Origin of the sequence: Fructilactobacillus florum DSM 22689 = JCM 16035, assembly GCF_001436645.1 — a bacterium.
Lineage (GTDB): Bacteria > Bacillota > Bacilli > Lactobacillales > Lactobacillaceae > Fructilactobacillus > Fructilactobacillus florum.
Genome location: NZ_AYZI01000008.1, coordinates 57672 through 101204, shown reverse-complemented (window position 1 = coordinate 101204; position 43533 = coordinate 57672). Strand labels below are relative to the sequence as shown.

At 42.5% G+C, this 43533-nt stretch carries 43 protein-coding genes and 1 tRNA gene (1 of these 44 cut by a window edge); 19 read left to right on the top strand and 25 right to left on the bottom strand.

Features of this window, described 5'->3' with window-relative positions; all coding sequences use genetic code 11:
- From FC87_RS07020 to FC87_RS05520, 3 genes are all read left to right on the top strand, one after another.
- On the top strand, positions 1–970 hold a 970-nt coding region (locus FC87_RS07020), incomplete at its 5' end, for a hypothetical protein (protein ID WP_162257637.1).
- Positions 967–1308 carry a hypothetical protein gene (locus FC87_RS05525; protein ID WP_056961843.1) on the top strand — a complete coding sequence of 114 codons (342 nt, stop codon included), beginning with the start codon at positions 967–969 and terminating at the stop codon, positions 1306–1308. The genes FC87_RS07020 and FC87_RS05525, both read left to right, overlap by 4 nt.
- A 19-nt stretch (positions 1309–1327) precedes the next feature.
- Complete coding sequence (locus FC87_RS05520) at positions 1328–1603, top strand: hypothetical protein (protein WP_054690061.1); 276 nt, start codon at positions 1328–1330, stop codon at positions 1601–1603.
- 572 nt (positions 1604–2175) lie between these two features.
- Here the strand turns inward: FC87_RS05520 and thiD are convergent.
- Positions 2176–2985 carry a bifunctional hydroxymethylpyrimidine kinase/phosphomethylpyrimidine kinase gene (thiD, locus tag FC87_RS05515; protein ID WP_056961841.1) on the bottom strand — a complete coding sequence of 270 codons (810 nt, stop codon included), beginning with the start codon at positions 2983–2985 and terminating at the stop codon, positions 2176–2178.
- A gap of 102 nt (positions 2986–3087) precedes the next feature.
- Between thiD and FC87_RS07165 the strand changes: the two genes are divergently transcribed.
- The gene (locus tag FC87_RS07165) at positions 3088–3210 is read left to right on the top strand and encodes a hypothetical protein (RefSeq protein WP_009167038.1); all 123 of its coding nucleotides are present in this window, start codon (positions 3088–3090) and stop codon (positions 3208–3210) included.
- Positions 3211–3263: 53 nt separating this feature from the next.
- Here FC87_RS07165 and FC87_RS05510 read toward each other — a convergent pair whose 3' ends face one another.
- On the bottom strand, positions 3264–3707 hold the full coding sequence (locus FC87_RS05510) for a hypothetical protein (protein ID WP_056961840.1): 444 nt from the start codon (positions 3705–3707) through the stop codon (positions 3264–3266).
- Between the two features lie 107 nt (positions 3708–3814).
- Between FC87_RS05510 and FC87_RS05505 the strand changes: the two genes are divergently transcribed.
- The 5 genes from FC87_RS05505 to FC87_RS05485 all read left to right on the top strand — a co-directional run bounded on the left by FC87_RS05505 (position 3815) and on the right by FC87_RS05485 (position 7863).
- Positions 3815–4510: a ribonuclease H family protein gene (locus FC87_RS05505; RefSeq protein WP_056961838.1), complete on the top strand. Its 696-nt coding sequence runs from the start codon at positions 3815–3817 to the stop codon at positions 4508–4510.
- On the top strand, positions 4510–5079 hold the full coding sequence (locus tag FC87_RS05500; protein WP_009167041.1) for a sugar O-acetyltransferase: 570 nt from the start codon (positions 4510–4512) through the stop codon (positions 5077–5079). Before FC87_RS05505 ends, FC87_RS05500 begins: the two co-directional genes overlap by 1 nt.
- 48 nt (positions 5080–5127) lie before the next feature.
- Entirely contained in the window at positions 5128–6711 is a 1584-nt protein-coding gene (locus FC87_RS05495; RefSeq protein WP_082619225.1) for a BCCT family transporter, read from the top strand.
- Between the two features lie 63 nt (positions 6712–6774).
- Entirely contained in the window at positions 6775–7221 is a 447-nt protein-coding gene (locus FC87_RS05490) for a universal stress protein (protein WP_056961834.1), read from the top strand.
- A 9-nt stretch (positions 7222–7230) separates the two neighbouring features.
- On the top strand, positions 7231–7863 hold the full coding sequence (locus FC87_RS05485) for a DNA-3-methyladenine glycosylase (protein ID WP_054690066.1): 633 nt from the start codon (positions 7231–7233) through the stop codon (positions 7861–7863).
- A 51-nt stretch (positions 7864–7914) separates the two neighbouring features.
- On the opposite strand, the gene map is transcribed toward FC87_RS05485, so the two are convergent.
- Together map and FC87_RS05475 are read right to left on the bottom strand one after the other, a co-directional pair.
- Positions 7915–8709: a type I methionyl aminopeptidase gene (gene map / locus FC87_RS05480; RefSeq protein WP_035421730.1), complete on the bottom strand. Its 795-nt coding sequence runs from the start codon at positions 8707–8709 to the stop codon at positions 7915–7917.
- 53 nt (positions 8710–8762) lie between these two features.
- Positions 8763–9296 carry a hypothetical protein gene (locus FC87_RS05475; protein WP_054690072.1) on the bottom strand — a complete coding sequence of 178 codons (534 nt, stop codon included), beginning with the start codon at positions 9294–9296 and terminating at the stop codon, positions 8763–8765.
- A gap of 169 nt (positions 9297–9465) precedes the next feature.
- Between FC87_RS05475 and FC87_RS05470 the strand changes: the two genes are divergently transcribed.
- Positions 9466–10353 carry an alpha/beta hydrolase gene (locus tag FC87_RS05470; protein ID WP_235804438.1) on the top strand — a complete coding sequence of 296 codons (888 nt, stop codon included), beginning with the start codon at positions 9466–9468 and terminating at the stop codon, positions 10351–10353.
- Between the two features lie 793 nt (positions 10354–11146).
- On the opposite strand, the gene FC87_RS05465 is transcribed toward FC87_RS05470, so the two are convergent.
- The 12 genes from FC87_RS05465 to FC87_RS05410 all read right to left on the bottom strand — a co-directional run bounded on the left by FC87_RS05465 (position 11147) and on the right by FC87_RS05410 (position 23392).
- A complete protein-coding gene (locus FC87_RS05465; protein WP_056961832.1) occupies positions 11147–11563 on the bottom strand; it encodes a hypothetical protein in 417 nt (138 codons plus the stop codon).
- A gap of 106 nt (positions 11564–11669) precedes the next feature.
- Positions 11670–13589: a M13 family metallopeptidase gene (locus FC87_RS05460; protein WP_056961830.1), complete on the bottom strand. Its 1920-nt coding sequence runs from the start codon at positions 13587–13589 to the stop codon at positions 11670–11672.
- Positions 13590–13678: 89 nt separating this feature from the next.
- Positions 13679–14590 carry a glycine betaine ABC transporter substrate-binding protein gene (locus FC87_RS05455; RefSeq protein WP_009167087.1) on the bottom strand — a complete coding sequence of 304 codons (912 nt, stop codon included), beginning with the start codon at positions 14588–14590 and terminating at the stop codon, positions 13679–13681.
- Positions 14591–14602: 12 nt separating this feature from the next.
- Positions 14603–15478: an ABC transporter permease gene (locus FC87_RS05450; RefSeq protein ID WP_009167088.1), complete on the bottom strand. Its 876-nt coding sequence runs from the start codon at positions 15476–15478 to the stop codon at positions 14603–14605.
- Positions 15471–16688, bottom strand: a complete 1218-nt coding sequence (locus tag FC87_RS05445; protein ID WP_009167089.1) for a quaternary amine ABC transporter ATP-binding protein — start codon at positions 16686–16688, stop codon at positions 15471–15473. The genes FC87_RS05450 and FC87_RS05445 overlap by 8 nt, the downstream gene beginning before the upstream one ends.
- A 199-nt stretch (positions 16689–16887) precedes the next feature.
- Positions 16888–17589, bottom strand: coding sequence for a VIT1/CCC1 transporter family protein (locus FC87_RS05440; RefSeq protein ID WP_035421445.1), 702 nt, complete (start codon positions 17587–17589; stop codon positions 16888–16890).
- Positions 17590–17598: 9 nt separating this feature from the next.
- Positions 17599–18291, bottom strand: coding sequence for a VIT1/CCC1 transporter family protein (locus tag FC87_RS05435; RefSeq protein WP_035421446.1), 693 nt, complete (start codon positions 18289–18291; stop codon positions 17599–17601).
- A gap of 159 nt (positions 18292–18450) precedes the next feature.
- A complete protein-coding gene (locus tag FC87_RS05430; protein WP_009167092.1) occupies positions 18451–19563 on the bottom strand; it encodes a DUF3290 family protein in 1113 nt (370 codons plus the stop codon).
- Between the two features lie 151 nt (positions 19564–19714).
- On the bottom strand, positions 19715–20170 hold the full coding sequence (locus tag FC87_RS05425; protein WP_009167093.1) for a Fur family transcriptional regulator: 456 nt from the start codon (positions 20168–20170) through the stop codon (positions 19715–19717).
- A gap of 79 nt (positions 20171–20249) precedes the next feature.
- Positions 20250–22601: an ATP-dependent DNA helicase gene (locus FC87_RS05420; protein ID WP_035421448.1), complete on the bottom strand. Its 2352-nt coding sequence runs from the start codon at positions 22599–22601 to the stop codon at positions 20250–20252.
- A 46-nt stretch (positions 22602–22647) separates the two neighbouring features.
- Positions 22648–22992 (bottom strand): hypothetical protein, encoded by a 345-nt coding sequence (locus tag FC87_RS05415; RefSeq protein WP_009167095.1) that lies wholly within the window; start codon positions 22990–22992, stop codon positions 22648–22650.
- A gap of 28 nt (positions 22993–23020) precedes the next feature.
- On the bottom strand, positions 23021–23392 hold the full coding sequence (locus tag FC87_RS05410) for a hypothetical protein (protein WP_035421450.1): 372 nt from the start codon (positions 23390–23392) through the stop codon (positions 23021–23023).
- A gap of 137 nt (positions 23393–23529) precedes the next feature.
- Between FC87_RS05410 and FC87_RS05405 the strand changes: the two genes are divergently transcribed.
- From FC87_RS05405 to FC87_RS05395, 3 genes are read left to right on the top strand one after another with little or no spacing between them, the layout of a single operon-like run.
- Entirely contained in the window at positions 23530–24504 is a 975-nt protein-coding gene (locus FC87_RS05405; RefSeq protein ID WP_056961828.1) for an asparaginase, read from the top strand.
- A gap of 17 nt (positions 24505–24521) precedes the next feature.
- A complete protein-coding gene (locus FC87_RS05400; RefSeq protein WP_009166905.1) occupies positions 24522–25694 on the top strand; it encodes a hypothetical protein in 1173 nt (390 codons plus the stop codon).
- 21 nt (positions 25695–25715) lie between these two features.
- Entirely contained in the window at positions 25716–26735 is a 1020-nt protein-coding gene (locus tag FC87_RS05395) for an NADP-dependent oxidoreductase (protein WP_100221820.1), read from the top strand.
- A gap of 119 nt (positions 26736–26854) precedes the next feature.
- Here FC87_RS05395 and FC87_RS05390 read toward each other — a convergent pair whose 3' ends face one another.
- Positions 26855–28687 (bottom strand): FAD/NAD(P)-binding protein, encoded by a 1833-nt coding sequence (locus FC87_RS05390; RefSeq protein WP_054690098.1) that lies wholly within the window; start codon positions 28685–28687, stop codon positions 26855–26857.
- 115 nt (positions 28688–28802) lie between these two features.
- Here FC87_RS05390 and FC87_RS05385 point away from each other — a divergent pair, with 115 nt between their 5' ends.
- The 3 genes from FC87_RS05385 to FC87_RS05375 all read left to right on the top strand — a co-directional run bounded on the left by FC87_RS05385 (position 28803) and on the right by FC87_RS05375 (position 31185).
- A complete protein-coding gene (locus FC87_RS05385) occupies positions 28803–29126 on the top strand; it encodes a hypothetical protein (RefSeq protein ID WP_009166902.1) in 324 nt (107 codons plus the stop codon).
- A 102-nt stretch (positions 29127–29228) separates the two neighbouring features.
- Positions 29229–29300 (top strand) — tRNA-Arg (locus FC87_RS05380).
- Between the two features lie 124 nt (positions 29301–29424).
- Entirely contained in the window at positions 29425–31185 is a 1761-nt protein-coding gene (locus FC87_RS05375; RefSeq protein ID WP_051393779.1) for an ABC transporter ATP-binding protein, read from the top strand.
- Positions 31186–31282: 97 nt separating this feature from the next.
- On the opposite strand, the gene pepT is transcribed toward FC87_RS05375, so the two are convergent.
- The 7 genes from pepT to FC87_RS05340 all read right to left on the bottom strand — a co-directional run bounded on the left by pepT (position 31283) and on the right by FC87_RS05340 (position 38465).
- Positions 31283–32524, bottom strand: coding sequence for a peptidase T (gene pepT / locus FC87_RS05370; RefSeq protein WP_054690106.1), 1242 nt, complete (start codon positions 32522–32524; stop codon positions 31283–31285).
- A gap of 111 nt (positions 32525–32635) precedes the next feature.
- On the bottom strand, positions 32636–34537 hold the full coding sequence (asnB, locus tag FC87_RS05365; RefSeq protein ID WP_056961826.1) for an asparagine synthase (glutamine-hydrolyzing): 1902 nt from the start codon (positions 34535–34537) through the stop codon (positions 32636–32638).
- Positions 34538–34737: 200 nt separating this feature from the next.
- On the bottom strand, positions 34738–35205 hold the full coding sequence (locus FC87_RS05360; protein WP_009166898.1) for a universal stress protein: 468 nt from the start codon (positions 35203–35205) through the stop codon (positions 34738–34740).
- Positions 35206–35215: 10 nt separating this feature from the next.
- Positions 35216–35725, bottom strand: a complete 510-nt coding sequence (locus FC87_RS05355; RefSeq protein WP_054690109.1) for a YbhB/YbcL family Raf kinase inhibitor-like protein — start codon at positions 35723–35725, stop codon at positions 35216–35218.
- Between the two features lie 68 nt (positions 35726–35793).
- Positions 35794–36369, bottom strand: coding sequence for a superantigen-like protein SSL4 (locus FC87_RS05350; RefSeq protein WP_056961824.1), 576 nt, complete (start codon positions 36367–36369; stop codon positions 35794–35796).
- Between the two features lie 62 nt (positions 36370–36431).
- On the bottom strand, positions 36432–38051 hold the full coding sequence (locus FC87_RS05345) for an APC family permease (protein ID WP_056961823.1): 1620 nt from the start codon (positions 38049–38051) through the stop codon (positions 36432–36434).
- Positions 38052–38060: 9 nt separating this feature from the next.
- The gene (locus FC87_RS05340; RefSeq protein WP_054690118.1) at positions 38061–38465 is read right to left on the bottom strand and encodes a VOC family protein; all 405 of its coding nucleotides are present in this window, start codon (positions 38463–38465) and stop codon (positions 38061–38063) included.
- Positions 38466–38576: 111 nt separating this feature from the next.
- Here FC87_RS05340 and FC87_RS05335 point away from each other — a divergent pair, with 111 nt between their 5' ends.
- Together FC87_RS05335 and add are read left to right on the top strand one after the other, a co-directional pair.
- Positions 38577–40118, top strand: a complete 1542-nt coding sequence (locus tag FC87_RS05335) for an ABC-F family ATP-binding cassette domain-containing protein (RefSeq protein WP_009166893.1) — start codon at positions 38577–38579, stop codon at positions 40116–40118.
- A 137-nt stretch (positions 40119–40255) separates the two neighbouring features.
- Positions 40256–41272 (top strand): adenosine deaminase, encoded by a 1017-nt coding sequence (gene add, locus FC87_RS05330; RefSeq protein ID WP_054690121.1) that lies wholly within the window; start codon positions 40256–40258, stop codon positions 41270–41272.
- Positions 41273–41332: 60 nt separating this feature from the next.
- Here add and FC87_RS05325 read toward each other — a convergent pair whose 3' ends face one another.
- Positions 41333–42247, bottom strand: a complete 915-nt coding sequence (locus FC87_RS05325) for a proline iminopeptidase-family hydrolase (protein WP_009166891.1) — start codon at positions 42245–42247, stop codon at positions 41333–41335.
- 165 nt (positions 42248–42412) lie between these two features.
- Here FC87_RS05325 and FC87_RS05320 point away from each other — a divergent pair, with 165 nt between their 5' ends.
- On the top strand, positions 42413–43533 hold the 5' portion of the coding sequence (locus FC87_RS05320; protein WP_056961821.1) for a cation:proton antiporter. The gene runs 28 nt beyond the window's last position; 1121 of the gene's 1149 nt are visible here — the first part of the coding sequence; it begins with the start codon at positions 42413–42415; its stop codon lies off the right edge, out of view.

The window sequence follows — 43533 nt, the reverse complement described above, 5'->3', positions numbered from 1 at the left end:
TGATGGTACTGAGATAACAGAGTCAAGGGCTATAGGTGGACCAATTGTTTCTGCTGTTGGTGATATAAGATATGTACTTGGTGATAGTCAATTTAATTCTGCTGATCGATTTTATGACAAGGTTCAAGATAAACTTGATCTGCAAGGTATGAAAGATGGTAAAAGTTACTTTATAAAACATGGTACTGCACATTCTTTAGGTGGGGCATTAATGTTTTATCTAGCTGCAAAACATCATTTCCCAATTACAACCTTTTCTAGTGCTGATCCAAGAGATCGTTTAAATTTTGAAGAATTAGCATTTATCAATAAGCATCCCGAAATGTTTAAGGATTATTATCACCTAACAGATTGGGTAGGTGATTGGCAGGTTATGGCAAGATTGGGTAATCCTAAAGCGGTTAAGGAAGTTTTCTCAAAGCAAGCTGGTATTACAAGGTTTCTTGGTCTTAATGGACACTATTTAGATAGTTATGCTTTTAGTAAATCTGGAGATCTTTTTAATGATCCAATTGAAGAATTAGATGATGAATTGGAAAGCTTAGATGCCGAATATGAGCGATTGAAAGCTAACAATGCTTTAACTGATGCAGAAACAGTTATGCTTGATGCTAGTGCTGCAATTCTATTAGCAAAAGCAATTAAGTCAGAAGCAAATGATGGTGCTGATGAAGTAATTAGCGAACTAAACACTTTAATTAAGAACGCCAATAATTATTGGAAACAAACTAAGTCAATGTGCGATAACATGAGCCCCGACTTATCTTATGATGATGTGTTGAATTGTTTAGACCGTGGAGGCGCTAATTATCATACAATGGTTGGTACGTTTAAAGATAAGTATGATGAAAGAATTAGAAAAGCAAAAAAGATTAAAAATAAATTTAACGATTGGTATGATCAGACAACCGCTGGAATTAGTAAGATGGTTGGCGATGATCAAGAATTAGCAGGAATGTTTAAAAAATGAAAACAGAGGAAGTACATAAATTAAAACAAAAACGAATTGAATTAGAAGAAAGTCTAACTGAAATAAAGAAGGATTATTATAAGAAGATTGATGAAGTAGATCAATGTTATCAACAAGGTCGACGGTATAATGATGACCAATATTATCGAATCTCAAGTGCTATAGAGACATTAGAACTACCAGTTGAAACTAGACAAAAATTATCTGGAGTTATGCAAAATTTTATGGATGATTTGATGCATTATCGAAATAATAGTAACCGTAGTTTGGAAGAAGAATTAGAAGAAAAGACTAGCAAAGTGCAGCGAAAAATTGATGAAATAGATACTGAGATATAAAATCTTAGGAGGTATTTAGATGATAAATGTAGATCCCATTATCGACCAAGAACTCTTGGACAAAGCAAAGAAAGCAGCCGAAAGAAAATTAGTTGAATTTGCTGGCACTGGTGCTTTACGTATGGCTAATGGTAAAGATAAGATGGGAGAAAATACCATTAAATCTTTAGTAAGAGGTCGCAAATCTAAAATAAGTCAACTTAGGGGACATATAAATTCAGCAATTAAGGGTAAATTTGCTAAAAGTGTCGCACGAGAAGCTAAAAAGCAAGCTGATAAACTAGATGAGATTTAGAACATAGATACACAAAACAAAAAGATCCCCCTAAATTAATAAGAGTAGTACGTTAAAAATGGATTCCAATAAAGGAAATCCATTTTTTTGATTTTAATAATACATAATAATGTAGTGCAATAAATTTATAAATATCTTAAATTAAAAGAAGAAATTAAAAATATCTATTTAGAAAGTTATGAAGCCTACGGTTATCTTAGGATTTGTCAGATTTTGATTAATAAATGATACAAATATTGGTTAGAAACTGTACGAAAAATAATTCTAGGAACTGGATTAATTTGTACTATATATTTCAAAAAATATTAAACCAGTGATATATTCAGACCAAGGTTTCCACTACCATTAAAAGCATATCGTCAAAAATTTAATTTTAATGGTTATAAGCAAAGCATCTCACGAAACGAAAACTGGTTAGATAACGCACCTATTGAGAGTTTCCTTAACTACATTGTAAAGATAATTATTAAAATATGTTAATTGGTTGAATATATGTGTAAACACTTAAAAATATAAAATTATATAAAATGTTTAACTTTTCTATGGCATTTCACTAGCGTCACCTGATTTTTTTATAAGTTGCTACCAGCCCAGTGATTAATTGGACCAAATTTGTGTGCGACCGCTAGCTCGTTTTCGATACATCTATCGACGTAAATCTTAGCGCTACGAATTGCTTGTTCAACGGTGGCACCTTTCCCAAGCTCGGCTGTAATGGCAGCAGAGAGGGTATCGCCAGTTCCGTTTTTCCGGTCGGTCGCAAAATATGGGCCGCTCAGTGTGAAATGACGACCGTCTGCTAGTAGAATGTAATCGGTAACTTTGGTTTGACTATCATGATCGTGGCGACCCTTGATCATGACGTTTTTAGCACCTAAAGCCTGTAATTTTTGAGCCGCGTGGGCTTGGAAACTTGGCTCATTGCCATCTAAACCGCTTAGTTTTTCAGCTTCGAAATAATTGGGCGTGAGAACAGTTGCGAGAGGAATTAGGCGTTCCACTAGAGTTTGATAGGCATCGGACTCAAGCAGCAAGTCGCCATGTTTGGTAATAATTACTGGATCGATGACCAGCGAACCGAAATCATATTTTTCTAAATTATCAGCTACGGCCAAAATAACTTTTTGATCGGCTAGCATGCCGGTTTTAGCGGCCCGAATGTTAAAATCAGCCGCCAAATCTTTAAATTGCTGGCTAATAAAAGCTGGAGTCATATTTACAGCGGCGTGAATTCCGTATGAGTTACCAGAAACACAAGCTGTCATAATACCAGCTCCATAAACTTGGTTGGCAAAAAAGGTGAGTAAATCCGCTGGCATTCCTGCGCTTCCATCACTATCGTGTCCAGCAATTGTGACAACCTGTGGAAATTCATTTGACATAGAACGACCTCCCTAAAGTTGTGATTTGATTTTTGGATGTTTGGTGTATTATAATACATAGAGCTGTAAGATGTAAGACTAATTAGAAAAGGAGCTTTAACTATGCGTATTTGTCATCCTAATGGTGTTCAAGGTCGTCGTCCGATTGACCAAAAGAAACGTAAGAAAGAACAAAAACGAGTATCTGATTTACAAAAGTTTTTGAAGCAAGCTCCCGCAAAGTAGTTCTTTTTGTCGCGGCAGCCAGCAAAAAAGAGACTGCCATCGCAGTCTCTTTTTTAGTTGTTCTTTTTTGTCTTAACCGCTTTGGTGATTTCTTTTTTCTTTGGTTTTGACAGAGAGCGCAACTCATCTTTTAAACTTTCGATTGCTGCATGGTGGCTTTCTTTCCATTTGTTGAAAGAGTTTTTTGAATCCGAATCGCCAGGCTTTAGACCCGTATTTAGCCAAAACATCGCTTCTGATAGACTGTTAAAGTTTCTAAGCCACAGAGTTTGACCATTTTCAGAATCGAAGGCAACATAGGAACGGGGCTTTTTCTTTAAAAAAGTGTGACGGCGAATTTTAAACGCCTCCCGTTTTCTGGTTAAGAAGTAATCCGGTAAAATATAGCTGCCGGCAACGACTAGTTGTGGGAAACGTTCGTTTCGTTTGGCGTGACGGTCACGTAACATTGACATGGCTTGGTCCGCGGTAATTAATTTAATATTCAATTCAGTCATGGCATCTTCCTCCTACTTTTATTTTTACATAAAACTGCCGGTCTGAAAAGGATTTTACACGGAAAACCAGCATTAGCCAGCGATCAAAAATAAGGGAGAACCATTCCATGGTGAAAAAAACAAAATACTATGCGGTTAAACGCGGTCGAAAACCAGGGATTTACTTGACCTGGTCGGCGGCCGAGCGACAGGTAAAAGGCTTCGCTAACGCTCAGTACCAAAGCTTTTTAACAGAAGCAGCTGCTCGTGCTTATTTGGGAGCTGAGTTAGGGAAAATCCCATCACAGCAAAATCAGTCAGCTACGAAAGAAACACGCCCCGCCATTTTAGTTTTTACAGATGGTGGTTCTCGAAATCATGGGAATGTCCGAGGTGGTCATGTTAAGCAGTCTGATCCAGCGGCATGGGCCTATTTGATTGATTTTAAGGGGCAACAACATGCAGACACCGATGGCACCTTAGGCGCAACTAATAATCAAATGGAGATTATGGCGTTAATTCAGGCACTGCGCTGGTTAGTTACCAATGATTTGCAGCAGTATCAAATCGGGGTAATTTCCGATTCGCGTTATGTGCTAGGAGCAATTAAGCAAGGTTGGCTAGCTGGTTGGAAACGACGTGGCTGGCAGCGCAGCAATGGAGAATTGAAAAATAAAACGCTATGGCAGCAGTTGGAGCAGGAATTACAGCATTTTCAACACATTCAATTTGGCTGGACTAAGGGTCATGCTTCGAATCGAGGAAATGTTTATGTTGATAAATTGTTGAACCAGACCATGGATCAGTTAACACGGAGGCACTAATGACAAGTGAACGAGCAAAAATGACTGCAGGACAGCCATTCAATCAATTTGATCAAGAACTAATTGCACGCCGAATTTTGGTTCGGAAAGAATTACAAACGATTAATAACACACCAGATAATGAAGCTCGGATGAAATTAGTCAAAACATTAATTGAAGATACGGGATCACGCCTGTTTATTGAAACCGATTTGCAATTTGACTATGGCTTTAACATCCATCTGGGGGATAATTTTTTTGGTAATTATCGGCTAACGTTGCTAGACTCGTGTCCGATTACCCTGGGGAAGAACTGTTATTTGGGACCAAACTGTGGTCTATATACTAACATTCATCCTCTGCAAGCAGCTCCGCGCATTGCTGATGTGGAGCTAGGCGCGCCGATTCGCATTGGAGATAACGCCTGGTTAGGTGGGAATGTTACCATTTTGCCGGGGGTCACCCTTGGCAACAACGTAGTGGTTGGAGCAGGTTCAGTGGTCACGAAATCATTTGGTGACAATGTCGTGATTGCGGGTAATCCTGCGCAAGTTTTGAAAACGATTGATAATTCGGAACTAAATCAATAGTAGGAGGGCATTATTTTTAAACGTTTTAATATTGATAAGTTTGTTTTTATTCCCACACTGGCAATTTTTCTAGTGGTTTCGATAGTTTTAATCAGTGGTGGAAGTCGCTTGCAGACCCTATTAGCAGCTTCCTTAGTATGGATTACTAAGGAGATGGGATGGGCCTACATGATGGTCTATATCGTCAATTTCATATTCTTTCTGTGGTTGATCTTCAGTAAATACGGTGCCATTCGGCTAGGTGATCCACACGATCGACCGGAGTATAGCAACCTACAATGGGGGAGCATGGTATTTGCGACGGCCATCGATGCCAGCATCTTAATGCTAAGTATGGTCGATCCAATCCGATACGTGGCACATCCAGCTTTTGGTATCAAACCGTTTTCAAAAAATGCTTATGATTTTGCCCACATGCTCGGTCAGTTTAATTGGGGACCGATGGCCTGGATGATGTTTGCACCAGCTGCAATTGCGATTGGCTACCTAATGTTTGTGAAGGGAAGCAAGGTGCAACGACTAAGTAAATCGATTGACTTTTTGCAAGGAAGCCAGCGTTGGAAATATCTTTGTCGGCAGTTAGTTGATTTTATGGTTGTTTTTGGGATTATGGGGGGCGTTGGTTCCTCGGTTGGGATGGAAATTCCGATTATTGCGCGCGTCCTCAGCCAGTTAACGGGGATTCCTGATCGATTAGGTTTGAAACTGGGCTTGTTTGCAATTTTGTTTATCATTTTTGCTTGGACAGTTTGGCATGGTCTAAACGGGGGAATTGATAAATTAAGTGATTTACATATCTGGACCGCAATTGTTTTTCTGGCCTTTGTCCTGTTAGTCGGTCCTACCATTTATATTTTGAGCTCTGAAACTAATAGTCTCGGGCTTTTAGCCAGTAAATTCGTCTCTTTAAGCACGAATACTGTGCCGAATGGAACTCCTGATATTGCGAGTTCTGAAACCATCTTTTACTGGGGATGGTGGTTGTCTTATATGCCAGTAATGGGTTTGTTTATTGCTCGAATTTCTAAGGGGAGGACCATTCGACAGGTTTTATTGGGAATGTTGTTATACGGTTCGGTTGGTTGTCTGAGTTTTTATGCAATTTTAGGAGGTTACTCTTTGTGGTTGCAAAAAACCGGGACAATCGATTTGGTTCATATTTTAGCAACCCAGGGACAGGCAGGGGTGATTGCGGCGGTGCTTGGTACTTTGCCATTTAAAATTATTGTCTTTGCTGTATATTGCTTATCATGTTTTATTTTTTTGGCCACCACAATCTCCTCATCGGCTTTTATTGTGTCGTCATTTACGAGTCTGAGACTCGATGACACGCAGGAACCAAGTCAGCTAAATCGCATGACCTGGGTTGTAATTTTTGTTTTATTTGCGGTTGGAATTGTGATGGTGGGTGGCTTTGCTACCATTCAAACTTTCTGTGCGATTGCTGGTTTTCCTCTTATGTTTGTCTGTTTAATGATTCTTGTCTCCATTTACCATCTGGTCAAGACTGATGAGGGAATCGTCTTAAAAGCACAAGGGATGGACGAAATGCGGCTAGAACAGAAGAAACGGAAAATGCTACGGTTGCGATCGCAGCGGATGGTACTAGGTCTGCATCGCCGAGAAAAATAATTTTAGAGCGCACGGAACTACTTTTGCTATTTAATGATAAAATAAATAAAGGAGGTGAAAGACATGGAAAAAATTGAACCGATTGTTTATGACCGTATTTTACTGACGATTGATGCTGATGATCCAGATGCTAACACTAAAGCATTGCGTTATGCAGTGACGCAAGCGAAAGAATTCAATGCAGAACTAGGGGTTTGTTCGGTATTAGAGGGTAGTGATATTAATATCTATGATTCACTGACACCGAAGAAATTAGACGCAAAACGCACCGCCTTAAACCAAGTTATTGAAAAATATGTTGAGCAAGCACGATCTTTTGGAATTGACAAAGTGACGGCAATGACCAGTGAGGGTGGCGATATTGATGATGAAATTTTGGATACGATTATTCCAAAATTCAATCCTGACCTACTGGTTTGTGGGGCTGACAAAGATGGTGAACACCATTTTTATAGTATCAGTGTCAAACTTGCTAAGAAAGCAAAGATTTCAGTAATTGTCGTGCGGTAAGGACTTTTGATGAAGCAGACAAGGATTCCTTTTTTTGCAAGTGATTCCACCGCCAAGCTCGCCCAACAGTTATTGGGAAAGAAACTGATTTATCAGACTGTCGCTGGAACCATGAGCGGATGGATTGTAGAAGTAGAGGCTTACTTGGGAATGCTGGATGAGGCAGCGCATGCCTACCAAGGACGTTGTACGCCATCGAATGAACCATTGTATGGACCGCCTGGAACGGTGTATATTTATTCGATTCATTCCCAATTGTGCTTGGACATTGCAACTCAAGCGGTTGGAGTTCCGGAAGGAATCCTGATTCGTGCGCTTGAGCCGGATTCTGGTAGGGGGTTAATGGAGCACCATCGTGGTAAAACTGGTTGGGAATTAACTAATGGACCAGGGAAATTAATGAGCGCTTTGGGAATTACTGATAAGCGCATGAATTTTCAGCTATTTGGAGAAGTTCCGTTAAGCTTAGACTTTGTGACTGCACGCCAACCGCAAGCGATCACAGCTGGGCCCCGCATCGGAGTTGGTGCAAAAGGGAGTTGGGCTAAGCAACCATTGCGATACTATGTTACTGGAAATCCTTATGTTTCTAAACTACCCAAGCGATCCATGGATTTAGTAACCCATGGTTGGCAAATTTAAAAGGGGCACCACTGAGATAAAACAGTGACACCCCTTTTTTGTTTAGCAGCATTAAAGCAGGTATTTTGCATCTAACTCCGGATCTTGGGAAGTTAGGATCTTGGGACCGTCATCGGTAATTGCCAGCGTGTGTTCGTATTGAGCTGATAGTGAACCATCGGCAGTAACGTAATAGGTCCAATCGTCTTTTTCATCAAAACGATCTTTAATCTTCCAATCACCAAGGGTTACCATGGGTTCAATGGTGATGGTCATCCCGGCTCGAAGTCGCAATCCATGACCAGCTTCTCCATAGGCAGGAACCGCTGGCTCTTCGTGAATGGAGGGCTGAATTCCGTGCCCAATCAATTCTCGGACGTCTCCCATGTGGTGCTCGGTTTCGACGTATTCTTCGATGGCAGCTCCAATGTCACCGATTCGATTGCCAACCTGCGCCTGGTCAATTCCTTTGTAGAGCGATGCTTTAGTGACTTCCATCAATTCTCGAGCCTCAGGTGAGATGTTACCAACGGCATAAGTCCAACAAGAATCACTTTCAAAGCCGGCTTTATTGACACACATATCGACTTTGACTATGTCACCGTCTTTTAATTTTAAGCCATGGCGAGGGATTCCGTGGGCGACTTCATCGTTAATTGAGATGCAAGTCCCGAATTTATAGCCATCAAAACCCTTTTCGGAGGGAGTTGCCTGGTGGTCGGCAATGTATTGATTAGCAAAAGTTTCGATTTCCCAAGTATCAAGTCCTGGTTTGATTAGATCGCGTAGACCTCGATGGACGCCGGCTAAAACGCTTCCTGATTCATTCATTAGTTCAATTTCTCGTGCTGATTTTAAGGTAATCAAATTTTGTCTGCTCCTTAGATTTCCCTGAGTTATTCATTGGCTTTACTATAGCATTAATCAAGGTTTTTCGGTTGATTTGGGGGTGTTTGCTTCTTGATGCGATGATAATCGGATGCCACGCTTTTAATGAATCGGATCCGATGCTGGTTGCTGGCCATGTAATTAACATAGTGATGACCTAAGATAAACAAGCTGGTGACGATGACTAAGAAGAGCGGGATGGTTAAAAAACCTAGTTCCAAGTCTTCTAAGACACCGTAAGTTGATTCTACGGCATTTAAAAATCCAGCGTATGAAACAAAGTACCAAGCAATTGATTTATTGTAAAAACCATAAAAGTTACGAAAATCATCTTTATTTTTAAAAAGTCGATTTAAGCCGTTGATATTTTGTTTTTTTACGTATCTAAAATATAGTGGTGGAAATAACCAATATAAAAATGGAACTCCCTTTTTCTTACTGTGTGTACTTTGATATTTGGCATAGACGGAGTTAGACTCCATGAGCTCCATTCTTCCTTGGTATAAGGGAAAAACAAAGAGGAGCCAATCAGCGACGAATGCACAACCGGCAACAAAAACTTCCACAATAATCCTCCTTTGAGTATCAGCATCATACTTCAATTAAACAAAAAATAACCCAAAATTGCAATTTTAAATCAATCGTAATTCAGAGCAAATTAGTGGTTTATGATATGATAGTTACGGTTGAATTAATCGTAAGACTAAAAAATTTTAAGTTTTAAAGGTGACGTACTTGAATAAAATATTTAACAAACGAGATATTGTAGTTTTGATCATCGGAATCCTGGCCGTACTAGGTGGTTTTTTTTACATCCAGTTTGGAGTTGGTGGTAGCAAAGAAATGCAAAATGCACGGCAACCCATCATCTTTGTTTCGGATAAAAACCGAGTTTCTGGAGCAGCACAGCACCTAGTCACGACTACTAGTCGGTCTGGTGGGGCCGTAGCCATTCACATTAACGTGCTGGATAATGGAAAGATTGAATACGATGGTAACCAAAATGTGAAGGCAAAACAGCCAATTATTGAAGTTAATTTTAATGATCGTTCTAAGACGACTCAACAGCAGGCACAGAGTCTCAATCAGATTTTACGAAAGCTTAATCATCGTTATGCTTATAAGCAGTATGATGCGATTGGTTTTGGTTCGGGAAGTCTTGCAGTTTATTATAATGCAGTCAAATATAGAACCAGCGGTAATCGGATGATGCTTAATCATTTTGTCTCGATTGCCGGTCCTTATCAGGGAGTTTTGCCATTACAACCCCCTCACGGGGAGCACCGAACTACTAATCAACGGGCAACGCAACCACCACAGCCGGTTCGTCCAGACTGGGCGACCATCACTAACCAGCGTTTCCCAAGCTATCAGGAAATGCAGCATCTATCGAAAAGATTAGATCCTAATACCGAGGTGCTTAACATTTACGGAGTGATTAGTGACCGAGATCGTTCTGACGGACGCGTGAGTGAGGCCTCGGCAAGCTCATTAAAAAAATTAATTAAAAACAAAGATAACTATCAATCTTTACGTTTGACAGGGCCCTACGCCGAACATGCCAGCTTGCTTGATAATCAGGTAGCGGAACGAATTATCAATCGGTTTTTGTTTAATCAATAGCAGCTAGTTCTTGATTCGAGGCTGATAAGTTATTTTGATAATTCCAGAAAAACACCCCCAAATTAATTATTTAATTTGGGGGTGTTTTAGATTCAAATTCACGCACTACAAAAGCTTTTCCAAGATGAGTTGTATCTTGCCAGTCTGAGATCCAATCTCCCTGATGATAATAATCCCTGAACATCTCCGGACGATTGTTGATGAAGGTTACTGTTTAGAATTTAAACGGTCTCTAGGATCAGCGCTAGAAAAAGTTGTGATTGGGAAATGGTGTTCAGCAGCAAGATAAATCATTAATGCTCCACCCAGAGAATGACCGGTTCCATGCTTGATAGTATAATTTTTACCATCTTTTTTCCTTGAGCTTTTAACTTATCTTGGACACGAGTATAAAAACGATCCGCAGAATTAAATTGACTATTACCATCCTGATAGCTATCATCACCGTAATCAGAAATGACTTTTTTAGTTATGGAATCTTTATCAGCTACATCTCTAGCCTCCTTAATTTTGGAAGCATCAGTAATGAGATCATGATTATCATTGGCATTAGTTCCAGCAATGGCAATCTGAACATTATTATAATCAACCTTACCGTGGACGATGGGGGCGACGGCTAGCCCCTGAAAACCATTACTCTTATCATCGTCTTTATAAACAACTTTATATTTATAACCTTTACTTAAAATAAATATTTTACCTATGGCTTTTTTACCATGAGCTTTTTCGTCAACTTAATAGGATTTATCGCTAAGATCTTTACACTGATTATCAATTAGTTTTACCGTAAACACTAATTCCCTTCATTAGTGTTGTATGTGACTTTAATATCATCAACTTTTGTCTTTCCCTTTTTAACTGGGATGGTGCTGTAATCTGACATTTCAACGGAGCCATCGTCGTCTATAGTATAGGAAATCCGATGTTCATGATCAGTATAACCATTAACTACTATTGGTAATTCAACTGTTCCCATCGGCAAGATAAAATACTTATCAAATTTAATCGTTTTAACCCCTGCATACTGACTAGCAAAATCTTTAACAATTGCTTTTTGTGTTTTTTTAACCAAGGCAACTCTTTGCTGCTCTGCTTTTTGCACTTTGTCATAGTGTTTTTTTAAATTGATGCCACCAAAGATTGCAATCACGATTAAAACATAAAAAAATAATAACCAAATTTCATAATGGTTTTTCATTGCTTTATTCATCTGAAAACTCCGATCCGTAATTAAGTTAAAATAATTTTAACATACTAAAAAAGAAAAGCACCTCCAAAATTAATTTTGGGGGTGCTTTCACTATGGAAATAATACATTACCAGATTTGAACGCGGTCCTCGGGAGCAAGATACATTCCGTCTGTCGGAGTAACTTTGAAGGTAGTATAAAAATCTGTCAGATTTTTGACCTGGACGCTAGCTCGTAATGGTGAGGGAGCATGGACATCGATGGAAAGGAGTAGTTGTTGGTACTCAGTGGTGTCCTTGGTTCGCCAGATTCTAGCCCAGTTGATAAAGAATTCGGTCAAGTCAACCGGGGTAGCTTGTTTGGCAGCAGCTTCTGCACAGCTCAAACCGCCGGCATCGGCAATATTTTCAGAGACTGTCAGTTTGCCGTTCACTTTTCCGTCGGCAAAGGGAAGCCCATCAAATTGATTAATCATCCGGTCAGCGAGCTGTTGGAAATGTTCGTGATCTGCGGATGTCCACCAATTGTGTAGATTACCAGTTTCGTCAAATAACGAGCCATTGTTGTCAAACGCATGAGAAATTTCGTGGGCAATCACGGCACCAATGCCACCATAATTGGCACTTGGCGACTGTTCGAGGCTGTAAAAGGGCGCTTGGAGAATCGCTGCAGGGAAAACAATGATGTTTTTGAAAGGATGATAGTAAGCGTTGACGGTATTAGCACTCATTTCCCAGCGGGTTCTTTGGACGGGCTGATTCCACTGGGCAAATTTTTCACGTTGGCTAATGGCAATTATATTAAGCGTATTTTCTAATAGAGATTGTTGTTCGTCAACGTGGAAGAGCTGATAAAGTGGATCTAACTGGTCAGGATAACCAACTTGGATCCCAAGATTTGCCAGTTTTTTCTGAGCCATTTGCTTGGTTTTTGGACTCAACCATTCGTTGTGGGCGAGCCGATTCTGATAGACGTCAATCATAGCTTTGACCATGTGGTGGACGTCAGCCTTGGCTTGTGGACCAAAGTAACGTTTTCCATAGTAATCACCTACCACCTGGTCAAAGGTTCCGGCTGCTAAATAGTAGGCCGTTTTTTCAGGTTTGACAGCAGTCTTTTTGCCAGCAAGTGCACGGCTAAATTGCCCGCCAACTTGGCGAAATTCTTCGGAAAGATAATTACTGAAGCGGTTGACCGTTTTAACTAGCAACCAGGCCTTCAGGTTTTCAAAGTTGTCGGGCCGCAACAATTCATCGAGATGCGTAAAGAAGTCTGGTTCAGTTACAATAATTTTTTCTGGAACTTGGTCGACCAGGGCGTTTAACAGGGCGCTTAAATCTAGGGCAGAAGTAGCGTGGGCGAACTGCTCGGCGGTATAAGGATGGTACATATCGCTATAGTCAGCCGCTTCTTCAGCTGATTTAACCCATTTAGCAACCTTGGCATCAAACGCTTGTGCCTGTTTAACTATTGCCTGGGCGTCGTGGCTGGCAACACCGGTAAGTTCTAACAAGCGGGCACTCATTTTAGCAAAGATGGGCATGAGTTGTTCGTAAGCCGGATTGTTATTTTGATAGTAGGTCTTATCAGGTAAAAACAGTCCCGGTCCACTGGCATAGAGAGCCATTGTGGTGGCATTTTTCATATCCGGATCAAGTTCTAGACTAAGGGGAGCTGGGAGTCCAGTTAAAATCCAATCACTCAGTTGCTGATTAAGTTCTGCATAAGAAGTTAGGTGAGTAACGCGGTCGATTAACGGACGGAGCGGAGTAGCACCAGCCTGATCTCTTGCAGTAAAATCCATTGCTAACCGGTAAAATTTAGTATACTCAGCTAACTCTGGCGTGGTCGGTGTTGTTTGCCCAGTGCGAAATGCTTCTGAATCATGCATCAGGGTCTTGTCAATGTCATCGACAAGATCCATGAAACCACCCACGGAGGCGTGATCCGCTGGAATGACGGCTTGTTTTAACCAAGCCCCATTGACTGCTTGATAGAGATCTTGTTTTAGCAGTGCTTGATTAATAGGAAAATCGGTTTTTTTCATAGGTTGAGATCCTTTCTAAGCTGACGGAATTGTTTAAATGGTATCAAAAAAACCGTCGCAAGGAAACAGCGACGGTTTTATAAATGAGATTATTTTTTTAAATCTTCAATTGAGTTAACGTTTTTCATATACTTTGGTACGGCCAAACCGACTTTGGCACCAGGACAGTTGGTAGCGACGACTTGAACCTGGTTTTTGAACTTCTGGTATAGGGGACCAGAAGTCGTTGGAAGCCAAGCCGACGTAGTTACATCAGCAGAACCTCGAGCAATCGAAGCCCACTGTGGTTGCGCCTCCATGGCAGAAATCGTGACGTTATAACCTTTATCACGCAGAATTTGGGCGGTAACGTTAGTTGATGCAATTGCATCGTCCCAAGTTACGTAGGTCATCCGGACTTTTTTGCCATTTCCATCGGGGACACCTTTCGTCCATTCAGCAACCTGTTGGGGATGGTCTTTGATAAATTGCTTGGCGGTTGTTTGTGGATCAGCCCCCTTGAAATTCTGATACATTACGTCGCCCATTAGATTAGAATTCCAGTGAAATTGCTGAAAGAATTTATAAGCGCCTGGATTGTCCTTTTCAAAGCCTTTGCGGGAAACTGTTTTGATTTCTTCAGCTTTTCCGTAAATGTTTTTGGGGTCTTTCAAGAACTTGATGGGGTATTTTTTAAACATCCAGTGTGGCTGCCAGGCCGTGACCACAATCGGCTGTTTATATTTAATTGATTTTTGTAGCTGACTGCACATGGCGGCAGTGGAACTAGTTTGCAACTGCCAGTTTTGTTCTTTCAGCCCATATGCGGGGATAACCTTTTGGGTTGAGCTCATAATTCCTGCACCAGCATCAATTCCGGTAATGGTGGTGTGCACCTGAGGACCCAATTTAGCCTTTGAGTCGTATTTCTTTGGAGTAATACTGCAAGCGGTCAGAGCTATTGTGAGTATTCCCAAGGTTGTGAGACCGAGTACAGTCTTTAAATATTTGCGTTTGCGCATGCAGACACCTCCTTATTTGTTCTGGTGACGTTTGCTACTACCCAAACCTTCTGATAAGCGATCCAAGATAATGGCAAGAATCACGATGGCGATTCCAGCAGCAAACCCAGCGCCGGCATCATTTCGACCAACGGCAAAGTAAACTAATGAACCTAGTCCCATCGTTCCAATCATGGAAGCAATGACAACCATTGATAGTGCTAACATCATTCCTTGATTAATTCCAGAGATAATCGTGGTTCGAGCAATCGGAAGTTCAACTTTATACAATTTTTGCCAATTATTACAGCCAAATGCGACAGCTGCCTCTTGTAAGTCTGCCGGAACCTGTTGGATTCCCAAACAAGTGGTGCTGACAATCGGTGGCAAAGAAAAGATAACGGAAGCAACAACCCCAGGCACCATTCCGATACCAAAGAGGGCCACCGCTGGGATCAGGTACACAAAGGCTGGCATGGTTTGCATAAAGGAAAGGATCGGTTTAACGATCATATTAACCGTGTTACTTTTGGCCATCCAAATTCCGAGGGGGACTCCAATGACAATAATAATCAAACTAGTAGCTAATACCAAAGTGAGGGTCTGGGTCATATCGTGCCAAAAGCCCTGATTCCAGATCAGTGCCAATCCGAGCAGTTCGAAAATCATGAAGCCCCAGTGCTTGCTGTTCCTCAAGATATACCAGGTCAAGGCTAAAATTATAATAATGAAGAGCCAGGCTGGGAAAAGATCTAAAATCCACTGAATCGAATCTAAGATGGCACCAATCCCGGCAGTTAAGGCATTGAAAAATCCAGCAAAGCCGGTTAACCAGTTTACAAAGCTGTTAATCCATTTAGCTAAAGGAATTGCCGGGATGCCACTTAAAATTACTAGAGCATTATTCATGATCACTGCCTCCTTCAACTCGTTCACCAGAAAGTGCTTCTAACACGCGACTTCTGAGAATGATTCCCTCTAGATGTTTTTCATCATCTAAGACTGCAAAGGGAACTGGTGATTTTGAAATTTCGGCCATTAAATCAGAAAGTGGTTTTTCAGCGGTAGTACGTGGAATGTTTGTATTTAAAACATCGTGTAAATCACGCTGATTGTTTTTTAACATCTGATCAACATCATCGGCATCGATGAGTCCTAAGAAATGCCGGTCGTTATCGACCACAAAGATACTAGAAATTTGATCGTCGTTCATGCGACGGAGCGCCATTTTAGGACCGTCTTTTTCGATGTTAACGGTATTAGGCTTGATCATGACGTTCCCGGCAGTCAAAATCTTAGAACGGTCAACGTTTTCAATGAAAGCTTTGACGTAATCGTTTTTTGGATGGGTTAATAGGTCTTCAGGAGTATCAACCTGAACTACGTCACCGTCATGCATCATCAAAATCCGATCCCCAATCCGCAAAGCTTCGTTCAGATCATGACTGATAAAGATGATCGTTTTGTGCAATTGGTGTTGCAGATCCAGTAGCTCATTTTGCATCTCGCGCCGGTTTAACGGGTCAAGTGCTGAGAACGCTTCGTCCATTAAAAGAATGTCAGGATCATTGGTAATGGCCCGAGCTAAGCCCACTCGTTGTTGCATTCCTCCGGAAAGTTCGTCGGGATAACTATCGTCATAGCCCTTTAAGCCGACTAGTTCCAGTGATTCATGTGCTTTTTGATTACGCGTTTCCTTGGCCACTCCCTGGACTTCTAGTCCAAAGGCAGCGTTATCAAGAATCGTACGGTTAGGCAGAAGTGCAAAATTTTGAAACACCATGCTCATTTTTTTGCGCCGCAAATCGAGTAAGCCCTTACCGCTTAGTTGCATAATATTTTCGTCATCGACATAGATAGTACCAGAGGTAGGTTCAATGAGTCGATTAAACATTCGCAACATTGTGGATTTTCCAGATCCGGAAAGCCCCATGATGACGAAAATCTCGTTATCATTGATGGTAAAGTCGGCATTGTCAACCCCTACCGTACTATTGGTTTGAGCTAGAATATCGGCTTTACTTTTTCCTGCTGACAAAAGTTCTTGTGCTTTATTAACATGGGGACCAAAAATCTTACTAAGATGGTCGACCTTGATTTTGACTTGTTTTTCAGCCACAGAACTACTCCTTTCTATTCGAGGTAACTCCAAATTAAAAAAACCTCCATAACAACATAACAAGTTCAAGTTTGAATTGTCAAACAAGTTACAACTTGAAAAAGCCGATATGACGGAATTTTTAAAACTTTTAAGCGTGGTCAAGCTAATGCTGAGTAAGGGATCCCGCAGGTTTATTTTTAGTAAAAATTAATTACATTTAGAAATAATGTCCAAAAATAATACCAACAAAATAATGGATAAACATAGTAATGATTCCAACAAACACATTCCGAATTACTGCAATCTTGACCATCCCATTACCAAGTTTGGCGCTGAGAAAACCAGTGATGGCAACAGCTATGATTACGGCTAGAATGGTTCCATCCCATTTTAAATTACTGGGCAGGAGGGTCATCGCTAATAAAGGCAAGACGCCTCCACTGGCGGCCGAAATCAGGGAAGAAAATGCAGCACTCCAGGGACTCATGTAGCGGTCAATCTCAAGATCGTATTTGATTGATATCATCGTTTGCAGGGGCCGTTTGCTTAGGAGATCATCAGCGATGGCTGTTGCCGTGGCTTCACTGATGCCTCGGGCTTGGTAGTAAGCGATGACATCGGCACGTTCACTTGCAAAATCCACTTCTAGTAAGCGTTGTTCCTTTGCGACGGCTGCTTTTTCGGTGTCCCGTTGGGAACTAACGGAGGCATATTCGCCACCAGCCATCGAGAAAGCACACGACAATAAATCAGACAGCCCGGCGATAAAAATTGTAAATGGATTCGCATTGGCAACCGCAACGGAGAACAGTACTCCCACCACGGTCAGAATTCCATCGTTGGAGCCGAGAACACCAGCTCGCAGGACATTTAATTTTTCATCCATGGTGGTTTTGCGATGACGATTAGGTAATTTCATAAGCTCCTCCTAGGCCAAAATCCCGACTAAGCGTCCAATGAGATAAGCAACGGACATCGTAATCAATCCAGAAATAACATTGCGCAACAGTGACCGGAGTCGATTGGCCTGACTTAAAATAGCAGCAATGTAGCCGGTGATAGCTAGCGCAATAACCACTGCTACAAAGGTGGTGAGAACGTGCCAGTGCGATGGACCAATAAAAATCGAAATGAGTGGAAGCAGCGACCCCAAGGGAAAGGAAATCATTGAAGCAATTGCAGCGGCATAGGGACTGGTGAATTTGGTGGGATCAAACGAATAGCGCTCTCTGACCGCAGTTAACAAGGGGTCCTTATCCATCATTTCATGAGTGGCTTGGGTAGCCAGCTCAGGAGCAATCCCAGTAGCAAGGTATTTTTGCTCCACAAATTTAAACTCCGCTTGAAAGTGATGCTTAAGGCGACTTTTTTCGCGAGTGATCGCCTGACGTTCGGAATCTTTTTGGGTGTTGACAGAAACATATTCACCCATAGTCATCGACACGGTTCCAGCTAGCATCCCAGCTAATCCGGAAATGAGAATAGCCCAGTCACTGGTGGAAGCACCAGCCACCCCGAGTACAATCCCAGCAATTGAGAGAATACCGTCGTTTGCTCCCATGACACTGGCCCGTAAAACATTGATTTTTTGGGCCAGTGAAAATTTTGGTTGTTGACTCATGAAAGACAACTCCTTTATAATATTTATAAATTTATATCAATTATATTCTAGACCATCTTACTCGAAAAGTAAAGTTAATTTAGTAACAAATTAAAAAAATCTCAAACCAAACAATTATCATCTTGGTTTGAGACGTTGATCTTTCAGAGTTATTTAGATTTATTTCTTTGTGGGATATGGCACAATCTCTAATTTTTGATTTACAAATTGTGCCATATAGATGTCTTCTAAACGAGTGTGATGTTGAGCCAACATTTCCTCTAGTTGGGTTTCTGTAAGTTTTTGATGGTCTAAGACAGCCTTGTTAATTTGACCATCGGTGATAATCGGATAGTTAACGGATTCATCATCATAGGTGGTAACGGTTAACTGACCATTTTGCTCTAAGGTAGCATTTTTAACATCTTTAACACTGGTAATTCCATGAGTTCTTAATTTAAAAGCTAGCTCATTGGCATTGATACCACTTTGTAATGACCGAGTTACGTTAACTTGTCCGTTATCAATCAAGACTTGTGGATTACCGTTAATGAAACGATTGAGTAGATTACTTTGACCAGTTAAAAACTTAGCGGTAAAAACAATCACGGCCCAGATTAGTAAGATGACTGCAAACTGCATTACGGTAATTTGGGGATTATAGATAACTCCGCCAATGATCCCCCCAAGAATGTAGTTTTGGAGCTGATCAACCGCATTAGAGGGCGCCAAATTTCCCTTTCCAGAGAGGTTGATTTGTAAGACGATCATGATGAAGCCGACAATAAATTTGAGTGCGACCGTGCCATAGTCATTGTTATTATCAATAATGCTGGTCAGACTAAAACTACTTTTATTGATATGTTTTGGTGAACTAACCAGCTTGACGGGCTCTAAACGGTAATTAGATAAATCATTATTAAAATGCAAGACAAAATAATGATTACCAGCTTGGATCGTCATTCCATCGCTAAGATTATTAGAACTGGCATACATTTGGTTCAGTGGAACCTGTTTTTCTTTCGCAATTTTTTTTAAAACCGTTACCGTTTGTCCGGTTTTGGTATCAGAATTTTGTTGTTCGAGAAACTGACCGGTCTGCATCACAATGATTAAGGCTCCGATCAGAGAGACGAGCACCAGCAGATTTCTAAACCGCGGATTATTACGGTTACGATAATAAAAGAAGGCGGTACAACTGATGATTGTAGCAATGAGGATGACGAGTCCAATAAAGAGATAATTACTAGCGCTGAAGTTATGGATGAGATATTGATACGAGTATAAATTCATAATCCGCCACCTTAGATGATAAGTTTAATTTAATAACTATTATAACAGAATCCACCCCTAAGAGCAGTTAACAACAGGGCACTGCTAGTTTAACCATGATAAAACCCCATGATTCAGCCGAAATCGACCAATTCATGGGGTTTAAATCACGCTATTTATTTTGAGCAGTTTCTTTCTTTTGACAATCGGAACAAATTCCGTGAATTTCTACATTTGTGATGGTTGGTTTAAAACCATCTTTAGTAGCAATTTCTTTGAAATGTTGTTCAATCTCTTCAAATTCTGGATCTTCCAAATCAAAAATATTATTACAATTGTCGCAAGTTGCATGCAAGTGGGGATGGTCATAAAAATCATACCGATAACCACCGTCGACGCTTGGCATCTCAATAATGAGATTCAACCGCTTGAAAAGTCGTAAATTGTTATATACAGTCGCCATACTCAAATTTGGAAACGTCTTTCCCAAAATATGGAAAATAGTTTCAACTGAGGGATGGTCATCAGTATCAATCAAGTACTTTAAAATAATTTGTCTCTGGGGGGTAATCCGCACATCGTTATCTTTCAAACGTTGCATTGCATTATCATATCGCTCGTCCGCCATAATAAGCCTCCTTCCTTTTAAAAATTTGTTACCCTAAACATAATAGAACCAACCGGGGCAACATTTCAACTAATAAAGATTATAAATCTTCATTCCAGAAATTCTTAACCTTTTCTTTAAACTGATGTTGGTTGCACACAACTTGATAATGAGACCAATGAGGCGGAAATAGCCTGGTATATCTTTTCTGAGTGAATCTTTGGTCAAAAAGAGCAACAATCCCACGATCAGTACTAGAACGGATCAATCGTCCAGCGGCTTGCAAGACATGATTAAAGCCGGGGAGTTGATAGGCGTATGCAAAGCCGAATCCATTTTTTTGGGTAAAATAGTCCTGGAGAAGATTAGTTTCAGGGTTGATCTTTGGCAAACCGACACCAACAATGGCAACGCCAATCAGTTGTTTGCCAACTAGGTCAATTCCTTCTGAAAAAATACCGCTCAGTAACGCAAAGCCTAGGACTGGTGGTTGCTCAGGGGCAAAGGCCTGTAAGAAAGATTCGCGGTCATCGCTAGACATGTCAGCCGTTTGTTTCACGGTCTTTACTTCGGGATATTTGCTAAGGAAGGCTTGATAAATCTGATCTAGGTAAACATTAGAGGGGATGAAAACCAGGTAATGCCCCGGATTGGCACTAATTAAAATTTTTAGACTTGCCAATAACTGGGGCAGTTCCTTTGTCCGGTTTTGATAAGTTGTTTTTAGATACGATGTGATCAAAACCGCTTGTCGTGCGGGTGGAAATGGTGAAGGTAACTGGTATTGGAGACTGTTAGATTCAGCACCTAGGAGCTGGCGATAATACGGTAGCGGTGAGAGTGTTGCTGAGAATAAAATGGATCCGCCCCCTTGTTGCAGGGTTTCAGCGATAAACGGACTGGGATCCAGGCAAAGGAGTCGGACACAGGTTTTTTGATCGACCCGCAATACCCGCCAACGAAAATGGTCATTAAAAAGTTCAACGAGCTTTAGATAGCGTAAACAGACAAAGTAATAGGCGAGAACCTGCTCGACAAGTGGACTCGGCTCCCGTTTTCTAAGCCATTGATGTAAGCGGGCACTAAGTTTTTCGATGGCAGTATTGAAATCTTCGTCAGGGTTAGTTTGATTAATAAATTCGACCTGCTGTTCCACCAACGATTGGTTTAGGTTAGTAAAAGAGCGTTGGACGCGGCGTAGGGCAGTCTTGACTTTACGCGTCGCTTGATCAGCTGGAAGGGCGTTTAATAGTGGTTGAATTGGTTCGTCATCAAGCTCTGTGGAATACATTTCGCGAGCCCGATCCACAAGGTTATGGGTTTCATCAATTAGATAGCAGTTTAGTGGATTTTCAACGGCAAAGAAGCGCTGTAAATGGATGATGGGATCAAATAAATAGTTATAATCACCAATGATGACATCACAAAAAAGACTGGCATCCAGTGAAAATTCAAAGGGATCCAGCTGGTAGGTTTGTGCATAACGCTCAATGATAGGACGAGTTAGTTGGTTTTGATGAAGCAATAAATCTTTGAGTGCCGGTTTGAGTCGATCATAATAGCCTAGCATGTAGGGATTGGCATCATCTGCTACGCCCTGTTCGGCTGGAAATCTGATCTGATCCTTGGCCGTAATCGTCAGACTGTGAAGACGTAGTCCTTGTTGGCTGAGAGCTGCAATGGCTTGCTCGGCTACCCGGCGGGTACTTTGCTTAGCTGTTAAATAAAAAATACGTTCGCATTGCCCAGTCCCTAAGGCTTTAATAGCGGGGAAAATGGTGGAAATGGTTTTCCCAGTACCGGTTGGGGCTTCCACGAAGAGGTGACGTCGATTTACGATCGTTTTATAGACGACCGCCGCAAGTTGGCGTTGACCTTGGCGAAACTTTGGAAAGGGAAAGTTAACCTGATTAGCACTGGTGATGCATTCCTGTTTTAGCTTGGTTTTTAGTGCCAGCCATTCGGCGTACTCATCGGTAACCTGTTTAAAAAAGGCGGCAGCGCTTTGTCGATCGATCGTTTTAGTAGTAATCTTACTAGTTTCTTCAGGGGTTTGGACGTAGATCAAGCGCATAGTAATACTAGAAAGCTCCGGGTTTTCAGCAAATAGGAGGTGAGCATAAATTTTTACTTGTCCCCAGTAAAGCTGCAACTGATTTTCAGTTAGTTCAGAAAATTCAACATCAGAAGTTTTAATTTCATCAATTTGTGCGTGCTTCGCTGCGAAAACCACCCCATCAGCGCGACCGTGGACCAGTAAAGGCTGGTCGGCTAGTTGGATGGTTGTTGATAAAGCGTATTCAGCATGATAGGCTTTTCCCTGCTTTCGCTGGAGTCGTTGGTGAATTCTAGTTCCAGCCTGGGCGGTATTCATACTAGTTTGTTGGCGATTGAGGTCGCCACTACGAAGAATAAAGCTGACCAACTCGCGGACACCGATCCTACTGGGCATGGCAATCAACTCCTCTGTTTAGTAAAAAAACAACCACTAGGGTTGTTTACTCTTCGGCCCAGCGATTGTATTTTTTAGCATTTTTCCCCATATCACGAATGGCTTCTTGCACTAATTCTTTAGCAACTTGTTTATTTGTTGCAGAATCGACTTGATAGAAGTTATAGACAAAGCCGGTAGCAATATCTTCGTATTTATCTTTGCGACCAAAACCGTCATCTTGTAGGAGTTGATCAATACCGCTGATCTCATCTTTCCCCGCCTGATACAGTTGTTGAGCTAAATCAGGTTTTGGTCCTAGGATTGATTCGGCGTATTTAATCAAAAAGTCGTTCATATCGATGATGACCTTTGCGCGTTCTTGACGTTCAATTTTTTTTCGTTTTGCCATGAAAACACCTCATTATATGGTTAGTTGATTAGTGACGAACACTGCGACCTGGCTGGTGCGAATGTATTTTGGTGGTCCGAACCTGTCGTTTGGGGCTATTTTGTGGTTCAATTAGCTGAAAGTCAACCAGTTTCCCTATCCAAGGCTGACCCGCTAAGCGCACAGCTGACCAACGTAACATGATTTGATAAATGCGGTTGGCGGCAGCGACACGAGCCGGTTGTTGTTCACGGCGGGCTGCCGGTAAAATATCAGTTACAACCTGTTGCGTTAACTGGTGATGATATTGCAGGAGTTCGGTGGTCAGCGGTGCTCGACAGTAGGAATTGAAGAGTGCTTGCACTTTGCGGAGTGCTTCTTTGGAAGTATGCGGTTGATAGTAACGTTCCGATTCTTTCATTTGTAAGGACTCCTTATTTTTTTAGTATAGTTGAGAAGCGATCGAAATGAAACCCTTAGATTTGGTCAATCCATCGAATGGGTGGCGAGTGTGGTACTATATAAGCTGAGTATTTTATAATTATAGGAGTTTACTTCATGAAAAAAATTCTAGCAATTCACACTGGTGGGACGATTTCGATGTCACAAGGAGTGAACGGCGGAGTGCTACCAAATGAAAAAAATCCCATTGATAATAATGAAGTTTTGGGATTAACTGACATTCAATTAGAAAACGACGAATTATTAAATTTACCATCACCGCAGATGACGCCTGCGACGATGTTACGGGTGAAACGACGTATTGAGCAAGCGATTGATAATGGAATTGATGGAGTGGTGGTGACTCATGGAACCGATACTTTGGAAGAGACCGCCTATTTTTTGGATTTAACACTACCCAACACGATTCCAGTGGTAGTTACTGGTGCCATGCGCTCGTCCAATGAAATCGGGGCAGATGGAGTATTTAATTTCAAATCAGCCATCCAAGTGGCAGCTAGTGACAGTGCCAGAAATAAAGGAGTGTTAGTCGTTTTCAACAGTGGAATCTATGCGGCTCGTTATGTTACAAAGACCCATACGACCAGTATTGATACTTTTAAAGATCCCGTCTATGGAACTTTAGGGACGGTTGATCATGGTCAGGTTTCTTTTGCGCAACAGTTGTTAGGCAGTGCTTATAGCCAGATTGATCACGTAGTCGATCACGTGTACTTGTTAAAAGCGAGTGCGGGGATGGATGATCTCTTGTTAAACGCCGTTAATCGTCCAGAAACTCGGGGGGTTGTGATTGAAGCAATGGGAGCCGGGAACTTGCCAGCTGCGGTTTTAACTTCGATTAAATCCTTATTAAAGGCGAAGATTCCCTTGATCTTGGTATCCAGATGTTTAAGCGGTGCCGCTCAACCAATTTATGCTTACGAAGGTGGGGGGATTGAATTACGATCCCTTGGTTTGACGTTTTGTGAGCAACTAAACGGGCAAAAAGCCCGAATTAAATTAATTGTCGGCTTGAGTTGCGGAAAGACCGGAACCGCATTGCATAATTACATGGCTAATGCGCTTTCGTAGCAGAAACAGGTGGGAAAATGGCATCAGAACAGCGCTTAGAAATTAAAGAAAATCTGCGAATATCTTTGCAGCAAGAAACTTTGGTAAACGTCATGCAAAACAACTCTTCTATTTTTTATACGGGGATCGTGGTAGCTCTTGATCAGGGTGGGGTCATTATGACGACCTACACGGAAGATGGCTTGGCAAATGGTTACGTTTACTTGACCTACCAGGACATTTTTGATGTTGATTTTGAAAGTGATGACCTTGCTAAAATGGAACAGCGGATTCAAATGGCGCAACGGCTAAAATTAATTGACGCACAGCCAGTTCCTTATCAGCTGAATCAGAAGGTGGCGCTGCTTACCCAGGTATTGGGTACGGCGCTGGTTGAACAACAAGCACTCTTATTAACTCTGCAGGATGGGACGATGCTGGAAGGGTTTGTCACCGCTGTGGAGCGAGACCACGTCAAGTTACGTACTTTTGACAAATTTGATAATCGGGAAGCGGGGCAGCGCCAACTAGATCAGCATCAGATTTGTTCGGCGGAATTTTTAGGGACTGAGTTGCGGTTGTTAGGTCAATCACATTCGTTGCTCTTTCGGCCCCATCTTGAACCCCTTAGTGAGACAACATCACTCAAGATCTTTGCGATTCTCAACCGGGCTTGTGAAAACGGACAGCGGGTAATTATGGTTCCCAAACTTAAACCAGAATTATTTTTCATTGGTCAAGTGCGGGCGGTTAATGCTAATGCAGCGGTGTTTGCAGTGGTGGATATGAATGGACTGTTTGGTGGATATGAGTTGATTCGATTAGATGAAATTGGACAGGTGATTATTAAAAGTGATTATCTACGCTTGTTAAATCATTTTGTGGGGTTAAATCTTAGTCAGGGAACCTATCGGCAGCCGCTCCTAAACGATGAGCGCGCCTTTGATAAAACGGTTGATTTATTTCAAATGATTCTCGAACAGTCCCGCCGGTTTAAACGGCTAGTACGCATTAAATTGACGGACGGGACGGCTTACTTTGGGTTGCCGATTCGCAGTCGCCAGCCCGGGGAACTTGGGTTGCGGTACTTTGATGAAGATGATCCATTGATTAGTAAACGGAAACGATTCAGATGCAGTGAAGTGGTTGAGATAGCTTTTGACTATCTTGATGCTGAACTGACCAAGCAACAATTTTTAGGTCACCATTAGATTTATGCAATAACGGAGGTTATGATGGAAATTTCAACTAAGATGCAAGCTTATCAATTTAAAAGTTATCAAGGACCAGCAGCTTTTGCTACCGTAGCTACCCCGCAACCAGCGGCAGATGAGCTTTTAGTAGCCGTTATGGCGGTCGGTTTGAATCCCGTGGACTACAAAATTCAGGCGGGCAAAATGAAACCACTGATGAAAGCGAAGTTGCCCCTCACCATGGGCAATGAGTTCGCGGGGACAGTAGTCGCCGTTGGAAAGCAAGTTACCGGTATTGCGGTCGGTGATCGGGTGTATGGACGTCCTGATCACCAGCATGCGGGAACCTTGGCTGAGTATCTCACGGTACCAGCAACACAGGTTGCTAAAATACCAGAAAAACTGAGTTTTACGGAAGCAGCCGCGCTACCGTTAACCGGTCTGACCAGTTACCAAGTGCTTCATGATGTCGCAAATCTCCAACCCCAAGAACGGGTGCTAATTCAAGCTGGAGCTGGTGGAATTGGTGTGTTGGCCATTCAAATGGCCAAACGAATGGGAGCTTTTGTTGCCACGACCGCTAGTGCTGAAAATGCTGACTTTTTGCGCCAACTTGGAGCTGATCAGGTGATTGATTACCGAAAGACGGATTTCTCACAGGTGCTTCATGACTATGATCTGGTTTTCGATACGCTGGGTGGTCGGGCCTTGCAGGATAGTTTTCAGATTTTGCGTCCTGGTGGTCAAGTTATTAGTATCAGTGGGGTCCCAACTGCAGCACTCGCGGAATCACAGCAGCTGGGGATTTTGAAAGAATTAATGTTTGCGGCGGCTAGTTACCCATTACAGCGACGAGCGCGGGCAAAGCAAACTAAATACCAGTTTTTATTGATGCATCCAAGCGGTTCCCAACTGAAAATAATTTCTGATTGGGTCACCCACGATGAATTACATCCAGTGATTGCCAAGGTTTTTCCTTGGGAAGAAACGGGAGCTGCTTACGATCAGCTTAAGGCCGGTCACGTACGTGGTAAATTGATTGTCCAAGTTCAAAAATAGTGTAATGATAATAAAAACCGCCCACAGTGTGAGCGGTTTTTTAATTTATAAAGGTTTTTAAGTAGGCTACCTCAGATTAACGATGGTGAACGGTGAAATCACGATGATTCGTCTTCTCTTTATGATGAAGCAGCGGGATTCGCTAACAGTTGTTCGGTAATCAAATCGGCAACGGAAAAATTATGATCATGGACGGCAGGATGTGGCAAAGTAGTTGTCATCCACTCAATGCCACTCAAGGGTACACCCCAGACGTAAAGTTGATCATTCGGCTTTCCTTGCTGATTAATCGGATGGTAGGTGGATAAGTCGGTCTTTACTGCTCCACTAGTAACGGTTTCATTGTTCTCAGGATGAAATTGGTAGGCAGTGATAATACCTTGTTCTCGCAAAGAAACTAATAAAGAATTCGTGGTCCGTTTTAAATTGGCACTAGGTAATCGGGCTTCAATTATTGCCTGAGCAAGGAAAGGTTCATCTGGATAAAATTTGGAACGAGCCAAAAATTGGTGTTTAACTCCGACCACCTGAAGTTGTGGTCCAAGAATTGTCACAATTCCAGCCCGCATTAAAGCCATCAGTTCATCATAGCGTGCGACTGGTGGACCAGCAGTTAGAAATCCGGCAAATGAATTAAAGCTCGGAAGAAATTTTTCTACATAATCACGATCGGTAAAGGTCTGGTCAGTGACTAGCCGTTGAATAGTGGTTCGTAGATCGATCAGCGTGGCAAGTGCGCCTGTAATGGGAGCATGATTTGAACCTTGCCGAGCATCGGACACCAGCTTGGCAAGCCAAGTTTGGAGGGTCTGTTGGTAATTGGCAATGTTCGTAATTTTAGTTCCAGCGACAGGATTTAGGATGGTTTTCCAACCCAGTCGCTCGCCGGGATGCCAGTGGTAGTTGTTTAAGAAGGATGTGCGATCAGCGGCAGCCGCAAAGCCAGCGCTAAACTCAGCGACATCGGATTGGGGATGGTTGTTTTGCAATATGATGCGATAGTAGACGTTCTCAATTTCTGCTTGGACGAGGTTAATAAAAGTTTTAAATGGCAACTTGCCAGCAACTGATCCCTGCTGGATGTGAGCAGGATTTAAAAAAATAGCAGGTCGTTGTTCCCCAACTTGGGCTTGGTTGATTGGTTTTGGATAATAAGGCACTCCCCGTCTAGATCCCGCAATAATATGGGGCTCCTGACCAGAAGGATGATATGTCAAACCGTGGTCCCCACTCCGGGTAAAGCGACCACCCCGAGCAGTTGTAAGTTGGCTAAGATAGTCAAAAAACGAAAGACCCATCCCCCGTATGATGACATTAGTTTTAGGCTTGATGTTAGTCAAATCAACTTCGTTGGGGTGATTGGGACCAAGATAGGTTAGCTGATGGGCGGTTGCATAGTCCTGAAGCGCTTGTTCAGTTTTTGTTAGTTGATTTGCAACATTTCCAGAGCTAATCACTAGTTTGTTAACATTGATTTGTTGTTTGGGAGTCACCAGGATGAACCCAGTGGAAGTTGGTTGGGCGGCGGTGACCGTGGTTGGTAAATAAGTAACTTGCTGCTGTGGGACCAACCGGTTTAATTGTTGGCGATAGAACCATTGACAATAAACACCAAAGAGAGCTCGCGGAGCATAGTCATTTGGCTGTAACTGCTCCATCAGCGCCAAAAAGTCATGCTGATAGTTTTCCTGGGTAACGAAGTCACGAGCAACCTTGCTCTGAGTCCATTCATAGAAGTTTGCACCGGGTTGATTATCATTAAATAGGGTTACTAGTTGTGCTGGTGAATTCATAATGTAATCCAAAGGTTGGGTTGGGGACCAAACTTTGCCCCCAATTGGATTGGGATCGAAAAGTGAAATTGAGAGTTTCCCTGTTTGTGATGCTGCCTGTAAAAGGTCTGCTAAGAGAATGAGACCTCGCGGACCAGCGCCAATAATGCCAATGTGCATAATATCATTCCTTTCAGCCCTACTTTAGCATACGTTTATTAAAATTGCTTTCTTTCAGATATTCAGTAAATTGGGTTATAATAAATCAGATTATTGAATTAAAGGGGAGAAATCAATGGCGATTCCAGAAAATATGGAAGAAATTAACCAAGAGCTCGGTCGGCAAGCCGCTGCTGGTAACCAGATAACCGAACGCACCCTGATTCTACAGACCGTGCAACAACTGCTCCAGCAGTATTTAATTGCAGCAGAAGAGGGATTCTATGATACCGTTACACTGGCCGATGACCGAACTTTGATTTTTTCAAGTGTGACCGGAAAACAGTTGGGGACGTATCAGGCTCGTGGCATTGATCTAGTGGCAGACTTTAAAGCAGATGCACTGCAGTTACGCTTGGACTTAGAAACCGCTGCCCAACAGATTGCCGGGGGTCGATAGCTCGGTGTGCGGGGTTAAATTAGCACCCCACTTCAGAATGGTCAGCTGGTTAAGAAATAAAGATTGAATTTTTTGCAAAATAGGCTACAATTAAACTATTGGGCGCTCCTAGTGTAATGGATAGCACATGAGATTTCGGTCCTCATAATCCCGGTTCGATTCCGGGGGAGCGCATTTTGGGCGGTAATTGAAGCGTTGCTGCCCATGCCGATGAGACACTTGGAGACATCCTACCACTGGTACTGGTTGGAAGTCTCTTTTTCTATTGCAGTTATTTCCACATTAATAATATGAGCTTATGGCTTGGAGGCAGGTATTGAAAAAACAAGATAATCAGAAAACTGGTAAGTTTAAAATTCGAAGCTTTGCTGGTTTGATCCGCCAAACGAAACCCCAATATTGGCAGTTGCTGGTTGGTTTAACGTTAGGGTTAATCGCTACCTTGGGGCAACTGGTAGTTCCTAAGTTTGCGCAACTGTTGGTTAACGAATTTAGCAAGGGGCTGAATGGCACCTTGTTGGCAATTATCATTGCGCTGTTTATCCTTAGCGCAGTTATTAGCGCAATTTCTGGGACTTTTTTGGGAGCCTTTGGTGAGCAAGTAGTTGCAAAATTGCGACAAATTCTATGGGAAAAATTGATTAATTTAAAAATTACGTATTTTGATAACGTGAAGGTTGGACAGATGACCTCACGATTAGTTAATGATTCCGACCAGATCAAGGATTTATTATCTAACTTTTTCCCCAATGCCGTTACCGCCATTTTTCAACTGGTGGGAGCTTTCTTCTTCATGTTGGTGATGGACTGGCGAATGACGTTGATTATGTTCATTGTTGTGCCGGGAGTCTTCATTATGATGCGCCCGATTATGCGCCAGACAATGAAAGTGGGACATGCTCGCCAGGAGACTCTTGCGGATTTCAATGGTCAGGTGGATGACACTTTGAGTGAGATTCGGCTAGTAAAAGCATCAAATGCGGAACAGTACGAGGTAACGACGGGACATCAAAGCATTAATCATTTATATCAAATCGGTTTAAAGGAAGCCATTTACAACTCAATCGCTGGGCCATTGATGGGAACCACGATGATGGCTTTAATGGTAGGATTATTAGCTTATGGAGCTCACCGAGTGGCAACCGGAACGATGACGATGGGAACGTTATTTGCTTTTTTGATGTATTTATTTCAGGTGATCTCCCCGGTTTCGATTTTAGGACAATTTTCAGTTCGGGTAGCAAAAGCGAGTGGAGCAACAGAGCATATCCAGGAGTTGTTAGCAGAGACCGAAGAAGATTTTTCCCAGCCGACAATCCCTGTGGTTGCTAATCAGCCGTTGAATCTAGAACATGTTGATTTTTCGTATCAAACAGGGCAACCGATTTTGACCGATATTAACATCACGGCTAAACCAAATACTACTGTAGCTTTTGTTGGTCCATCTGGGAGTGGAAAATCAACGATTCTTAATTTGATTGAGCGGTATTATCAGCCCACAGCCGGTGCCATTAAAATCGGGACACAAGATATTCACGATTTAAATCTTAAGAGTTGGCGCCAGCAGTTAGGGTTTGTTAGTCAAGATTCAGCGATTATGGCTGGAACGATCCGCCATAATTTGACTTATGGACTGGCAGGGGACTATTCCGATGATGAAATCTGGCATGTGTTGAAACTGGCCTATGCCGATGAATTTGTTCGTCAAATGGATCAGCAGCTCGATACCCAAGTGGGGGAACGAGGAGTTAAAGTTAGTGGAGGACAACGACAACGTTTAGCGATTGCCCGCGCATTTCTGCGCAATCCCCAAATTCTAATGCTTGATGAAGCTACCGCTAGTCTGGACTCGGAATCAGAGGCCATGGTGCAAAAAGCGCTGAATCAGTTGATGGCTGGCCGTACCACCTTGATTATCGCCCATCGGCTGAGTACGATTGTGGATGCTAACGAGATTTACTTTATTGATGATGGTCAAGTTAGTGGCCACGGAACTCATCAAGAACTGATGCAATCGCTTCCTAAATATCAGGAGTACGTTAAAATTCAATTTAAATAGCCTAAAAAATTAGAGCCCCCGAAATCTTGACTTTGAGATTTCGGGGGCTCTAATTTTTTCTAAATTGTTAGGGGGAATTTCATTGCCCTTAAATGATTTATCTGGTGGGAACTTCCTGCGCTAATTGAATAATAACGCGAACTGCCTGTTCCATGGTCTGTAATGACACAAATTCAAAACGACCGTGCATGTTTTCCGGACCGGCAAAGATATTTGGGGTTGGAATGCCCATGAAAGAAATTTTGGATCCATCAGTACCCCCACGGACGGGGAAAATATGAGGAGTAATTCCTACCTGTTCCATGCTTTTTTTGGCAAGTTCGACCGGCGTTAGATCTTTTTTTAGGACTTCACCCATATTGTAGTATTGGTCAGTTAACTCTAAGTGGACTCTTGGGGTTCCAAATTGTTGATTTTGCTGAGCAACTAAGTTGGTGAAGAGTTGTTTGCGGTCTTCAAATTTTTGCCGGTCGAAGTCACGAATGATGTAGTTTAGGGTCGCTTCATCACAGTTGCCAGCGATGTCTGTCAAGAAGAAAAATCCTTCGCGACCGGCCGTGTGTTCTGGTCGGTCATGCTTAGGCAGTTGCTCGTGAAAATTAATGGCTAGTTGTGATGCATTCACCAGCACGTCTTTTGCTTCAGATGGATGCACATTAGTTCCTTTGAAAGTAACCGTTGCAGCGGCAGCATTGAAGGTTTCGTACTGCAGATCGCCAAGCGGGCCGCCATCAATTGTATAGGCGAAATCAGCCCCAAAATCGTCAGCATCGAAGTGGTCAGCCCCAGTACCAATTTCTTCGTCGGGACCGAATCCAACGACAATTCGCCCATGTTTTGTCTCGGGATGGGCTTTAAGAAGCTGTAGTGCCGTCACAATTTCTGCAACTCCGGCCTTATCATCAGCTCCCAAAAGAGTTGAGCCATCAGTGGTAATGAGGGTTTGACCGGTATAATTTTTAAGGTTGGGAAAGACCGCTGGGTCGAGGCGGTAATTACCGGTGGCATCAAGTTTAATAACCGAATGACCGTCGTAATTTTTGATTATTTGTGGATTGACGTGTTCAGAATTGAAATCAGCCGTATCTACGTGAGCAATTAACCCGAGGGTAGCACGAGGAGCATCGTCCGTTGCTGGTAATTCAGCAAAAACATAGCCACTTTGTTTATTGGTCCGGACGTTTTGAAGGCCAAGTTTCTGTAATTCCTCCTTGAGGTCAGCTAAAAAAGCGACCTCTTTTTGATCGGAGGGAATGGTTTGTGACGTGGGATTAGATCGGGTGTTGACCCTGACATATCGTAAAAAGCGATCGCGTAATTCATTAGTATTGACGTCCATGAATAAAGTCCTCCTGAGGATAAAGTAGCTTAATTATAGCATGTTGCTAAGGTTAGAGCCGGTTTGTGGCATAAAAAAGGGAGCCGCATTAATGGCGGCTCCGGTTATAGCTTAGAGATCGGTGGGCGTTAGGACCACTTCGTCAGCGTATTTAGTATTAGTAGCCTCTGGAAAGTAAACTCCGTACCAAAGGATAAAGGTATAAATCGTAAAAATCTTTTGCATGCTCGATTTTCCATGAGCGTGCTGTTCCAAAATATAGTCGAGTTGGTCAACATTAAAAAACTTTTCGGCGATATCAGAGTGGAACGCTGTCACAATTCGCTCGTGGTATTTCGGATCATTAATCCACTGAGCAATTGGAGACGGAAAGCCAAGCTTTTCCTTATCAGCTACGACCTTAGGCACTTGTGATGCGGCAGCTTTGCGAAAGGCGGCTTTCGTAATTGGCTGTTTGTTTTCAAAAGTGATTCGCGTCTTGGTTGGCATCGTGGAGGCAAAGCCAGCAACTTCTTTATCAACTAAGGGAGTTCGGACTTCCAAACTATTAGCCATGCTCATTCGATCTGCTTTTTGCAGGATATCAAAGGGCAGCCACGTGTTAATATCAAAATACTGTTCTTGCGTAACCTCATCTTGATCGGCCACAGCATCAAAGAGATGCTTGGTGTACTTGGCAGTATCTCGATTTAAGGCGGGGTTTTTTAAAACTTTTTGGCGATCAACTTCATCAAAGACGTAGTTCACCCGATAATATCTTCGCCAGAGGGGTTCGGCACCACGAATTAAGAACCGGCGCCCATGGAATCTTGGGAAAATACTGGCAGCCTTTCCAAGGGCTCGCCTAATGACACTAGGAACTATTTTCTGGTAGCGCTCAAAGGTGAAAGCCTCTAGATAGGTGTTGTAGCCACCAAAGAATTCGTCGGCCCCTTCACCAGAAAGTGTAACCGGGACATCCTTACGTGCGCCTCGAGATAAGAAAAACAACTGGGGAGCCGAGGGATTAGAAAGCGGTTCGTCCATATAGTACATCATGGTTGGTAGTAGATTAAAATAATCATCACCATCAATTGTAAGGGGAGTATTTTCCTGGTTAATCTCCTTAGCAAATTTCGTTGACCAGCTCAGTTCACTAAATTTGGAGTTATTGAATCCCAATGAAAAGGAATGGATAGGTTTAACTTTCGCTGCTTCATTGAAAACGTAGCTGGAGTCAACCCCACTAGAAAGAAAACTGCCGACAGGAACATCCGCAATCATGTGAGCTTTAACAGACTCTGCGACCAGTTTTTTAATCTCGTCAGCTGCACCATCGATTGTTTGAGAATGATCAATGTGATCATAATTAAACTGATAGTAGCGGTGTAGTTCTTTGTGACCATCTTTGTAAATAAAGTATTCGCCAGGCATTACTTTATAAACGTTTTTGAAGAGGGTTTCGGCAGACGGAATAAATTCAAAACTCAAGTGGATCGCTAAGAGAGCCTCGTTAAATTCCTTTTTGAAGTTAGGATTAGCTAAAAAGGCTTTTGCTTCAGATGCCCACATGAAATTGTTGCCATCATCGTAATAGTAGAGGGGCTTAATGCCAAAATGATCGCGAGCACCAAAAATTTGATTTTGTTTTTCATCGTAGATGACGAAGGCAAACATTCCGCGGACTTTACTTAATAACTTATCAGGACCCCAGGCTTCGTAGCCACGCACCAGTACCTCTGAATCACAATCAGTATTGAAGGTTTGCCCGTCAGAAATTAGTTCCTGCTGTAGTTCTTGGTAGTTATAGATTTCACCGTTGAAGGTTAGCACGCTGGTTTCATGATCACCAAACATCGGCTGGGCTCCATGAGCTAGATCGATAATTGAAAGCCGCCGAAAGCCCATTGAAATATTTTCATCTTGAAAATAACCATCATCATCTGGACCACGATGTTTAATCTTATTTGCCATCTCGTTAATCGTTTGTTTGGGAATTCCATTTTTGTTGACGTAACCACAAAATCCACACATGGATATTTCTCCTTTAATTTTAAAAGTTCAGACACTAGTACTTAATTTTACGGATATTTTACAAATTTACCAGTTAAACGCCGGAACTAATTATTAAATATCCGTAAACAAGCCGCCGGGCTACTGGTGGGGGGATGTTTTAACACCAAACAAAAATGATTACCGAAAGCAAAATTCAGCAAGCATTCGTTAATCATTTGCTACTTGATAGGTTCGTTATCTAGGTTAGTTCTTACAATCATTACATCACAGGGAGCGTGTGAATTAACAAAGCTAGCCACTGACCCAACTAAGATTCGTTCGGCAGTACTTTTGCCAGTAGCACCCATCATGATTAGATCGATTTGGTAATCATGGGTAAAGTCATAGGTAATGACGTTGCGAGGGCTACCAAACCGAGCGTGATAGTGGATGTCTTTCACACCGGTTTTTTGGCTAGCTCGCTCAGTAATTTTTTTGAGATAGGCTAATTCGTCATCGACCATCTGAGTGATCGTACTACCATCAATGGCACCGTAGGAGAAACCGAAACTAGTAGTATTTAAAACGCTCAAGACATCGATTCGTGCGTTATTCCGCTGAGCAACTTCGCAAGCTTTTTGGAGTGCTGCTTCCGCTAGCTTGGAACCATCAACGGGAACTAAAATGCGCTTGTATTCGTTTTGCATATGCAACCTCCTAATTTTTGACTGGCAGTTTAATGGATGCCGAGGCAAGAACGTGTCCTTCTAGCTGTTGGTAAAGTTGATTCAACCAGAAACCATCAGTAAGTGGCAATTTTTGGTCAACCGCATAGACAGTTAGTTGATATTGATGTTCCTTATCTGGCGGCATGGGACCCAAATAATGCTGAAAAAGGCGCGGATCAGTTTCTTGGACAAGGTTACCTGCCAAACTATTATTACCATGAGTCATCGCAACTATATCACTTTGACTGGCATTTTCAGGTAATTCAGTGAGCGTGGCAGGCAAATTAGCTGCCACCCAGTGGATGTAGGTAAAACCACAAACGGGAATGGCATCATCGTCAAGTAACACCAAGGCTAATGAAACAGCTGTTTTTGGGACATCCTCAAATGTAATTGGAAATGAAGTTATTGGGTGATGATGAAGCTGATATTTAGCAGATGCGTGCTTTGTATAGGCATCAGGAAGATAACCGTTTGATAATGGTACTTGAATTTTCATTGGAACCCCTCCTGTGGTCATTATAACCTAAAAAGGGCGGTAAGAAAAAATTAATTTGAAACAACCAATCACCGTTCGAACGTCAGCACGTAGAAGCCCTGGCTATTTTGCGTAATGGTGTAGTTATTGTATCCAGCGGCGAGCCAGTTATTTTGTGTTGCACTAGCCCAGTTTTTTGCATCGACAACTGAATCAAAAACATGCGGTTGCGCAAACTCTGATGAGGTTGAGTTTGATGGGTCACTTCTTGGTGATTCACTTTGCTCGGCAGGCTTGCTTGGCGTAGCTGTGGCTTTTTTGGTCACCGGGGTGTTCGTTGTGCGGGTTGGAGTTGCTTGCTTATTATTTTGATTTGAAGTTTGGGATGGTGAATTTTGCGGTTGCTCCCCGCGTGATTTTGGTTGGGGAGACTGCTTAGTTTGTGATTTTTTAGAAGTTGGCTTTGTGGTACTAGGTTGGGACGTTGAATTAGTGGGCTGGGTTCGATGGATGATAAAACGGGCGGAGATGGCTAATGCAAGGACCACAACTGCTAGCCCGATGATCCAAGGCCAGATGCGGACGGGCCGATGTTTTTGTTGTCGTGTTTGCGTAGTGTTGAAATCATAGTGCCGATAACGGTGCTCTGACGATTCGTTTTTCATTTCATTCCTCCAATCACTAAAAGATTAGCACATTAAGACGATAAAGTTTGAAGTATCAATCGCTAGTGCTCTTTAACGCGATCATTAACGGACTGGGCATCCGTCATTTCGGCAGTGTTTTGATAGCTGTGAACTCCCCAGTAATAGAAAACCAGGGCCATTAAAATGATAACAAGAAAGTCAAAGGGGTAATGAATCCAGTTCTGTCCGCCAAAGGGAGTAGATCCAATGTAGGAAAACCCGGCCATGAAACACAGATAAGCAATCATCCACCAACTCCCAGCAAATTTTTGTTTGGTGTTGGACCAGTTTAACTTTCCTTCGTAAAAGAAATAGAATGGTAGGCCTAGGGCAATCACGATGATAACCTCCATCGTTGTCGGCCACATTGCCCAGTAAATTGCCAGGCTGGCTAAAACAAAGGCTAGCGGAGCCATTATTTTATAGGCATTGATCCGAACCGGACGTTTGAATTGGGGAGCGTGTTTTCTAAGGGCAGCTAGGGTCACGGGTCCGGTCGCATAAGCAATCAACGTGGAGGTTGAGATTACGCTGGCAAGAATCGCCCAGTTTTTAAAGACAGATACTAACAGACAACTAATAATCCAGTTGGCAATCATGGCAATTCGGGGGGTGCCCCATTTTTGATTGATTTTTCCGAGGAACTTAGGCATGTGGTGCGATTGAGTCATCGCCGCCAGCGTTCGACTGGTCGAGGCCACAAAGGAGACCCCCGTTCCAAACGGTGAAACAAAGGCATCAAGATAAAGAAGGATCACTAACCAGTTAATGTTTAACATAATGGCTAAATCGGCAAATGGTGATTTGAAATTGATGCCGTTCCAGCCAACTTTTGCGAGCATCTGTGGCTCGATCGCACCAATAAAGGTAAATTGCAACAAAACGTAAATGGCAATACTAATAATTAGGGCAATCACAATTCCCCGCCAAATATTTTTTTTAGGATTTTGAATTTCATCCCCGATGTTAATCACCGTTTGAAAGGCGTTGTAAGAAAAAATAATTCCAGAAACCGTAGTGGCAGCAAAAATTGGCGCCGATCCATAGGGAAAGAAGCCACCGGCCGCTGCCATGGTAAAGTTTTCCGGATGAAACCCTGATAGTAACAACATAATAATGGTCACAGAGGGCACGACGAGTTTGAAAATGGACGTCAGACTTGTGAATTTCGTCAAGATGTTCACGGACCAGTAGTTTAGTAATGTAAAAATCAAAATGAATAAGAAAACTACTAGTAAGCCACTCGTAGTTACGGTACCATTACTAACGAATCCATGGGTCCAATTGGCCCAACTCCACGGCCAAGAACTCATATATTGAACTGCGGCAACGGCTTCGATAGGGAGCAAGGTTACCAAAGAGACCCAGTTAGCCCACGAAGCAATGAAACCTAGCAGAGGTCCGTGGGTGTAACCGGCGTATTTACTCATCCCCCCACTTTCTGGAAACATGGTACCAAGTTCGATATAAATGTAAGCAATAATTCCGATTACAATGGCACCGATGATCCAGGAAATGATGGCCGCCGGACCGGAAATTTTGGCTGCCTCCCATGAACCAAAGAGCCATCCGGACCCAATGATCGAACTGAGGGCTAACATGACAACGCTAAAAAGTGACATCTTGGTTTTAGTGATTTTAGTTGGATTGTTGTTATTCATAAACGTTAATTAAATCCTTTCTGAGTAAACATTTGAGGGGTGTTGTTCATCAATTTCAATTAGATTACCGTCGGGATCATTAATATAGAGCGCCGATTGGAGTTGTTTGCCATGCTTTATGGTTAACGGCCCCTTGACAATCGGGACGGCATAGTTAGCTAGATGAGCGGCTAGATCAGTTAATGAATCTTTGATGAGAATGCTAAAAAAAGCAGCTCCGCAAGTGGGATGCGCAGGTCCTAGCTTCTGGGGATCGATTAGTTGGCAATGAAGTCGTTGCTTCCCTAATTGAAAGCATATTTCGTGTTGATTCGCGACGAGCACTGGTAAATCAAGAACTTCATGATAAAATTGAAGGGTCGTTTCCAAATCACGGACATAAATTTGGAGTTGAGCAATGTCGTGTACTCTCACGGGAGCATCTCCTTTTCTAAAAAAGATAATTGCTAGTATAACATACTGTAAGATTCTCTCAAATTTTGGTAAAATATTTATTATGGATTGCAACGAAAGCGAGATGAGCGTATGGCCCTATTAGATGTTACTGACTTAAGCATGAGTTTTGCAGATAAAAAATTATATGCAGACGCAAATTTTCAACTCAATAAGGGTGAACACATGGGGGTCGTTGGCCAAAATGGGGTCGGGAAGTCGACGCTAATTAAATTGATTACGGGACAGGAACTCCCGCTGTCAGGTAGGATCAATTGGCAAAAGGATATTCGAATTGGATATTTGGATCAGTATGTAGATATTCCCAAAGAGACCACCCTAGTTGACTTTTTACACACGGCCTTTGCAGATTTATACCAGTTGAATCAGCGGATGACGGATTTATACAATGAATATGCAACAACGATGGACGAGTCCTACTTAGAAAAGGCGGGACGAATTTCTGAACAACTAGAAGCCAGTGATTTTTATGAGCTTGAGACCAAAGTGGAACAGGTTATTACTGGTCTAGGACTTGATGATATTGGTCGGGATCATGAGATTGCCACGATGAGTGGTGGTCAGCGGTCCAAGATTATTTTAGCGAAGCTAATTTTGGAAGATCCAGATGTTTTGCTCTTAGATGAACCAACCAATTATTTAGATACAGCGCACATTAACTGGCTAGAAGATTACCTAAATCAATTTTCAGGTTCCGCCATCATTATTTCTCATGATTATGAATTTTTAGAAGCGGTTACTAACTGTATTGTTAATGTGGCCTTTGGTAAAATCACTAAGTATCGCGGTGACTTTAAATCTGCGATGCGGCAACGTAATGAAAAAGAAAAGACCCAACAACGGGAATTTGAAAAACAGCAGGTTCAGATTGAAAAAGCAGAAAAGTTTATTCAAAAAAACAAAGCTGGTAGTCATTCTAATATGGCCAAGTCACGAGAAAAGATGCTGGATCGCATGGATCGAATTGATCCACCGAAAAATAATACCCAAGCGGAATTTTCCTTTCCTTACCTAGAAACGGGCTCTCAAAATGCTCTGGTTGTTAACCAATTGTCGGTCGGGTATCAGCAACCGTTATTGCAACCGGTAACTTTCTCGGTGGATACGGATCAAAAGGTGGGAATGCAGGGCTTTAATGGAGTGGGAAAATCAACCTTGATTAAAAGCATTCTGGGAATTATTGCTCCACTCGGAGGTTCGGCAACTTTTTCTCCTTCCGCCAAGGTTTCCTATTTTAGTCAAGATTTGGTGTGGGATGACCCACAACAGACTCCCATGCAGTTGATTCAAGACCAACAACCACGGTTAACTCAAAAAGAAATTCGTAGCAAATTGGCACGGTCAGGAATGGAGGCGGCAAACGCCTTTAAACCGCTGGCAATGCTTTCGGGTGGGGAACAAGTTAAAGTGAAGTTAACGCTCTTAGAATTTGTTGCCAGTAATTTTTTGATCTTAGATGAACCATCCAATCATCTAGATGATGAAACGAAAAAAGCTCTCAAATTAGCTATTAAGCGCTTCCCGGGGAATGCAATTGTGGTCAGTCATGAAGCAAGTTTCTATGAAGGACTGGCTGACAAAGTCATTGACGTCGAAAAACTTAGCTTGAAATAAACGAATAATAAAAAAGAGTGAACTGATTATTGTTCGCTCTTTTTTTAATGCGAAGGTAAAAATTTGGTTGCAAGTAGGGAGGATTTCCATTAACATAATAACAATTTAAATTATTTTTTCAGAAGGGACAGATGTGAATGCTAACGCGTGCTGAGATTCAAAGATTTCCAAAAGCCGAACTTCATTGTCATTTAGACGGTTCCATTCGACCACATACCTTGCGACAGATCGCACGGGGACAAAACATGGAGATTGAAAGTAATTTGATGGAGTTGACTCGAAAGATGGTTGGACCGGCTGATGGGCAAAATTTAGCTGATTACCTGAAAACCTTTGATTTCGTGTTACCATATCTCCAAACAGCACCTGCTTTGAAGCGGGCGGCCTATGATGTGATGGAACAAGCTGAACAAGACGGGGTTCGATACCTTGAGTTACGGTTTGCTCCAACGCTTTCCACGGCGGGAGAGCTAAGTGTGATTGATGCAATTGAAGCAGTGGCGACTGGAATTGCTGAGGCAGAGGCTGTGTATCAGATCCATGGTAATATTTTAGTCTGTGGGATGCGGACGGATGACGAAGCAACGGTCGAGCAAGTATTTGCCACCGCAGCCGATCTACACGACCAAGTTGCAGGTGTGGACTTGGCTGGTCCGGAAGCACCAGATTTTGTTAACCAATATCAGGCACCACTTAATTTAATCGTGACGGGGCAGCAGGTTGGTTTGACGTTACATGCCGGTGAATGTGGCTGTGCTCAGAATATTTGGGATGCCGTGCAGGCTGGAAGTACTAGAATCGGTCATGGGATTGCAGCGCATGGGAACCATCGTTTGGAAAAACTATTGCAACAGCGTCAAATTTGTATCGAGGGTTGTCCCACCAGTAACGTCCAAACGCGCGCGCTTCCGACTCGATCCGCATACCCGTTGCAACGGTGGCTGAGTCAAGGACAGCGACTTTGTATTAATACTGATAATCGGACCGTTTCTGATACGACTTTAACGGAGGAATATTTTGGGTTAGCGCAAACAAATGGTTTAACCCGTGAGCAGCTGCTCCAGTGCAATCTTAACGCGGTCCAGGCTTCATTTGCGTCGCATGAACTTAAACAACAGCTGATTAATGAAATGACGATGTGGGCTTCTAACTAAAAAGGTTCTGCTACCAACCCTCAATGATGAAGGATTAGCGAGCAGAGCCTTTTTGGTTAGCTATTTTTGATTGAAAGTTCCCGCCTCGACAGATTGCAAAAAGTTGGCTAAGTGCTGGTAGTAAACCGGAGCGTTGTCAATCATGTGGTGATGACCACCCTCTGGGGTTGAAACAAACTGCGCATTAGGGATCATTTCAGCCATTCGGCGTCCCGTTGCTAGTGGCATGGTTTCATGTTCGCCAAAGGTGACTAACGTTGGAACCTTGATATCCTTAAGGTGGTCAGTAAAGTTCCATTCCCCAAGTTTACCGGTGATTACGAATTCGTTGTCACCTTGAAATGCATTGTAAAGGGGGACGCTCATGGTATTGACTAGGTGAGCAATTGCAGCTGGTTTTTTGCGATCAACATAAGCGTCATTTAATTTTTCGACAAGCTGCTGGTAGCGATCATTATCGTAATCATTATTTGCTTCACACTGTTGCATGTATTCAAGTTCAGTAGGGCTTAAAGCAGTCTTGCGAATCTGGTTGAGATGGTCTGTATAGTCTGAGATGCGATCAACCATAGAAGAAATGATAGCTCCCTTCAAATGTTGACCGTATTTAGCAGCATACAGTTGAACGAGGGCTCCTCCCCAAGATTGACCAATCAGGTAAAACTGGTCGATTCCAAGCTTTTGACGGACTTCTTCAATCTCATCAACATAATAATCGTAGGTTTGAATCTGGCTGGCAACTTCCGGATTGTCCCAATCAGGGGTGTCTGAATACCATGATCCAAGTTGATCATACATGTGAACCTGGACATCTAGTCCCTGTTTTTTGAGTTGTTGCGCGGTATCTTCCCAGTATTCATGGGTTCCTCCTGGGCCACCGTGAAGGGCTAGTAAGTGGATTGACCCGGTTCCTTGGGTATTCGTCCATAAATGGTAGCCGTTGTCGAGTGTTATAATGGTCGTTCCTTGTTTCATTTTTAAATCCCCGCTTTCAAACTTTATTTTTAATCATACCACGCTCAGCTCTTTTTGCGACCAGCGGATTTCTCAAAAAGGCGCGCTTTTTCTGGGCGTGGTTAATTTTGGTACGCTAGAAGAAATCGGTTTAAATTTGATTGACTGTAAAAGACGGAGGTTACTATGGGTGAATTGGGATCTTTAGCTGGATTGTTAGTGGCAGCGCTTCTAGCAGGACAGCTGGCGATGCGCATCGGCTTGCCAAATGTTGTGGGTCAAATCCTAGCTGGGATGGTTTTGGGACCGGCGGTGCTTGGATGGTTACAGCCTACACAGGCACTAGGACTTGCTGCAAACTTGGGAGTGATTGTCCTGATGTTTTTAGCCGGACTGGAATGCGATTTTCATCAGATTAAGCGGCACGCCAAGGCGTCACTGGGCATTGCTGTTTGTGGCGTGTTGCTACCATTACTTGCATTTACATCATTGGGGCTTCTTTGGCAACAAGGGTTGCGTGATGCCCTCTTTTGGGGAGTTATTTTTGCTGCTACCTCAGTTTCCATCAGTGTTGCGGTGTTGCAAGAATTCGGACAGTTAAAGACCATTGGCGGTACCGTGATTTTAGGAGCTGCTGTTGCAGATGATTTAATTTCAATTGTCTTGCTGAGTTTATTTAGTAGCTTGTTTAGCGCTAACGGACAGTCGCTTTGGGTAGTTGTTTTAGAGCAGCTCTGCTATCTGGGAGGATTAGCAGTTGTGATTAAATGGCTAGTTCCGGCCATTATTCAGCTGGTTGTTCGGTTTCGTGATCCAGTGTTGCTGGCAACCGTTGGCTTGATAATTGCATTGTTATTAGCGGAGTTAGCCGAAGTAGCGCATCTTAGTGCGGTTCTTGGAGCATTCTTTGCGGGGATTGCAGTGGCACGAACCTCTGGGAAGGCAACAATTGTTGCTAGTACCAACTTGGTGGGTTCAGTTTTACTAATTCCGATCTTTTTTGTTTCGGTTGGACTGGATCTGAAGTTGGTTACTAGTTGGCAAGGATTGGCATTGGTCGGGCTCTTAACCGTCGTCGCGGTGTTAACTAAATGGATTGGCTGTGGGCTGAGCGCACACTGGTTTGGTCTTGATTGGGGCACGAGTAATATAGTAGGTTCAGGGATGATTTCTCGTGGTGAGATGGCCTTGATTATTTCACAACTGGGGTTGCAGCAACACTTGCTTTCCAGTGGGCTTTATTCCGAACTAACGCTAGTAATTGTTTTGACAACCATCATATCTCCGATTTTATTGCGCTGGGGACT

Coding starts and splice junctions, on each gene's coding strand:
- FC87_RS05415 (WP_009167095.1), bottom strand. CDS start 22,992: ATGGCAAAACGAAAAAAAATTGAACGTCAAGAACGCGCAAAGGTCATC.
- FC87_RS05485 (WP_054690066.1), top strand. CDS start 7,231: ATGAAGCAGACAAGGATTCCTTTTTTTGCAAGTGATTCCACCGCCAAG.
- FC87_RS05510 (WP_056961840.1), bottom strand. CDS start 3,707: ATGACTGAATTGAATATTAAATTAATTACCGCGGACCAAGCCATGTCA.
- FC87_RS05410 (WP_035421450.1), bottom strand. CDS start 23,392: ATGAAAGAATCGGAACGTTACTATCAACCGCATACTTCCAAAGAAGCA.
- FC87_RS05465 (WP_056961832.1), bottom strand. CDS start 11,563: ATGAATAAAGCAATGAAAAACCATTATGAAATTTGGTTATTATTTTTT.
- FC87_RS05345 (WP_056961823.1), bottom strand. CDS start 38,051: ATGAATAACAACAATCCAACTAAAATCACTAAAACCAAGATGTCACTT.
- pepT (WP_054690106.1), bottom strand. CDS start 32,524: ATGGACGTCAATACTAATGAATTACGCGATCGCTTTTTACGATATGTC.
- FC87_RS05420 (WP_035421448.1), bottom strand. CDS start 22,601: ATGCCCAGTAGGATCGGTGTCCGCGAGTTGGTCAGCTTTATTCTTCGT.
- FC87_RS05405 (WP_056961828.1), top strand. CDS start 23,530: ATGAAAAAAATTCTAGCAATTCACACTGGTGGGACGATTTCGATGTCA.
- FC87_RS05400 (WP_009166905.1), top strand. CDS start 24,522: ATGGCATCAGAACAGCGCTTAGAAATTAAAGAAAATCTGCGAATATCT.
- FC87_RS05335 (WP_009166893.1), top strand. CDS start 38,577: ATGGCCCTATTAGATGTTACTGACTTAAGCATGAGTTTTGCAGATAAA.
- FC87_RS05395 (WP_100221820.1), top strand. CDS start 25,716: ATGATGGAAATTTCAACTAAGATGCAAGCTTATCAATTTAAAAGTTAT.
- FC87_RS05460 (WP_056961830.1), bottom strand. CDS start 13,589: ATGAAAAAAACCGATTTTCCTATTAATCAAGCACTGCTAAAACAAGAT.
- FC87_RS05375 (WP_051393779.1), top strand. CDS start 29,425: ATGGCTTGGAGGCAGGTATTGAAAAAACAAGATAATCAGAAAACTGGT.
- FC87_RS05455 (WP_009167087.1), bottom strand. CDS start 14,590: ATGCGCAAACGCAAATATTTAAAGACTGTACTCGGTCTCACAACCTTG.
- FC87_RS05525 (WP_056961843.1), top strand. CDS start 967: ATGAAAACAGAGGAAGTACATAAATTAAAACAAAAACGAATTGAATTA.
- FC87_RS05505 (WP_056961838.1), top strand. CDS start 3,815: ATGGTGAAAAAAACAAAATACTATGCGGTTAAACGCGGTCGAAAACCA.
- asnB (WP_056961826.1), bottom strand. CDS start 34,537: ATGTGTGGATTTTGTGGTTACGTCAACAAAAATGGAATTCCCAAACAA.
- FC87_RS05440 (WP_035421445.1), bottom strand. CDS start 17,589: ATGAAATTACCTAATCGTCATCGCAAAACCACCATGGATGAAAAATTA.
- FC87_RS05435 (WP_035421446.1), bottom strand. CDS start 18,291: ATGAGTCAACAACCAAAATTTTCACTGGCCCAAAAAATCAATGTTTTA.
- FC87_RS05430 (WP_009167092.1), bottom strand. CDS start 19,563: ATGAATTTATACTCGTATCAATATCTCATCCATAACTTCAGCGCTAGT.
- FC87_RS05390 (WP_054690098.1), bottom strand. CDS start 28,687: ATGCACATTGGCATTATTGGCGCTGGTCCGCGAGGTCTCATTCTCTTA.
- add (WP_054690121.1), top strand. CDS start 40,256: ATGCTAACGCGTGCTGAGATTCAAAGATTTCCAAAAGCCGAACTTCAT.
- FC87_RS05425 (WP_009167093.1), bottom strand. CDS start 20,170: ATGGCGGACGAGCGATATGATAATGCAATGCAACGTTTGAAAGATAAC.
- FC87_RS05360 (WP_009166898.1), bottom strand. CDS start 35,205: ATGCAAAACGAATACAAGCGCATTTTAGTTCCCGTTGATGGTTCCAAG.
- FC87_RS05350 (WP_056961824.1), bottom strand. CDS start 36,369: ATGAAAAACGAATCGTCAGAGCACCGTTATCGGCACTATGATTTCAAC.
- FC87_RS05500 (WP_009167041.1), top strand. CDS start 4,510: ATGACAAGTGAACGAGCAAAAATGACTGCAGGACAGCCATTCAATCAA.
- FC87_RS05385 (WP_009166902.1), top strand. CDS start 28,803: ATGGCGATTCCAGAAAATATGGAAGAAATTAACCAAGAGCTCGGTCGG.
- FC87_RS05490 (WP_056961834.1), top strand. CDS start 6,775: ATGGAAAAAATTGAACCGATTGTTTATGACCGTATTTTACTGACGATT.
- FC87_RS05520 (WP_054690061.1), top strand. CDS start 1,328: ATGATAAATGTAGATCCCATTATCGACCAAGAACTCTTGGACAAAGCA.
- FC87_RS05355 (WP_054690109.1), bottom strand. CDS start 35,725: ATGAAAATTCAAGTACCATTATCAAACGGTTATCTTCCTGATGCCTAT.
- FC87_RS05450 (WP_009167088.1), bottom strand. CDS start 15,478: ATGAATAATGCTCTAGTAATTTTAAGTGGCATCCCGGCAATTCCTTTA.
- FC87_RS05325 (WP_009166891.1), bottom strand. CDS start 42,247: ATGAAACAAGGAACGACCATTATAACACTCGACAACGGCTACCATTTA.
- FC87_RS07165 (WP_009167038.1), top strand. CDS start 3,088: ATGCGTATTTGTCATCCTAATGGTGTTCAAGGTCGTCGTCCGATTGAC.
- thiD (WP_056961841.1), bottom strand. CDS start 2,985: ATGTCAAATGAATTTCCACAGGTTGTCACAATTGCTGGACACGATAGT.